This window comes from Paracoccus sp. SY, from assembly GCF_002901215.1.
In the GTDB taxonomy this organism is placed as follows: domain Bacteria; phylum Pseudomonadota; class Alphaproteobacteria; order Rhodobacterales; family Rhodobacteraceae; genus Paracoccus; species Paracoccus acridae.
The window spans coordinates 1-56,128 of the sequence record NZ_NWMQ01000015.1; the positions used below are offsets into that span (position 1 = coordinate 1).

The window sequence follows — 56,128 nt, forward strand, 5'->3', positions numbered from 1 at the left end:
TGCCGCGCAGATCCACGCTCATCCGCGGCCGCGTCCCCGGCTGTTCCTTGGATCCTGCCGCCATGCCCCGGCCTCCTGACGTCCCGGCCCGGATTTGCCCGGAACGCCGTAGCCACGCAACCCCGGACCACCTATTGATAGCTGCGCACCAAGGCCCCCGCGATCATGGACCAGCCATCCACGGCCACGAAAAAGGCCAGCTTGAAAGGCAGAGACACCACGACCGGCGGCACCATCATCATGCCCATCGACATGAGCACGGCCGACACCACCAGATCGATGATCAGAAAGGGCAGCGCGATCAGGAAGCCGATCTCGAAGGCGCGCTGGATTTCCGACAGCATGAAGGACGGGATCAGCACCGACAGCTGCGTGCTGCGGTCGCCGCTGCCGGGCGCGATCTCGGCCAAGCCGGCCAAAGTGTCGGGATCGGTGCGCGCGGCCATGAAGTCCTGGAAGGGCAGGATCCCGCGCCGGATCGCCTCGCCCAGGGTGATCGAGCCGTCCTGCAAGGGTGCGCCCGCGACCGCCCAGGCCTCGCGCAGGACCGGGTCCATGATGAACCAGGTCAGAAACATCGCCAGGCTGACGATCAGCATGTTGGGCGGCGAGGATTGCAGGCCGATCGACTGGCGCAGGATCGACAGCACGGTGACGATGAAGGGAAAGCAGGTCACCATGATGGCGATGGCCGGCGCCAGCGACAGCGCCGTCAGCGCCCCTACCAGCAGCACGGCGTTCTGGCCCAGGCCCTGTCCCACCTGCTGGGCGATCTGTCCGAACCCGTCCTGCGCCAGGGCGGCGGCGGGCAGCATTGCCACCAGTGCCGCCAAGGCGGTGCTGCGGATCATGCGGCGCCGGGCGCGGGCAGGATGCGCACGCAAAGCCGGTCCTCGGCGGTGGCGTCGGCGGTCAGTTCGCCCCGTGCGATGACCTTGTCGCCCACGCAGATCTCGACCCCTTCGTCGATGGATTGATCCAACAGCAGGATGTCGTCGGCCCGCAGCGACGAAAGCTGCGCGACGGTCTGGCGGGTGCGGCCCAGCCGGACCGTCACCTCGACCTGGATGGCGTCGGTGTCGATCAGATGATTCAATGCGTCCATGATGTCTCGTCCCCGTTGATTTCGGCAACCAGCCTGCGGATGTCCTGTGTCACGCCTGCGGGATCCAGTTCGATCCGACCCCCCTGCAGCGACAGCGAAATCCGCTCCGCCTCGCCAGCCGTGACCTCGATGCCCTCAAGCCCGCATTCGGCAAGGCAGCGGTCCACCATCGCGCGCAGCGACGGCCCGCATGTGATGGAAGCACGCAGCGGCGGGGCGGACCGGGACAGGCGCAGCAACTCCTCGGTCAGGGCGGCTTCCAGGCGGCGCGATTCGCCCGCAGGGGCAAGGCAGTCGAGGATCTGCGCCAGGATCGGCGCCAGCGCCTCGACCGCCTCGCGGCGCAGTTCGGTCCGGCGCGCCTCGTCATCGGCCAGGGCGCGGGCCAGCCGGTCCAGCCCGGCATTCAGGGTGCGGACCTGTTCGTCCTGCTGGCGGGCCATGCCTTCGGCCAGCCCGTCGGCAAAGGCCTGGTCCACGGCGTCGCGGCCGAAGGTCAAGGCCCCCTGGGCCGGCGCACCGAAGGATTCGAGTTTGAAGACGGCGAGGCTCAAAGGGCATTCTCCTTGTTGTCGATCCAGCCGGTCAGGATCTTGACGCTTTCGTCATGGCGTTCCTTCATCATGTTGCGCAGCCGGGCCACGGGGTCGCCGGGGGGCAGCGCAAGCTGTTCAGGCGCGCGCGGGGGCACGATCGGGGCGACGGGTTCCGCGATGACCTCCGCGGCAGGCAGGACCGTTCCCGTCAGGGCGGGGGCCTCGGCGAGCGGGCGGCTGTCATCCAGCGCGGGTCGGGGCGCGCGTCCCTTCAGGATCGGGCGCAGCACCAGGAACACCAGGGCCAGCGCAAAGAGACCGATCAACGCGATCCGTGCGAGGCCGTTCAGTTCCAGCCGGTCCATCCAGCCCGGCGCGGCCGCCGTTCCGCCTTCGCCCAGGCCGGTGAAGGGCAGCGACTTGACGGTGATCTGGTCGCCCCGCGTCTCGTCATAGCCCACGGCCGAGGCGACAAGTTCGCGCAGCACGTCCAGTTCCGCCTGCGGCCGTGGCACCATCTGGGTTTCGCCCCGGGCGTTTTCGGCGGCCACGCCGTTGACCAGCACCGCCACGGTCAGCCGCCGCGTCGATCCGGGCTGGCGGGACACTTCGCGGGTGACGCGGGTCACTTCGTAATTCGCCTGCTGGCGGGTTTCCTGGCGATTGGCCTCGGACCGGTCGCCCCCCCCTCCATCGCCGTCGGGCAGGTTCGAGGCCGCAGTCACCGCGCCCGTGCCGGTCGAGTTGCTTTGGTCGGTGGTTTCCTCGGTCACCTGGGAAATCAGCGCGCGGCTGTCGGGGTCGAAACGCTGCTCGGTCAGCAACTCGGTTTCGGTGACGACGTCCAGGTTCAGTTCCACGATGGCATTGCCGATGCCGACATGCGGTTCGAGGATGCGTTCGACATTGCGCTTCATCTCGGCCGCGCGGTCTGCGCCCGCCTCGTCCTCGCCGGCGGCGACGATGCCGTTGCGGGTGTCGATAACCGTCACCGCTTCCGGCGCCATCCCCGGCACACCCGAGGAAATGAGGTATTTCAGCGCCGCCGCCTGCTCTCGGCTGATGGCCTGGCCGTTCGTGGCGATGGTCACGGACGCGCTGCCCTGCCCGTCGCGGCGATAACCCCGCCCGGTTTCGATCGCCAGGTGGACACGCGCGGTCTTGACGTTGGGAAGCGCCAGGATCGTCCGGGCCAGTTCGCCCTCCTTCGCGCGCCAATAGGCGGCGTCGAACATCTGCGAGGTGGTGCCAAAGCCCGACATGCCGTCCAGCAGTTCGTAACCCGCGCCGCCGGCGGCGGGCAGGCCCTGCGCCGCCAGATCCATCCGCAGCTTGTCGCGGCTGGCGGCATCGACCCAGATCGAATCGCCGCGCACCTCGTAGGCCACGCCGGCCCGTTCGATCCCCGCCACCACCTCGCCCGCCTGGGCCGAATCGAGGCCCCCGTAAAGCAGGCTCATCGAGGGGCGGTTGGCCATCCAGGCAAAGCCCGCGATGGCCATGAATGTCGCCAGAAACGCCGCCACCAGGACGGCTTTCTGTTGAGAGCTTCGCTCTGTCCAATAGTCCTGCAATTTTTGCAAAACCGGCCCTTTCGAATCAGCGTCAGGTTCCCTTGTCCCGATGGTGATCGCATGGGCGTCGTTAAGATTTGGTTAGTCGCGGGGTGCTAATTCCGTCTTGTCACGACGGAGAATCACCATGACCGATGCGACCATCGACCCCGCCGCCAAGCCGTCCGGCAAGAAGAAGCTGATCCCGATCCTGGCGGCCGCGGTTCTGGCGGGCGGCGGCTTCGCCTCGACCTATCTGGGGCTGTGGTCGCCCGCAGCGATCCTTGCCCCGAAAGAGGAAGCGCCCGCCCTTCCCGCTGTGGTCTTCGTGCCCGTTCCCGCCATCGACCTGAAGATCCCCGGCGGATCGGGCCAGAGCCTGGTCCTTTCGGCCAGCATCGAGACCGACAGCGCCCATCAGGCCCAGGTGGCGCATCTGATGCCGCGCGTGTCGGACGCCTTCACGAGCTTTCTCTCCGGGATCGACCCCGCCGCCTATGACAAGCGCGGCGTGCTGGAGATCATCCGCGCCGAACTGCTGACCCGATCCCGCTATGTCCTCGGAACCGAGGCGATCAAGGACCTGCTGATTACGGAGTTTCGCTTCAAATGATACTGGAACATGCCTTTCAAGCCGCGCTTCTGGCGGCATCGCTGGGGCTTGGCGCCTTCTGCATGATCCTGTCGCGCAGGCTGCGGCGGCTCAACGACCTGGAAACCGGCCTGGGCGGCGCGATCGCGGTCATGGCGGCCGAGGTCGACCGGCTGGACAGCGCCGTCCGCGACGCCAAGACCGAGGCCGCCGCCGCCGCCGAGGCCCTGTCGCGAGAGATCGTTTCGGCCCGCAAGGAACGTGCCCTGTGGGATCTGCGCCAGAAGATCACCCAGGCCCAGGCGCAGTCGCCCGTGTCGGCGCCGGCCCCGGTCATCCCGATGCGCCGGCTGCGCAAGCGCGTGGTGGCCGCCGATGCGTAGATCCGCGCTGATGATGCTGACGCTGGCCTTTGCGGTGCCTGCGGGCGCGGCCATCTGGCAGGCGGGGGATCTGTCGCGGTTCTTCGCGGCCTCGGCCAGTTCGGGGGACCTGCTGCAAGGCTGCACCGATGTCCCGGAAGCCGTGGCCCTGGCCACCGAACTGCGCGATCGCGCCCTGCGGATCGAGCGCTACATGGAGGCGCTGGACACCCGCAAGGCCGAGATCGCCACCGCGGAAGCCGCCCTGAAGGCCCGCGCCACCGAGCTTCGCCAGCAGAAATCCGGCATCCAGTCGCGCCGCGACACCGCGTCCGAGGCCGTGCGCCAGGACATCGACCGCCTTGTCGCCGTCTATGACCAGATGAAGCCCGCCGAGGCCGCCGCGGTCCTGACCAACCTGCCCCCCGATTTCGCAGCCGAGATCCTGATGCGCGTCCAGCCCGAAACGGGCGCCCGCATCATCGCCTCGGTCGAGCCGCGCCAGGCCGCGCTGCTGACCGCCCAGATGGGCGCGCGCAGCGTCCAGAACGACTAGGAGAGAAAGCCCATGTTCGGCATCGTCGGCATCGTCGTCACCTTCGCCATGGTCTTTGGCGGCTATATCCTGGCCGGGGGCAAGATGGGCGTGATCACCCATTCCCTGCCCTTCGAGATGATGATGATCGGGGGGGCGGCCATCGGATCCTATCTGCTGACCAATGACAGCCACACGCTGAAACATACCCCGAAAGGGATCATCCAGGCCTTCAAGGGGCCGAAATGGACCGAATCCGACCATCAGGACGTGCTGTGCCTGATGTTCCAGCTTCTGAAGATCGCGCGCGAAAACCCAGTGGCCCTGGAACAGCACATCGAGAATCCGACGGAATCGTCCATCTTCACCGCCTATCCCCGGCTTCTGGCCGATCACGAGGTCGTCTCGCTGATCGCGGACACGCTGCGGTCGGCCAGCCTGAACTATGACGATCCCTACCAGGTCGAGGACATGCTGTCGCGCCGTCTGGCCGGCCTGCGCGAGGACGCGATGCATGTCCCCCACGCGCTGCAAAGCATGGCCGACGCCCTGCCCGCTCTTGGCATCGTGGCGGCGGTCCTGGGCGTGATCAAGACCATGAGCGCCATCGACCAGCCCCCCGCCGTGCTGGGGGGCATGATCGGCGGCGCCCTGGTCGGCACCTTCCTGGGGGTGTTCCTGGCCTATGGCTTCGTGGCCCCCCTGGCGGGGCGACTGGGCGGCGTCCTCAAGCAGGATCTGGCCTTCTTCGACGTGATCAAGTCGGTGCTGATCGCAGGCCTGCACCAGCACGCCACCAACCTGTGCGTCGAGGTCGGCCGCCAAACCGTGCCCGATCACGTCCGGCCCAGCTTCAACACGCTGGAGGCCGCGCTGCGCGATCTCAAGAAGGCGGCGTGATGATCGGGGCGATGGTGATGGTGATCGCGCTGTCAGGCAGCGCCCCGGCTGAACCGGCCCTGCTGCCCGATGCCGCGGCCCTGGCCGATGACGCGACGGACTGGCTTCTGGAGGGCGAGGCCCTGCCCCCCGATTATCGCGCGCGGCTGATGCGGATGCCGCCCGAGGCACGGCTGCAGGCGCTGGTCTTCCTGCGCCGGTCAGGCCTGCTGACCAGCGACGCCTGGGCGCTGCCTGATATCCTGGATCCCGCGCCTGTCCAGGAAGCCGCGCCATGAGCAGCGCCAGCAGCCGCCTGAAATCCATCGACACCTCGGTCCTGGTCACGGGCGGTCTGGTGGTGATCGTCCTGTCGATGGTCATTCCGCTGCCGTCCTCGGTCCTGGACTTCGGCATCGCGCTGTCCATCGCGGCGGCGACGCTGATCCTTGTCATGGCCTCGCTGGTGGACCGGCCGACCGACTTCCAGGCCTTCCCGATGCTGCTGCTGGTGACACTGGTGATCCGGCTGTCGCTGAACGTGTCCTCCACCCGACTGATTCTGACCGAGGGCCATACCGGCACGGATGCGGCGGGCCATATCATCAACGGCTTTGCCAGCTTCGTCGCAGGCGGCTCGCTGATGGTCGGGCTGACGGTCTTTGCCGTCATCTCGATCGTGAACTTCATCGTGATCACCAAGGGTTCTGGCCGCATGGCCGAGGTCGCGGCGCGCTTTGCGCTGGATTCGCTGCCGGGCAAGCAGCTGGCCATCGACGCGGATCTCAACGCCGGCGCCATCGACCACCAGGAGGCCAAGGCCCGCCGGGCGCGCGACCAGCAGGAGATCAACTTCTTCGGCTCGCTGGACGGCGCGTCCAAATTCGTCAAGGGCGACGCGGTCGCGGGCATCGTCATCACTCTGGTCAACCTGCTGGTGGGCCTGGGGATCGGCATCGTGGCGCATGGAATGCCCGTGGGCGAGGCGATGGCGACCTATTCCCACCTGACCATCGGCGACGGGCTGGTCAGCCAGATCCCCGCCGTCATCACCTCGATGGCGGCGGCCCTGCTGTTGTCGCGGGGCGGGGCCACCGACACGACCGCGCGGATGCTGTCGCATCAGCTGATCCGCGGCTGGCAGCCCGCCGCCGTGGTCGCCGCCGCGATGCTGCTGATGTCCTTCGTTCCGGGAATGCCGCGCCTGCTGTTCCTGGCCATCGCGGGCGCCTTGGCTTTCGGCGGCTGGCGGCTTTACCGAAAGGGCACGATCCCTCCGGCCCTGCCGGAACCCCAAGCGGATACCACGGCCCCCCGCCACGCCGCCCGGATCGGCGACGTTCTGGACACAGACGAGATCAGCGTCGAGATCGGCAGCGAGCTGGTGCTGATCTCGCTCGATCAGGCGCGCGGCCTTGGCAGCCGGATCACCAACCTGCGGATCCATATCGTCCGCGCCTATGGGCTGATCCTTCCCGATGTGCGCATCACCGACACCGACGACCTTCATCCGGGCGATTATCAGATCCGCATCCACGGCGTCGTGCGCGGGCGCGGCAGCCTGCGTCCGGGCGCGATCCTTGCGCTTGGACCCGATCATGTGCTGCAGGGCCTGCAAGGGGACCCGGTGCGCGAGCCGGTCTATCTCAGCCCCGCGCGCTGGATCGACCGCGACAGTCAGGACGAGGCGGCGACCCAGGGGGCAACCGTCGTCACCCCCATGGAGGTTCTGTCCACGCATCTGATGGAGGTCGTGAAGGCCAACCTTTCGGCGCTGCTGACCCTTGGCGCCATGCAGCGCCAGATCGAGGAATTGAAGTCCCTGTCCGATCCCGCGCGGGCCGAACGCAACCGGCGCTATTTCGACGGCATGATCCCCGACAAGGTCTCGCCCGAGACGCTTCTGGCGGTGTTGCGCGCGCTTCTGGACGAAAAGGTCTCGATCCGGAACCTGCCGCTGATCGTGGATGCCATGGCCGAATTCCGGGCCATCGATTCGATCGAGACGGTCTATGAACTGGTCCGCAAGCGGCTGCGCGGCCAGATTACCCAGCAATACAGCGACCCGGCGGGCGCCGTCTCGGCCCTGCAACTGCATCCGGCATGGGAGGCCGAGTTCGTCCGCGCCGATGCCGAGACCGGCCGCGCGGGTGGCGGGGCGATCACGCCCGCCTTGTCGCGCAAGCTGCTGGAAGCCGCGCGCCGTGCCATGGCGGCGGTCGAGCCGGCCTTGCAGACGGTGCTGGTGGCCCCCGATCATCGCCGCCGGATGCTGCGGGCGGTTCTGGGATCGAACGGCATCGCCATGCCGGTCCTGGGGCTGGAGGAAATCGACCCCGGCGCCGAACTGCGCCTTGTCGGCACCATCGAGGTCGGCTGATGTGGGACCAACTGTCCCAGTTGCTGCCGGGCCTCAGCTGGACCTGGGTGCTGGTCTATCTGCGCGTGCAGGCCCTTGTCCTGGTCCTGCCGGGCCTGGGGGAACGGGTGATCCCGGTCCGCGTCCGCGCCGCGGCCGCCATGGCCGTGACACCGATGCTGGCGGGGCTGATACCGCCGGTTCCCGCCCCGGGCGACACCCTGGCGACGCTGGGGCAGGCGGCGGGCGAAACGCTGATCGGGCTGGCCGCCGGCATGGGCCTGCGGCTGCTGGCGCTGTCGCTGGACATCGCGACATCGGCCATCGCGGCCACGGCATCGCTTTCGCAACTGGTCGGCGGCCAGAACGAGGCCGCGCCCCATCCGATCGGCAACCTGGTCCATCTGGCCGGGCTTGCGGTGCTGATGGTGCTGGGCCTTCCGGTGATGCTGGTGCAGCTGATGGCCGACAGCCTGGCGATCTGGCCCCCCGGCGGCTGGCCCGACGCGGACGGCCTTGCCGCCGAGGCGATCCGCCTGGTGGCCCGCAGCTTCTGGATCGCCATGCTTTTGGCCGCGCCCTTCACGCTGGGCGGCTTCATGTTCCAGGCGCTGTCCGGCGTCATCAACCGCGTCATGCCCTCCCTGCCGGTGATCTTCATCGGCTCGCCCGCCGCGATCATGCTGGCCCTGGCGGCCCTAGCGTTGCTGGCGCCCGTTCTGATCGGGCTGTGGGCCGATGCCGTCCTGGGTTACATGCTGCCGGGTGCGCCATGAGCGAGGAGAGCGACGACAAGCCCTTCGAGGCCTCCGAACAGAAGCTTCGCCGTGCCCGCGTAAAGGGCGACATCCCCCGTTCGGCCGAGTTGAACGTGGCGGCGATGTATCTTGGGGCCTGGATTGCCTTCGCGGTGGGTGCGGGCTTTGCCGTCAAGGCCTGGATGACGATGGCGACGCGTGCCCTGGGGTCCGAAGGCTGGACGCCCGGCACGACGGGGGCAGTGGCCGTGGCCCTGGGCCAATATGCCGGCTGGGCGGTGCTGGGGCTGGCCGCCGTGCCGTCGCTGGTGATCGTGGTGGCGCTGATCGGCGGGCGGGGGCTGGTCTTTGCGCCAACGAAGCTGGCTTTCGATCTGAACCGCATCAACCCGATGAAGACGGCGGCGCAGAAATTCGGCAAGTCGGGACTGGTGAACTTCGGCATCTCGCTGGGCAAGGTGACGCTTGTGGGCGTGGGCGGCTGGTTCCTGTTCCGGAACCTTATGGGCCACCTTGCGGCAAGCCCGCTGGCAGGGGACCGCTGGATCGCCGATCTGGGCGTGCTGCTGGGGCGGGTGCTGGCCCTGGCGCTGGCGATCTCGGTCCTGTTCGCGGGCCTGGACATGGGCTGGCAATGGTTCGACCACCGCCGCAAGAACCGCATGAGCCGCAAGGAAATGGAAGACGAATACAAGGATTCGGAAGGCGATCCGCATTTCAAGGCCGCCCGCCGCCAGCGCGCGGTGGATATCGCCACCAACCAGATGCTGGCCGATGTCGCCAAAGCCGACGTGGTGATCGTGAACCCGACCCATTACGCCGTGGCCCTGGAATGGAAACGTGGCAGCGGGCGGGCGCCGGTGTGCCTGGCCAAGGGCACGGACGAGGTCGCGGCCCGGATCCGCGAACGCGCGCGCGAGGGCAAGGTGCCGATCTTTTCGGACCCGCCCTGCGCGCGGGCGATCCACGCCACCGTCGAGATCGGCCAGGAAATCCGCCGCGAACAGTTCGCCGCCGTCGCCGCCGCGATCCGCTTCGCCGAAAAGATGCGCGAAAAGGCAAGGGCGGGGTGGTGAGGGCCGGATGACACGGGAAAGCGACAAGCTGGCGCAACTGGAACGGATCGCCCGCATCAAGGCGGAACGCGAGTTGAAGCGGTTCGCGGCCTTCAGCCTGCACATGAAGCAGACGCAAAGCCACGCCGAGGCGATGCGCACCGCCCTTGACCAAAGCTATCGCAGCGGCGCCCCCCTGTCCGTGGCCGAGGCTCGCATCGCCAACGCCCAGGCGGGTCGCAGCGCGCGCGAACTGCGCCAGGCCGAGGCCGAGGTTGCCCGGATGCAGCCCCGGTTCGAGGCCGCCCGCCGCGACGCCGCCCGCGAATTCGGCCGGGCCGAGGTGCTGCTGAACCTGTCGGAACAGCGACGCGCGGATGAAAAGGCACCGAAGTATTGATCGCCTGATGTCGCGGGGCGGCTCTTGCACCCAGGATGGCGGGGGAAACTTACCCAGCGGACCAGGGAGGTGCGGCCTGAAGACTGCGCAACGGCAAGATCCCTATGGCAGAAGGATCCTGAGGTTCGACCCGCACAAACCGGACCTTCGTGACGATCGCCGGCGTTCCATGCAATACCTGAAGCGGGCGGTATTGCCGCGGCCGGGATTTGCATCTCTCGCCCATTCCTGACGGAATGCTGCCGACCCGATCCCGAGCCGCTTTGGCGGGTCCATATTCCCGCCGCAGGTCACCGACGGGCTTGGGCCGCCATCGAATCCAGGTCGATGTCCACCCAGACCAGCCGGTGATTGGACGCGACCTCGACCGCCGCTGCCAGGGCTTCGCCGGGCGCAGGCCAGACCACGCCGCTGTCGATGATCCGCAGCCCCCTGGCAGGCCAGGCATAATCGACCCGCAGGTTGCCCGGTCCGGCGGGATCATAGACCGCCGTGTCCAGGGCGGGATCGCCGCCCTGCCCCGCATTGGCCCCCGTCTGTTCCGGCTGGAACGTCCCCCTGGGTTGCGGATCCTGGGCGTGGTCCAGCAGCGCGGTCATGGCCTGCGCCCGCCCTTCGCCATCGACGATGTCCAGGTTCGGATTACCCAGCAGCACAAAGGGCGCGCGTGGCAGATGGTGCAGCCAGAAGGCCGCCTCGTCATGGTTGCGGCGGCCGTTCAGATCCTCGGGCCCGTCGAAGACCGGCGGGGTCGCCGACCAGGCCAGCAGGTGCAGCGGACCCGCGTCGGTCAGAACCGGGACGTCCCAATGCGCCGTGGACGACAGGCGCTGATCATCGGGCGCCGCGGGGGGCATCAGGTTGCCCGGCAGGTCGCGCCACAGGGCCGCGGTATGATCCGTCACCTGGCCCAGCGGCAGGCGCGACAGGACGGCCATGGCATTTTGCCCCGTGAACTGGCCGAAACCCTGCGCATCGCCCGCCCCCCGGTCCGGCCATCGCCGTCCAGGTCAAGGCCGGTCGGCATTCCGCTGTTCGGACGGGCGGCGAAGTTGTGGGGCATCGGGTGGCCGGCCTGCCCGAGGACCTGGGCAAAGGCCGCAAGGGCCAGGCCGTCGTGATCCCAGTGGATGCCGGTCAGCAGGATCACGTCGGGCGCCGCCGCCGCGATCACCTCGGCCGCCGCCAGCACCTGCGGATCCTCGCGCCGGATGTCGCGCAACAGCAGGCCCGGTCCCTTGCGCGTCAGGGCGGGATCATAGGTCGCCACGCGCAGCCCCTCGGCAGCCGCGGGCGCGGCCAGAAGAAGGCAAATCATCCAGACAAAACGTCCCATGCGGCAGATGTCGCATGGGTCATGCAGGCTGCCAAGCCCTTTGGCAGGGGATCAGCCCGGCGCAGAAGATCGCGCGCCGGGTCGCGCAGCCTGTCGCCCAACTAAGCCGGCGACGGCGGCAGCGACCGAATCACCGATCTCGAACATGGCAACGACAAGATCGACCCGTCGGCCTTTGCCCCGTTCAGCAGCTTTGGGCATCAACCGGCGGGTGGTCGAAGACAGGCGCCTGAACCAATCGAATGGCGCTGACTTCATTCGGTAACGCAAAAGGCCGCCGGCGATACGTGTCCCCCGATGGCACGGGTCGGGCAATTCGGCGGCAAGGGATCGCCGACCATTCGGCCTGCACTTGCATTTGCGCCGGAAGCAAACATGTGATGCCGCGCAACGATTTCTCATCCGGGTTTCCATGCCGACCGACCACCTGAGCCGCCGCCATATCCTGCAAGCCGCCCTGGGCAGCGGGGCCTTCTTCCTGCTTCCGCATCTGGCGCTGGCACAGGGCGCGGCGGGCGACAGCCAGCCCTTTTCCCTTGACTGGCTGCGGGACATGGCCCGCGACATGGCCCAAAGACTCCATGCCCCCGAGGAGATCGCCGATCCCGAGATCCTGGACCAGGTGGATTACGACCGCCATAACCAGGTCCGTTTCCGTCCCGAGCGCAGCCTGTGGCGGAGCCAGGGGAATACCTCGCCCGTGCAGGCGTTCTTTCCCGGCATGTATTTCCGCAACCCCGTGCGGATCTTCACGGTCGAGGACGGCATGGCGACCGAGGTTCCCTTCTCGCTGGACCTGTTCGACATTCCCGAAGGCAACCCGGCCCGCCAGTTGACGCGCACCAAGGGATTCGCGGGGTTTCGGGTGCAGGACGCCCGGACGGAAATCGACTGGATGGCCTTCCTGGGGGCATCCTACTGGCGCACCTCGGGATACAGCGGGCAGTTCGGGTTGTCGGCGCGGGGCCTGGCCATCGACACGGCGATCCCCGATGGACCCGAGGAATTTCCCCTGTTCACCCGCTTCTGGCTGGAACCTGCGGAAAACGGCGACCTGACCACCTATGCGCTGCTGGACAGCCCGCGCGCGACCGGCGCCTATCGCATCGAATCGCGCCGCGGCGACGGCGTGGTCCAGGACATCACCGCGACGGTCTTCCTGCGCGATGCGGTGGACCGCCTGGGCATCGCGCCGCTGACCTCGATGTTCTGGTTCGGCAAGAACACGCCCCATGTCTCGCCCGACTGGCGGCCCGAGGTGCATGATTCCGACGGGCTGGAGATCCTGGCAGGCAATGGCGAACGCATCTGGCGGCCCCTGAACAACCCGCCCGGAACGATGGTGAACAGCTTTGCCGCGCCCGGGGTCCGGGGCTTCGGCCTGATGCAGCGGGAACGCGATTTCGCGCAATACCAGGACGACGGCGTCTTCTACGACCGCCGCGCAAGCGCCTGGATCACGCCCAGGGGCGATTGGGGCGACGGATCCGTCGTGCTGACCGAACTGCGCACCGATGACGAGATCCATGACAACATCGTGGCCTTCTGGCAGCCCGCCGCGCCGACGGCCAGGGGCCAGCGACACGATTTCGCCTATCGCCTGGACTGGGTCCGCGACAACCCGGCCACCAGCGCCATCGCTCATTTCACCGCCACCCGCCTCGGCGCGGGCGGGGTGCCGGGCCAGCCCCGGCCCAAGGGCGTGGTCAAGGTCGTCTGCGACTTCGCGGGGCAAAACCTTGCGGGCCTGTCCCGCGATGACGGGCTGTCCATCGCCGTCTCGACGGCACAGGCGCAGGTGTCGAATACCGCCGTCTATCCGGTGGTGGGCACCGATCACTGGCGCGCCCTATTCGACCTGTCCTTCGCTGACACGAGTGATGCCCCCATCGACCTGCGCGCCTATGTGGATCACAAGGGCACGGCCATGACGGAAACGCTGATCCTGCAACTGTTCCCGTCGCAACTTCGCGACCTGCTTGCCCGCGCGCCCTAGGGTGCGTGATGTCACGCACCCTACGCCATCAATGCGCCAGCATTTCCGCCACGATGCCTTGGCCGTCCAAGGCGGCAGGATAGAAGGTAGGCCAGTTCGTCACCTCGGCTAGCAGGGCGGCGCGGTCGTCGCCCCAATACAGGTGGAAATGATCGGACGCCTCGGGCGCGATACGGTGATCGCTGAACTGGATGAACTGCGGCGCGGCCTCGTCGCCCTGAACCTTTTCAAAGATGAAGCGGACGCCGCGATTGCCCTTGGCATAGGTCAGGATCTCGTGCCCGTCGGCCTGATAGCGGCCTTGGACGGAATTGCCGCCCCGATGGAAGGTGACGATGTTCCCGTCGATGTCGATACGGTCCACATCCGTCCGGTAGCCCACTTCGTAATAAGTGCGATATTCGGCAGCGGTCTTGTCGCCGTGTTCGGCCTTGTGCGCCATCACCGGATCCAGCGTGCCGTCCGCCAGATAGGGATGGACCGACTGCCAGTTCCCTTCCCAGTCGGATAGGGGACGATCCCGCACCTGCGCGTCGTCGAAATAGCCGTCTTGGACCGCTTTGTCCGCATGGGAGTGATCGTGGGCATGGGCATGGCCGTCCTTGTGATCATGCGCCGCTGCCGGGGTACCCAAGGCAAGCGCAGCCACCAAGGCCGCCGCCGCCATTTGCCAGGATTGATCCATCATTCTCGCTCCACAAAATGATATGTTATTACGTGTCATTAGACGCAGATGGACCAGCTGACAAGAAAAAGAAAGCACTGAATGGAAAACGGGGCGAGCCGCGCCCGCCCCGTGCCATGATGCCGGAGTCCGTTCAGCGATACAGGTCGGCGAACTGATCGCGCAGCAGGTTCTTCTGCACCTTGCCCATGGTGTTGCGCGGCAGTTCGTCCACGAACAGCACCCGCTTGGGCTGCTTGAACTTGGCCAGCCGCCCGTCAAGCGCTGCCAGGATCTTGCCTTCGTCGGTGGCGTCCCGGGCGCTGGGGACGATCACTGCCGTCACCCCTTCGCCGAAATCGCGGTGCGGCAGGCCGATCACCGCGGATTCGACAACGCCGGGAAGGGCGTCGATCTCGGACTCGATCTCCTTTGGATAGACGTTGTAGCCGCCGGTGATGATCAGGTCCTTGCCGCGCCCGACGATGTGCAGATAGCCACGCTCGTCGAATTTCCCCAGGTCGCCGGTGATGAAGAAGCCGTTGCCGCGCAGTTCGGCCGCGGTCTTTTCGGGCATCTGCCAATAGCCCTTGAAGACGTTGGGGCCGCGCACCTCGATCATGCCGATCTGGCCCCCGGGCAGTTCGGCGCCGGTTTCGGGATCGGTCACAATGATCTCGACCCCCGGCAGGGGCATCCCCACGGTCCCGGCAATCCGGTCGCCGTCATAGGGGTTGGACGTGTTCATGTTGGTTTCCGTCATCCCGTAGCGTTCCAGGATCGCGTGGCCGGTGCGGGCCTGCCATTCGCGATGCGTTTCCGCCAGAAGCGGCGCGCTGCCGGAAATGAACAGGCGCATGGGGGCGGTGGTGTCGCGGTTCAGCCGGTCGTCCCCCAGCAGGCGGACATAGAAGGTCGGCACGCCCATCAGCACCGTCGCCCGGTCCATCAGCGCGATGATCCGGTCGGGGTCGAACTTCGGCAGGAAGATCATGCTGGCGCCGGAAAACAGCGTCACGTTGGTGGCGACGAACAGGCCATGCGTGTGAAAGATCGGCAGCGCGTGGATCAGCACGTCCTGCGCGGTGTAACGCCAGGCATTCCGCAGGGCCATGCTGTTGGACACCAGATTGCCATGCGTCAGCATCGCCCCCTTGCTGCGCCCCGTCGTCCCCGACGTGTAGAGCAGCGCGGCAAGGTCGTCCGAACCGCGCGCGACGGTGGCGAAATCGGCCGGCTGGTCTGCCGCGGCATCCGTCAGGCTGCCCTGCCCATTCGCGTCCAGAGTCATGAGTCGCGCGCCCGCCCGCGCCGCCGCATCCGACAGGGCGTCGGCCCTGGCCGGGTCGCTGACAAGGATCGCGGGCGTGGCGTCGCCGATGAAATAGTCGATTTCGGACGGCGTATAACCCGTGTTCAGCGGCAGGAAGACCGCACCGGCACGCACCGTCGCCAGATAAAGGATGATCGCCTGGACCGACTTTTCGACCTGCGCCGCCACGCGGTCGCCGGGCTTCACCCCCAGGCCCGCAAGCGCATTGGCCATCCGGCCGGTGCGCGCGACCAGATCGCCATAGCTGATGCGCTCGCCCCCGGCCGTCTCGATGGCGGTGGCATCGGGATCGGTGATGCCGGTTTCCAGAATGTCGAACAGGTTGGCGTTCATGGCTTTTCCTTCCTGGTGGTGGCCTGCCCGGCGGGCAGGTGGCGGCGGACCGCGTCGGATGCGGCGATTTCGGTGCGTTCGGCAAAGGCTTCGTGGTTGGACTCGATCCGGTCGGGATCGTACAGGTAATTGACCATCAATCCATGCGATTGCCGAAGGCCGTTGGCCGAGACGTCGCCCCCGAAGTTCAGCCGTTCCAGGCAGGCGCCGTTGCCCAGGTGGAACCGCGCGACGGGATCGACCGCCCGGCCCTTGGCATCGCGGGCCTGCAGGAAATAGACGGCGGCCGCAGCCAGCAGCGGCTCGCGCAGGGCCTCTGCCGTGTCCCGGTCCACATGCCAGCCCGGCTGGTCCAGGGGCTTCAGGGCCGCGCGCAGATCGTCGTCCAGCATCTTTCCGTCCTCGCGCTCTCGGGCCAGCCAGGCGGCGAAGCCCGGCACCGGCGACAGGGTGACGAAGGTCTGGATGTCGGGCAGTTCGGCCTTCAGCTCCTCGACCACCTGCTTGATCAGGAAGTTGCCGAAGGACACCCCCGCCAGTCCCTTCTGCGTGTTCGAGATGGAATAGAACACCGCCGTGGTGGCACCGTCCGCGTCGATGGGCGTACGGTCCAGATCCAGCAGCGGCGCCACGGTGTCGGGGATCGCGCGGGTCAGCGCCACCTCGACGAAGATCAGCGGTTCATCGACCAGCTGCGGGTGGAAGAAGCCATAGCAGCGCCGGTCGGTCGGTTGCAGGCGGTTGCGCAGGTCGTCCCAGTTCTGGATCGCATGGACGGCTTCATAGCGGATGATCTTTTCCAGGATCGCGGCAGGCGTGTTCCAGTCGATATGGCGCAGCACCAGGAAACCCCGGTTGAACCAGGACGCGAACAGATGCGAAAAATCGCTGTCCACGCGGCGCAGGGCGGGGTTGTCCTTCAGGTGGCGCAGCAGTTCCTCTCGCATCCGCACCAGGGCCGCGGTGCCGCCGGGCGCCAGGTTCAGGCGGCGCAGCAGTTCCTGCCGGCGGGGCTCCGAGGCGATGTGCAGCGCCTCGATCGCCTCGGCCGATCCGGGATCGCGCTGCATGTCCTCCAGCGCCTTGCCGATGGCCTTGGGATCGGGACCGAAGCGGTCGGCCAGGGTCGCCAGGAACTCCAGGCGCCGGGCCTCGTCCGCGTCCTCGAAGGCGGTGACCAGGGCGCGGGCCAGGGCCACGCCCGACGCCTCGCCCCGGCGCGACAGCAGCAACTCGCCCATCTCGGGCAGGCCGGGGGGCGCGGTCACCCGCCCCGCCGGGTCGCGCCAGCGCAACAGGGCGCGGCCGCGGTCGGTCAGCATGTCGAACAGGTCGCCGAAGCGGGTCGTCCGGGGGGTCTGCACGGTCCTGGTCACGCGTTCTCTCCTTTCAAGGGTGCCGGGGGATCAGCCCGGCAGCACGACGAAGATCAGCCACAGCACCACGGGCGCCACCACGGTGACGATGGCGCCATAGTTCAGCAGCTTGCGGAAGAAGGCCTGCTTGTCCACGCCATGCGCATTCGCCAGCACCAGGGCGCCATTGGTGGAAAACGGGCTGACATCGACGATGGTGGACGCAACCGCCATCCCGGCGATGAAGCCGACGGCGCCCACGCCGCTTTCCCCTTGCAGGAACGGCACCGCCAGCGGGATCAGCGACCCCAGGACTGCGGTCGAGGATGCGAAGGCCGACACCACCGCGCCGATGAAGAACAGCATCAGCGCCGCCAGCAGGGGCGAGGCCATGCCGGCCACGCTGTCGCCCACGAAGTCGATGGTGCCCATCTCCTGCAGCACCGCGACATAGGTGGAGACGCCGGTGATCAGCATGATTTCCGGCCAGGCGACCTGCGCCATGGCACGCTTCTGCATGGTCGGGTTCCACAGCGCCAACGCCAGCCCGATGCTCAGCGCGACAAAGCCGATGTCCAGGTTGAAGGCCAGCACCAGGATCGCCAGCAGGACAAGGCCCAGAAGCGTGAAGATCTGATAGGGCGTGCCGTCGGGCTGGTTGCCTTCCTCGACCTCGGCCACCAGGCGGTTGGAATCGCCGCCCGCCTCCTGGCTCACGCGCTTGGTCAGGGCCTGCGCTTCGCTGTCGCCGAAGATCTGCGGGCCGGTGGCGGCGCGGGCGATTTCCACATGCGGGACAGGCATGGCCTCGATGGTGTCGCGGGCGGTCATCAGCGCCCGCCCGCCCAGGACCATGAACAGGATCGCCGCCACCGCCGCGTTGACGAAGAAGCTTGCCGCAAAGGTCGTCAGCGGCGACAAGGGCAAGCCTGCCTCCTGAACCACGCCGTTGGTGATGCCGCCATAGATGCTGATGGGCGAAAAGCCCCCGGCCTGCGCGCCATGGACGACCATCAGGCCCATCAGCAGCGGGTTGATATGGTAACGGAAGGCAAAGCCCAGCGCGATGGGCGCCACGATCGCCACCGCGCCGGGGCTGACCGCGCCCACGGCGGTCAGCAGCGCGGAAATGCCGAACATGATCCAGGGAATCGCCCCGATGCGGCCCTTGACCGCGCGCACCGCCATGCGCACCAGCCAGTCGATCGTGCCGTTGTTCTGCGCCAGGGCGAACAGCCAGGTGATGCCCACAAGGGTCAGGAACAGCCCGCTGGGAAAGCCCGCAAGGATGTCCTTGGTCGTTTGCGCGGCCAGCAGCGTGCCGACCAGAAAGGCCCCGACAAAGGCCAGAACGCCCATGTTGATCGGCCAGATGGTCGCCACGACGAACATCAGGACCAAGGCATAGATGGAAATCAGATGTGGTGTCATGCGGTTCTCCCCTTCCTGCATGAACTTGGGGATCCGCCTCCACACGAATCCTCGGATTAACGACGTTATACGCCCACGCAGGTGTGATGTATATAACAGAATGGATGATGAATGTTTCGTGCTTGTTTGCTAGGCTGAGCCGGCAAGGAGGCAAGTCTTGACCAGCGTTCCCAACACCCTGCGCATCAGGCGCGCCCTGGAAGACGCCATCGTGGCAGGCCGATACCTGCCCGGCACCCGCCTGGACCCCGAGGCGCTGGAGCAGGAATTCGACTGTTCCCGCACCCCCATCCGCGAGGCGTTCCAGCAGCTTGAAGCATCGGGGCTGGTGCGCGTCATGCCTAAGCGTGGCACCTTCGTCAGCCAGTGGTCGCCCGAGGAACTCGCCGAACGCTTCGAGGTCATGGCCGAGATCGAGGCAAGCTGCGGCCGCCTGGCCGCCCGCCGCATCACCCAGGCGGAACTGGACGCCTTCCAGGGGGTCCACGACGATTGCCGCCGCCTGGCCGAGGCGGGCGAGGTCGAGGCCTATTACGCGCGCAATTCGGAATTCCACCACTGCATCTATCGCGCCACGCACAACGCCTTCCTGGTGCAAGAAGCCGCGCGGCTGCATGCCATGCTGCAACCCTATCGGCGGATGCAGTTGCAGGTCCGAAACCGCATGGGGCGGTCGTTTGCGGAACACGACGCCATTGTCATGGCGATCCGGGACGGCGACGGTGACGGCGCGGCGCGGGCCTTGCACGATCACGTCATCGTGCAGGGGGATCGGTTCCATGACCTGATCGCCGCCATGCGCCGGACCCTGGCCTGAGGTCACCTAGGGGCGGCGGCGCCGGACCAGCGCAAACAGGATCGGCGCGCCCGTCAGGACCAGGATCACCCGCGTGATGTGGTGGACCACCACAAAGCTGAGATCGGCCCCCGCGATCAGCGCCAGCATCGACATCTCCGCCTGACCGCCCGGCATGAAGGCCAGGAACCCCTCGACCGGCGGGGCAAGGCCGGTCAGGGTCACGAATTCCGTCACCGCGCCCGCGATCACCGCCAGGATCAGGACGAAGACCGCGCCACCCGCCACCGTTTCCCGCAATTCGCGCAGCGTGACGCCGACATAGCTGGTGCCGATGCCGATGCCGATCAGGAACTGCGCGGCCAGCAGCGCCTCGCGCGGGGGGCGCATGTGCAGGATGCCCGCCAGCGACAGCGCCATGGCCAGGATCAGCGGGCCAAGGATCGCCGCGCCGAACAGGCCAAGGCGTTCCGCGACCTTCCAGCCGATCAGGGCGGCAGCCGCCATGACCGCCAGTTCGGACGGGGGGATGTCGGCCGCGGGCCGTCCCACCGGGTGCGTCAGTTCAACACCATAGACCGATACCAGCACCAGCGGCCCGACAACCATGATGACCAGCAGCCGCGTGACATGGACCAGCGAGACCTGGCGGATATTGGCGCCCGCCTCGGCCCCGAAGATGGTCATGTCGGCCGCGCCGCCCGGCATCGCGGCATAAAAGGCCGTCACCAGGTCGAAGCCGCAGAAGCGGCGAAAGAACGGCACGCCCACCAGGCCTATCGCCGCGACATAGAAGGGGATGATCGCGACCGAGGCCAGCATCGACGGCAGTTGCGCCACAAGCGCGGGCGTCACCGAGGCGCCGATGGCCACGCCCAGCACGGACCGTGCCGCGACCGACACCTGCCCCAGCCCCGCCAGCCGCGCGCCCAGCAGGGCGGCGGCAAGCGACGCGATCATCGGTCCGAACAGGAAGGGCAGCGGCAGGTGCAGCAGCCAGAACAGCGCCACGCCCGCGGCGCCGATCAGCACGGTGGCCGCCTGCCGCCCGCGCAACCCTTCGGCCATTCAGACCTCGTCCCGGCCCGATGCCAGGATGCAGATCAGCGTGATCACAGATGCCGCCAGCATGTAATAGCCGACATGGGCCAGGCCATAGGTCTGCTGCAGCCAGGTCGCGGCATAGGGTGCCAGCGAGGCCCCGAAGATCCCCGCGAAGTTGAAGGTGATCGAGGCCCCCGTGTAGCGCACCCGCGTCGGGAAGGGCGCGGCCAGGGCGGCGCCGATGACGCCATAGGTCAGGCCCATCAGGAACATGCCCAGGGTCACGAACAGGTAAAGCCCGCCCTGCCCCCCGCCCATCAGCGGCGCCAGGAAGAACGAGAAGATGCCGATCAGCACCGTGACGACGACCAGGAACGGACGGCGTCCGATCGCATCCGCGACCTTGCCCGCCAGCGGGATCGCAAGCCCGAAGATCACCGAGCCATAGATCTGCATCAGCAGCGCGTCCATGAAGGTGACCTGGCGCACCTTGACGTTATAGGACAAAAGCCAGGCCGAGCAGATGTAGAACAGCACGAATGTCACAAGCGCGACAAAGGTGCCCAGGACCAGGCTGCGCTTGTGGTTGCGGAACAGTTCCACGACCGGGACGGACACCCGCTGGTCGCGCTTGACGGCCTCGGCGAATTCCGGGGTCTCGGTGATGGACAGGCGAACCCACAGGCCCAGCACGATCAGGATGATCGAGGCCAGGAAGGGCAGCCGCCAGCCCCAGGCCAGCAGGTCTTCCTGCGACATGAAGTGAAGCAGCACCCAGAAGAAGCCCGACGACAGGAACAGCCCGACCGGGGCGCCAAGCTGGGGGAACATGCCATACCAGCTTCGCTTGCCCTCGGGGGCGTTCTCGGTGGCCAGCAGGACCGCCCCGCCCCATTCGCCGCCCAGGCCGAAGCCCTGCCCGAACCGGCACAGCGCCAGAAGCGCGGGCGCCGCGACGCCGATCTGGGCATAGGTCGGCAGAAGGCCGATGATAACGGTGGACACCCCCATGGTCAGCAGCGCCGCGACCAGCGTGGCCTTGCGGCCGATGCGGTCGCCGAAATGGCCGAAGACGATGGCGCCGAAGGGACGCGCGAAGAAGGCGATGGAAAACGTGGCGAAGGATGCCAGCAACGCGGTGGTCGCGTCCTCGGCCGGGAAGAACAGGGTCGGGAAGACCAGCACGGCAGCCGTCGCATAGACGTAGAAATCGAAGAATTCGATCGTCGTGCCGATCAGGCTGGCCAGCAGCACCCGTGCAGGAGAGTTGACGGGCGTGCCGCGCGCCGTGGCGGGCGCAGTGATGGTCTGATCAGTCATGGTTCATCGTCCGCTTGTCAGGGAAAGGCCAGCATCGCGGAAGATGCCGGACGGGCTGCGCTAACCCAAATGCTGCGGAAAGAGAATGCCGAACGTCCCGAAAGTTGCGCAAACATGGCAGGGTTGCGGCCAGGGATTACCTGTCCGCCCTGTCACCTGCCCTGCCGTTCGGCCTCGGCCAGCTTTTGCAGGATGTCGCCCACCTGATAGGGCTTGCCGACGATGGGGATGGCCCCGAAGCCCTGGGGCAGGCCGATCCCCCCGCCATAGCCGGTGGCAAAGACGAAGGGGATGGCGCGGTCGCGCAGGACTTCGGCCACGGGCAGCGAATCCTCGTCCGCCAGGTTCACGTCCAGAACGGCCAGATCAGGCGCGTCGCTGTCGATCATCGCCAAGGCGGCCTGGACCGTGGCGGCACGTCCCGTGACCTGCAGGCCGTGGTCCTGCAATTCGCTTTCCAGGGCCATGGCGATCAGGGTCTGATCCTCGACCAGCAGGACGCGCCGCCCGGTCAGGGCCGAGGCGGTGGCGGCCTGGACGGCAGGGGCAGCCTGGACGGCGGGGCGCAAGGATGGTGCAGGACCGGGATCGGCAGGGTGCAGGAAATCCGCGGGCAGCATGAAGGCGGCGGCGATCCCTTGCGGGCGATAGGCGATCCGCGCCTCGCCCCCCAGATCGAAGGGCAGCGATTGCTCGATCAGCGCGGAACCGAAGCCTGTCCGTTCCGGGGGCGTCACCCCGTGCAGCCCGTCCTCGGTCCAGCGGATGCGGCAATGGCCGTCCGCGTCGATGCGCCAGTCCACCGACAGATGGCCACCAGGCTGCGACAGGGCGCCGTACTTGGCGGCATTGGTCGCCATCTCGTGGAAGATCAGCGCCATGACGGAAAAGGCCCGCCCGTCCAGGACCACGGCCGGCCCGTCCATCCGGATCGGCTTGCCGTCGTCCGCATAGGGGCCAAGTTCCGCCCCCAGCAGGTCGTGCAGCATCCCGCCCTGGTCGTCGCGGATCACCTGGTCATGGGCAAAGGCAAGGGCTTGGATGCGCCCGCGCAGGGCATTGGCGTAATCCGCCAGGGCTTCGCCGTCCTTGGGCTTGCGGCTGACAAGCGACTGGATCACCGCCAGGATGTTCTTGACCCGGTGGTTCAGTTCCTGGTTCAGCACCCGCTGGCGGACGGCGGCACGGGTACGCTCGTCTGCCAGAAGCTCGTTGTTGAACAGCAGCACCTCGACCACGGCGATGCGCAGCGCCTCGGCAAAGCGGCGGTCGCTTTCGGACCAGGGGTGGCTTCGGTCGCGAACGGTTTCCTTCCAGATGGCAAAGCTTTTACGCGGCGTCAGCCGGTCGCCGAACTTGCCGGTGACATAGGTCTTGTTCGGATCGCCCGCCCAGTCCAGCGTCTGGACGGCCTCCTTGCGGAAATAGAACAGGAAATCGCGCGGGCGCCGCGACAGCGGCACGACCATCAGCCCCGCGATCCCTGCCGCCGACGCATCCACCGGCACCAGCCCGGCCAGGTTGTCGGTCGAGAAGACCTGGCCTTCGGGCAGGCTTTCGGCCAGGGCCAGGATCGGGGCGATGTGGCGTTCGGCGGGCGCATGGCCAAGCGCCGTCCAGCAGCCGTCCAGCCACATCCCGATGCCGTCCGCAGGGATCAGCTTTGCCAGTTCCGGCAGGCGGGCATGCAGGGCGGCGGTCGCATCCTCGTTCTTGCGGGCATCGACCAACAGGTCGTCAAGCGCGCTGCGGGCGGCCAGTTCGGCTTCTCGGGTCTGGCGGCGGGTCAGGGCGTCCAGATGCATCGAGAAGAACTCGCCCACCATTTCGGCGGCGGCACGGTCGGCCATGGTCAGGATCTTGGGCGAATAATGGTGGCAAGCGATCAGCCCCCACAAGGCGCCGTCGATGATGATCGAGACCGACATGGATGCGGATACACCCATGTTGCGCAGGTATTCGCAATGGATCGGAGACACGCTGCGCAGATGGGCATAGGACAGGTCCAGCGGCTCGTCCTGGGAATCGCCGGCCCAGATCGGCACCGGCACGAAGGACGCGTCGCCGATCACCCGGATGGGGTTGCGCAGATACAGGGCCCGTGCCTGCTGGGGGATGTCGCCGGCGGGAAAATACTGGCCGCGGAAGCTTTCATGCTCGTCCAGCTTGGCCTCGGCCACCACCTTGCCTGCGCCGTCCTCGCCCAGTTGATAGACCATCACCCGGTCGTATCCCAACTGTGCCTGCATCAGCATTGCCGCCTGCTGGATCAGCCGTTCGGCGTCGCTCATGACGCGCAGCCGTTCGATGACGGTCCGCGACAGGCTGATGATCGTGCCCAACCGCTCGGACGCCGGTTCGAATTCGATGATCGTGCGGCCCTTGAAGCGGTGGATGGTGGCATCCAGCGTCCGCCCGTTCACGGTCATCCCGAAGATCAGCGACGGACGGGGGCTTCGTCCCGACACGGCAAGGGCGTTCAGCAGCCGATGCACGTTTTCCGACCCCAGCACCTCGGTCAGCGGCTGGTCCAGCGGTGCCTGGGCCAGGTTCAGAAGGGCGGCGGCATTGTCCGAATGATACAGGACGACCCGGCCCGCATTGTCGCAGCCCAGCAGGCAGCCATGGGGCTGGATGCTGCCGGGGATATGGATCGGCTCTCGATCGCAATTCGTCAGGTCGATGGGCTTGCCGACCAGGGACGCGTCGGATGCGGCGTTTTCGTTCATGTCGCAGACTTGACGCCATAGGCGCAGAGCGCAACCCCAAATACGGCCCGCGCTGCCGCAAGGGCAGGCCCTGCGGGAAGGTCGGCGCGCTCCATCCAGTCCAGGAACTGCCGCCAGCGATGCGGCGATTCGGTCTGCGCCGCCAGGTGGCGCGCGCCATGGACCGAGGTGAAGCCAAGATCCGCCGCGCGCCGTGCCAGCAGCCGCGCACCCAGGGCGGAACCCTCCAGCACATAGCGGGCGGCGGCCTGCGCGGCGGGGCCTGCCAGCACCGGCGCATGGGGAAGCGCGGGGCGGGGCTGGTCCAGATCCGCCAGATCCTGCGCGATCACCGGGGCCAGCGGTTGCAACGGCCAGTCGTCGCCGGTCAGCGCGGGTTCGACGGCCGCGCGAAAGGCATAGCTGCCGGACAGGAATGCGCGATAGGCGCCGTCGTCGGCAAATGTGCCGACCGCCTGATCCAGACGATCATGCAGGTCGCGCGTCCCGGTCATCAGAACGCGGCGCAGGGAATCGTCCTTGGTCATGAAGCACCGGCTTTCCAGTTGTCCCCCTGACATACCTGCCCTTGCCGGAATGTCGCAATAGCTGACCTTACCGGCGCGTTAACAAATGACAACGGGTTTCGGTTCAATAGCCCTTGTCACGATCCACCAGATACAGCACCGGCTGCCCCGACATCGCGCGGCGCAGGTTTTCCACGGCAACGGGGGCGGCGGTTTCCACCCGCGTCTCGGCGGCGATATGGGGGGTGACGGTGACGCGGGGATGGGACCAGAAGGGATGGTCGCGGGGCAGCGGCTCGGCGCGGAACACGTCCAGCACGGCGTGACCCAGATGGCCGCTGTCCAGCGCGGCCAGGACCGCCTCGTCATCCAGGACCGTGCCGCGCCCCGGATTGATCAGCCATGCCCCTTGCGGCAGCCGCGCCAGCCGATCGGCATCCAGAAGCCCGCGCGTCTGCGGCGTATCGGGCAACAGGGCGATCAGGATCTCGGCCGCAGCCAAGGCCCGGTCCAGGTCGTCGGGACCAAAGACCCGCACCCCCGGCACCGGCCGGCCCGACGCGCTGAAACCCGACACCGGAAAGCCGATGCCGCCCAGCATGGCGGCCACGCTGCGGCCCAGTTCGCCCATGCCCAGGATCGTCACCTGCCGGTCGCAGGCCAGGGGCGGGGTCAGGCCGTTTCGCCATTCGCCGTCCTGCGCATAGCGGTCCATCCCCAGATGCGCCCGCAAGGCCCAGCCGGTGCAATATTCCGCCATGCCGCGCGCCAGCCCCGGATCGACCATCCGCGCCAGGGGCTGGGTCAGCGTCGGATTGGTCACGATGCGTTCGACCCCGGCCCACAGGCTTTGCATCAGCCGCGCGTTGACGAAGGGCGACAGGTCGTCCAGGGTACCGCCCGGCGCAAAGATGATGGCGTCGATGCGGGCCGGATCGACGGCGTCGTCGGCGCGGACCAGCTGCATCTCGGGGGCAAGGCGCATCAGGGCGGGCGCCCAGGCGGGCCACAGCGCATCGGGGGCGGCGAACAGGACGCGCATCGTCATCGCGGCCTGTGGACATGGGCGGCCTGCACCAGCCCGAAGCCCAGCATCAGGATCATCAGCGACGTCCCGCCATAGCTGACCAGCGGCAGGGGCGACCCCTTGGCGGGCAGCAGCCCCATCACCGTGGCCATGTTGATCGAGAAATACAGAAAGAACGTCCCGCTGATGCCCACCGTGATCAGCGCGGCGAAGCGGTCGCGGTTCGTCAGCGCCGAATACAGGCAAAAGCCGATGATCAGCGTGTACAGCGCCAGAAGCGACATGGCGCCGACAAAGCCGAATTCCTCGGCCAGGACGGTGAAGATGAAGTCGGTGTGCTTTTCGGGCAGGAAGTTCAGCCGCGACTGCGTGCCCTGCATGAAGCCCCGCCCCGACCAGCCGCCCGATCCCAGGGCGATCTGGCTCTGGATGATGTTGTAGCCCGCGCCCAGGGGATCGGCGGTCGGGTCCAGGAAGGTGTCGATGCGGCGGAACTGGTAATCCTTCAGAAGCTGCCAGTCCGTGCCCCGGCTTTCCAGCACCGCCACGACCAGCCCCACGGCGGCCGCGATCACCACGCCGAAATACCACAAGGACACGCCCGCCGCGAACATTACGATGCCGCCCCCCGCCACCAGCATGATCGATGTGCCAAGGTCCGGCTGGATCAGCACCAGACCCGTGGGCGCCAGGATCAGCACCACCGGGATCAGCACCCATAAGGGCCGCGACACCCGCCGCGCGGGCAGCCAGTCGTAATAGGCCGCCAGCAGCAGCACGAGCGCGATCTTCATCAGCTCGGACGGTTGCAGGCGGATCGGGCCGATGTCGATCCAGCGCTGCGCGCCCATGCCGATGGTGCCCACCAGCTCCACCGCGATCAGCAGCAGGAAGCAGCAGACATAGGCGGGGACCGAGATGCCGCGCCAGAACCACATCGGCACGAAGGCCAGCGCGATCATGATGACCATGCCGGCGGCAAAACGGTACATCTGCGGCTCGGCCCAGGTGTCCACGCGGCCCCCCGCGACGGACACCAGCATCAGAAAGCCGATGCTGGCCACGGCGGCGATCAGGAAGACCAGCGGCCAGTTCAGATGCAGGATCTTGCGGATGCCGGTGGGCGTCTGGGCGACCTTGTAGTCGAGATAGGACATGGCGTCAGGCCCGCGTCAGCCGGGGCGCCTCGGGCGCGAACAGGTGCATGGCGTCGTGACGTTCCTTCATCGCGGCGCGTTGATCGTCGGGCACGGCGTCCAGCGGCGGCAACCCGCCGTTCAGCGCGAACAGCAGGATGTCGCGGGCAACGGGCGCCGCCACCGCCGATCCGCCGCCGCCATGTTCGACGACCACCGAAACGGCATAGCGCGGCGCCTCATACGGCGCATAGCAGACGAACAGCGCATGGTCGCGGCGGTTCCAGGGCAACTGGTCGTTCGACACCACGCCCCGCGCGCGTTCGGCGGCGGTGATGTTGCGGACCTGGCTGGTGCCGGTCTTGCCCGCCATGCGCCAGCCTTCGCGGATGATGCGCGACCGCCGGGCGGTGCCGCTGGCGGAATTCATCACCTCGTCCATGCCCAGGCGGGCCACGCGCAGGAAGGCCGGGTTCAGCCCCATGTCCGGGAACTCGGGAACCGGCTGGGCCACCCCGTCGATGGCGCGGACCAGCCGCGGCCTGATCTCCAACCCGGTGGCGATGCGCGCGGTCATCACCGCCAGCTGCAGGGGCGAGGCCAGCACATAGCCCTGCCCGATGGATGCATTCAGGCTGTCGCCCACCTGCCAGGACTGGCCGTGGCGGGCCTGCTTCCAGGCGCGGTCGGGGGCGATGCCCTCGGCCACGGCGGACATGGGCAGGTCGTGTCGCTGGCCCAGGCCCAGCCTGCGGGCCATGGCGGCGATGCGGTCGATGCCCACCTTCTGGGCCAGTTCATAATAATAGACGTCGCAGCTGTGCGACAGGCTGGTGACGGCGTCCACGCTGCCATGCCCGCCCCGCCGCCAGCAATGGAACCGCCGTCCGCCGACCTCGGTATGGCCGGGGCAATAAAAGCGCGTCCCGGCATTGATGACCCCGGCCTCCAGCCCGGCCATCAGGGTGACCATCTTGAAGGTCGATCCCGGGGGATAGACCCCCTGCACCGTCTTGTCGGCAAGCGGGCGGTGGTCATGGTTCATCAGCGCCTTGTAGTCCGAAGACGAGATCCCGCGCACGAACTTGTTCGGATCGAAGGACGGGGACGAACAGATCGTCACGATATCCCCCGTCTGGCAATCCATCACCACGGCGGCGGCGCTTTCGGTGCCCATGCGCTGGGCTGCATAGTTCTGCAACTGCGCGTCGATGGTCATCTGCACGGTCGCGCCCTGATCGCCTTCCTGGCGGGACAGTTGGCGCATCTCGCGGCCGGCGCTGTTCACCTCGACCCGGCGCTGACCGGCCTTGCCGCGCAGGACGTCCTCCATCCGCGCCTCGAAGCCGACCTTGCCCAACTGGAATTCGGGCAGCATCAGGACGGGATCGGGATCCTCGATCTTGGACAGGTCGTAATCGCTGACGGGACCGACATAGCCCAGCACATGCGCCAGATCGCCCGCACGGGGATAGACGCGCGACAGCCCGGATTCCGGCGTGACCCCGGCCAGCGACGGCGCGTTGACGGCGATGGAACTGAATTGTTCCCAGGTCAGCCGGTCGGCCAGGACGATGGGCGTGACGGCGCTGCGCTTGGCGAATTCATCCAGAAGCTCGGCCATGCGGGCCTCGCTGATGGGGATCAGGCGGGCCAGCCTTCGCAGCACGGGTTCGACATCGCCGCCCGCCTCCTCTCGCGTCAGCGTCACGCGATAATTCTGTTCGTTGCCGGCGATCACGATGCCGTTGCGGTCGTGGATCAGGCCGCGCGCGGGCACCAGCAGGCGGATCTTGATGGAATTGCCGTCGGCCAGCATTCGGTATTGCTCGGCCTGCTCGACCTGCATCGACCGCAGCTTCAGCGCCAGGGTGGTGACCACGCCCAACTGGATTCCCGCCAGCATCAGGCCCCGCCGCGTGATGCTGCGGCCATCCGTGTCGCCGGGGCGGGGGGGTTTGGTCATCGCGCGGCCCTCATCTGCTCGACCTCAATATCGGTGATGCGGCGCAGGCCCAGCAGCGCGCGCGCGCCCAGCACCACCAGGGGATAGGCCGCGATGGTGGCGATGTAGTGCAGGATCACCAGACCCAAGGCCGGAACCGGCATCATGAACAGCACCTGCACGATACGATAGCCCAGCATCATGGCGCCGATCAGCACCGCGATGCGCAGCCATTCAACCATGAATGGCGCATCCCGCCAACGGGCCTCACGCAAGCGTGCGGCCTCGGTCCCCATCAGGACGATGGCGGGCCACAGTCCCAGAGGATTGAGCAGGATGATGTCCTGAACGACGAAGGCCAGCACGATCGCCAGGGCCGTCAGCTGGTCGGGGCGGCGCAGCACCCAGGCCAGCACCAGGCAAAGACCCAGGTCCGGGCCGGGCAGGCGCGCGGCCCCGGCCGACAGCGGCAGCAGACGCAGGAACAGAAGCACCGCCATCGCTGCGCAGAACAGCACCGTGCCGATCAGCACCTGCCGGTTCATCAATCCGTTCCGGCGGCAAGGGGGTCGGACATGGCCGCGGCCTCGACCGGGGATGCGGGGATCTGCGGGCCGATGAAGCCCTGGTCGCCCGGCGTGATGACCGCGCCCGAATCCACCACCGTTTCCGCCGGGTGGGACCGCAGCACGCGCAGGAATTCCAGCCGCCCGTAATCGGCGGCCATGCGCAGCCGCATCCGCCCGTCGCTGCCCTGGACGACCTGCCCGGCCAGAAGCCCCGGCGGAAAGACCCCGCCATCGCCCGAGGTGACGACACGGTCGCCCGGCCGCACATTGTCGGGCATCTCGATGAAGTCCAGAAACGGCAGCGGCGTGTTGTCGCCCGTCAGCAGCGCCCGTTCGCCGGAGGGCTGGATGGTGACGGGAATGCGAGAAGACGGGTCGGTCAGCAGCACCACCCGGCTGGTCCGCTTGCCCACCCCGGAAATGCGCCCCACAAGACCCAGCCCGTCCATCGTGGCCCAGCCCTCGACGATGCCGTCGTCGGCACCGACGTTCAGCAGCACCGACTGGCGAAAGGCGGACCCGCTGTCCACCATGACCCTGCCCGTGACGCTGGTTAGGGCGGGGTCGATGCGGACGTTGTTCAGCGCCATCAGCTTGGAATTTTCCTGTTCCAGCTGGACGGCGGCTTCCTTCCAGGCCTGCATCTTCTGCAATTCGCGACGCAGTTCCTGGTTCTGTTCATAGATCCGGGCATAGGACTGGAACCCGCCGATCATCTGGCTGACCTGGGTGACGGGCGCCATGGCCCAGTCGAACGAGGGGATCACGCGGTCGATGATGGCGACACGCATCCGTTCGGCGCGGGGGCTGTCGATGCGCCAGAACAGGAACACCGCGATCAGCACAAGCGCCAGCAGCGCGATCAGGACGCGCCGGACGGGGGTGGTGAAATCTGGACGCTTGCGTGCCATTCAGGCAGCCCCCGACAGGTCGGCCCCTCAGCTGTCGTAGTCGATGACGTGGCGCAGCTGCTTTTCGTATTCCAGCGCCTTGCCGGTGCCCAGGGCGACGCAGTTCATCGGCTGGTCGGCCAGCGTGATCGACAGGCCCGTCTGCTCGCGCAGCGCCAGATCCAGGTCGCCCAGCATCGCCCCGCCGCCGGTCAGGATCACGCCCCGGTCCACGATATCGGCGGCCAGATCCGGGGGCGTGGCTTCCAGCGCGACCATCACGGCCTCGCAGATGGCCTGCATGGGTTCGGCCAGGGCCTCGGCCACCATGGCCTGGCTGATCTCGATTTCCTTGGGGATGCCGTTCAGCAGGTCGCGGCCGCGCACCATGATCGTGGCGCCGCGCCCGTCGTCGGGCATCCGGGCGGTGCCGATGCTGGTCTTGACGCGCTCGGCTGTGGATTCGCCGATCAGCATGTTCTGGTTGCGGCGCAGGTAATTGATGATCGCCTCGTCCATGCGGTCGCCGCCGATGCGGACGGACCGGGCATAAACCACGTCGCCCAGCGACAGGACCGCGACCTCGGTCGTGCCGCCGCCGATGTCCACGACCATGCTGCCGGTGGGCTCGGTGATGGGCATCCCCGCGCCGATGGCCGCCGCGATCGGTTCGGCGATCAGCCCGGCCCTGCGGGCGCCCGCCGACAGGACCGACTGGCGGATCGCGCGCTTTTCAACCGGGGTCGCGCCATGGGGCACGCAGACGATGACCTTGGGCTTGGAAAAGCCGCTGCGCTTGAACACCTTCTTGATGAAGTGCTTGATCATCTGCTCGGCGCTGTCGAAATCGGCGATGACGCCTTCGCGCATCGGCCGGATCGCCTCGATGGAACCGGGGGTGCGGCCCAGCATCAGTTTCGCGTCCTCGCCCACGGCCAGGACCTGCCGCTTGCCGTCCTTGACGTGATAGGCCACGACCGAGGGCTCGTTCAGGATGATGCCCTTGCCCTTGACATAGATCAGCGTGTTCGCCGTCCCGAGGTCGATTGCGATGTCGGTCGAAAACAAACCGCCGAATGCCATGCCCGTATCCTTTCGCGCCGGTTTCACCGGCTGTCCCCATTCTTGCCCGTCGCCAAGCGCCATCGCCGCGCGGATTCGCCTGCACGGCGGTGCCCCCATATAGAAGCCCGGGGCGCGGCGGGAAAGCCCCGTTCCCGTGATGCGCGATTGCCTGCAGGCAGCATCGAAGAAGACGGGCGCATGAAAAAGGCGCCACGCTGGTCGCGGGCGCCTTTCGACGGGTCGGGGACGGGTGGGATCAGCGCTTCTTGCGACGGCGCAGGACCGCCAGGGCCGCAAGGCCCCCCGGCAGCAGCGCCGCACCGGCGGGCAGCGGAACCGGCGCGGGCTGAGGTTCGGGCAGGCTCAAGGCATTGCCCGGAACCGAGATGTTGTAGTTCAGGCTGCCATGCGTCCCGTAAAGCGACAGGTACAGCACGCCGCCGAAATCGTCGCCGAGATTCAGCGAATAGGTGAAGTCCTTCGTGCGGTTCCAGTGCTGGATGTTCACCGATTCGAACTGGGTTCCTTCCCATGCGCTGTATTGGGGCGCCGAGGTCTTGTAATAAAGGCTGCCCCCGGCCGAGAAGGACCAGTCCGTATCCCCGATCGGCTTCATGGGCGAGAAGCTGAGCGTAACGGTCTGCGCACCCTTCTTCAACGAGGTGAAGGACAGCATGTCATAGTCGTTCTGACCGTTCCAGCTGCCCGAGATCGTGTCGATCCCCGCTGCCACCACCGTCGGATTCTTCCAGTCACCCGAAAATGCATCCGCACCGGTGCCTTCGTGCAGCGTGGCGGCCCCAGCGGCACCAGCCATTGTCACGGCCAAAGCCGCAGCGAGACGAAAAACCCGCATCACAAACCTCGTGAACATGCGCCAAACAGACGCAAACTATTGAAAAAGGGCGGAACTATACTTGCGCTGCCGAACCCGTCCGCATTGCCGCGACCGTCGATCCGGGTGATGCCGATGTCGCACCGATTGACGTGTCCGTCAACGAGGCAGAACACGCATTGCGGGTGTCTTTTCGGGCAGGTTGCCGCAATCGGACCCGGCACCTGATCGGAATGAAGGGCGGAGGCCACTCCTCCGCCCGTCCGGCCTAGTGCGAATACATGCTGATTTCCTTGCCGTCCCTGCCCGCCCGCGTGCGGCGCACGATCAGGTGGTTCAGGGCGCCGACATAGGCCTTCACGGATGCCAGGATCGTGTCGGTATCGGCGGCCTGGCCGTTCACGATGCGGCCCTCCTCCTCCATCCGCACGGACACGGTGGCCTGGGCGTCGGTGCCTTCGGTCACGGCATGGACCTGATACAGCTTCAGCGTGGCGTTATGCGGGAAGATCTGCTTGACCGCGTTGAAGCAGGCATCGACCGGGCCGTCGCCGGTGGCGTGGACGGTCTTTTCCTGTCCGTCCACGATCATCGTCAGGTCGGCCGACTGCCCGTCGCTGCCGCAGACGACGCGCAGGTGCTTGACCTGCAGGTGGTCGTCGCCGGTATTGGCCGTGGCGTCCTGGACCAAGGCCACGATATCCTCGTCATAGACCTCTTTCTTGCGGTCGGCGAGCGCCTTGAACCGCACGAAGATGTCCTTCAACTGGTTGTCGCCCACGTCGTATCCCAGGTCGGACAGCTTGGCGCGCAGCGCGGCGCGGCCGGAATGCTTGCCCATGGCGATGTTGGTTTCATTGAGCCCGATATCGGCGGGGCGCATGATCTCGAAGGTCTCGACGTTCTTCAGCACGCCGTCCTGGTGGATGCCGGACTCGTGCAGGAAGGCGTTCTTGCCGACGATGGCCTTGTTGAACTGCACCGGAAAGCCCGAAACCTGCGCCACCCGGCGCGAGATGCCCATGATCTTCGTGGTGTCGATGCCGGTGGTGAAGGGCATGATGTCATGGCGCACCTTCAAGGCCATCACGACCTCTTCCAGCGCGGTGTTGCCCGCGCGTTCGCCAAGGCCGTTGATGGTGCATTCGATCTGGCGGGCGCCCGCCTCGACCGCAGCCAGGGCATTGGCGGTCGCCATGCCCAGGTCGTTGTGGCAATGGGTGGCGAAGACCACCGTGTCGGCGCCCGGCACGCGTTCCAGCAACATGCGGATCAGCGCGGCCGATTCGCGCGGCGCGGTATAGCCCACCGTATCGGGGATGTTGATGGTGGTCGCGCCCGCCTTGATGGCGATCTCGACCACGCGGCACAGATAGTCGTGTTCGGTGCGGGTCGCGTCCATGGGCGACCATTGCACGTCGTCGCACAGGTTGCGGGCATGGGTCACGGTCTGCTCGATCCGTTCCGCCATCTGGTCCATGTCCAGGTTCGGGATGGCCCGGTGCAGGGGCGAGGTGCCGATGAAGGTGTGGATGCGCGGACGACGGGCGTGGCGCACGGCCTCCCAGCAGCGGTCGATGTCGGGCAGCTGCGCGCGGGCCAGGCCGCAGATCACGCTGTTTCTGGACTGCTTCGCGATCTCGCTGACGGCGGCGAAATCGCCTTCCGAGGCGATGGGAAAGCCCGCCTCGATGATGTCCACGCCCATCTCGTCCAGCATGGAGGCGATTTCCAGCTTTTCCTCGTGGGACATGGTGGCGCCGGGCGACTGTTCGCCGTCGCGGAGCGTGGTGTCGAAGATGACGACGCGGTTCTTGTCGGTCATGGGATGTGCTTTCTTACGGAGGTTCTGTCGCTGGGTTTGCCCGGGCACGTCCTGGCTGAGCGGCGGCCCGGAGACCCGCTCAGCGCAGCGTAAGAAGCAGCAGACCGCGGAGGTTCACGGCCAGACGCGCGCCATGGGGCGCGGTCGGGGCAACGGGAATGTCCAGCATCCGGGTCATGGCCGGGACTATGCCGCCGGAAACCCCCGATGAAAAGAGGGAATTGCGGAAATGGCGGCGGCTTTGCCCTTCCTGCCGCCCTGCAGGGTGCAGGCGGCGGGGGGAAATTCCCCGTCGCGCCTTGGCCCTGCCGCCTGGTCACAGGAACCGGCGCAGCCGGAAGGCCAGCGGAAAGGCGATGCGGGTGGCCACCTGGGTCAGCACGAAGGCGATCGGCCAGGCCATGGCGAATTGCCCGGGCCAGGCGTAAAGCCATTCCCGCGTCAATCCTAGGCCAACCGCCGACATGACGCCGGACATCGAAAAGGCCATCAGGCAGGTGATGATGATTTGGGCGATGATAAGGGTCTTCTTGTCCATGTTCGTCCGGATGCGATGCGGCACTGCTTGAACGGACAAAAGGCCCCGGACATGACAGCACCATGGTTGCGATGGTGCCGTGGGTTCGTGGCGGGCACGACTTGATCCTGCCAAGGCAGTGACCGGAATAACTGAACCGGTCTCGAATCTTTTCGACAAGGGGGGATTAGGATGCGGTGCCCCCCAGGTCAAGGCAGGTTCAGGCTGCCCCCCTGGCAGGCGTCAGTTCGTCCACCGCACCTTCGTCAGGTCATTGGCCTGGGTGGGCGCGTTTTCCCACAAGCCCTGGATCCGGGCGTCCGCCACGCCGGTCTTGGCAAGCTGGAACAGGAAGGCGTTGACGTGATCGTTCGCGATCATCTCCTGCGCCTGCCGGTACAGGTCGCCGCGCTGCTGCGGCGTCACCGCCGCCTGCAACCGGTCCATCAGCGCGACGAATTCGGGCCGGGCATAGCCGAAGTAATAATCCGGCCGGGCATAGATATCGATGTCCAGGGGCTCGGTATGGCTGATGATGGTCAGGTCGAAATCGCCGCCCTTGAAGACGGCTTCCAGCCATTGCGCCCATTCCATGTTGGCGATCTGGGTCTGGATGCCCACGGCGGCCAGTTGCGCCTGCACGATCTCTCCGCCGCGCCGGGCATAGGGCGTGGGCGGCAGGGCCAGGCGCAGGGTGACGGGGCCGGTACCCGCCTCGGCCAGCAGGGCCTTGGCCTTTTCGGGATCATGGGCGGACAGGCCGGTCAGATCGACGTAATCGGGATGGTGGGGCGCGAAATGGCTGCCGATGGGGGTGCCGTATCCGAACATCGCGCCGTCGATGATGTCCTGGCGGTTGATCGCGTGCGCGATGGCCTGGCGGACCCGGATGTCGTCCAGGGGCGCGCGGGCGTTGTTCATCGCCAGGATCGTCTCGCCCTCGGTCGTGCCGACGATGACCTTGAAGCGGGGATCGGCCTGCAACTGGGGCAGCGTCTCGGGCGCGGGGAAGTTCGGGAAGGCGTTCACGTCGCCCGCCATCATCGCCGCGAAGGCCGCGGAAGGATCGGGGATGAAGCGGAAGGTCGCGGTTTGCAGCGCGGGCCTGGCGCCCCAATATCCGTCAAAGGCAGACAGCACGATCCGGTCGCCCTGCACCCACTGGTCCAGCCGGAAGGGACCCGTGCCGACCGGGTTCGTGGCAAGGCCGTCAGCGCTTGCCGGATCCAGCATCACCGCGTCGCCCCAGGCCATCTTGAAGGGAAAGTTCCCGTCCGGCGCCGTCAGGGTGATGCGGACGGTCAGGGGATCGACGGCCTCGACGGCCTCGATCCCCTGGAACAGGGCCTTCTGGGCATTGGTCGAATCCGGCGCCCGCGCGCGGTCCAGGGTGAAGACCACGTCGCTGGCATCAAAGGCGGCGCCGTCGTGGAAGGTCACGCCGTCGCGCAGATGGAAGACATAGACGCGGCCGTCCTGATCCACGTCCCAGCCTTCGGCCAGGCCGGGTTCGATGGCGCCGTTCGGGCCGAAGCGGGTCAGCCCCTCGAAGACATTGGCATAGACCACCTCGTCGGTCGCAGCCGCCGCCCCGCCGGTGGGATCCAGATTGGGGGGTTCCAGCACCATGCCCAGGGTGATGGCGTCCTGGGCGCTTGCCGGCAGGGCCAGAAGCACCAGGGCGGCCAGCGGTTTCAGGGCATGGATCATGGGCGTCCCCCTTGGGCGCGTTCGGGCATCAACTGCTGCGCGGCCCCTGCCAGCATCAGCCAAAGCGAGGTGATCACCAGCCCCCAGTTGGCCCAGCTGTCGGGGTGGAAATCGACCCAGGCGGCGCGGGCGGCAAAGACGCACCACAGGATCGCGATGGGCAGCGATATGGCCCGCCAGCGTTCGGTGCGCACCGGGTGGATGAACTTGATCGGCAGGAACATACCCACCGTCAGGGCGGCAACGATCAGCAGGATCACCGTCCAGTGCGGATCGGTCGCGAACAGCACCAGCACCACCATGTTCCAGCAGCCGGGAAAGCCGGAAAAGGAATTGTCCCGGGTCTTCATGCGGGTGTCGGACCAATAGATCACGCTGCCATAGACGATGGCGATGATCGCCAGCCAGCCGGTCCAGCCCGACAGCAGCCCCGACTTGAACAGCGCATAGGCCGGGATGAAGGCATAGGTCAGATAATCGATGATCAGATCCATCAGCACGCCGTCATAGTTCGGCGAATGGATCTTGACGTCGTATTTCCGCGCCAGGGGACCGTCGATGCCGTCAACCACAAGGGCCACGACCAGCCACAGGAACATCAGCGCCCATTTCTCCTCGACCGCGGCCAGCATGGCCAGCATCGAAAGCACGGCGCCGGTGGCGGTCAGCAGGTGGACGGACAGGGCTTTGTGTTGCGTCTTCATGGTCCGGTTCTGGCAGCTTGGCGGCGATCACGCAACCGTGCTTGGCCGATCAGCGCAGGATCGGCGGACCTTTCGGACGCGGCGGTGCGGCAGGCGCTTCGGGCTGGGAAAGGTCGAAGCGCAGGACCTGCGGGGGCAGCGCCGCATCGGTGAAGCTGACATCCACGCCGCCAGGCTGTTCCGGCAGAAAGGCCAGCGCCTCGGCCAGGGCCTTGGCGATGGCGGGCTGATGGGCCGGATCGGCGCCTGCGACCAGGACGACATGGCCGTCACCCGTGCCCGCGAGCGCCGCACCCGCGATCAGCCCGCGCATGTCGCCCAAGCGTTCGGCCAGGGGCTGCGCCAGGGCCTCGATCACGGCGGGCGCGGGGGCGGTCAGGCGCAACCGGGCATCGGTGGCTTGGGGCGCGGCCGACAGCGCGCCGGTCAGCCAGTCCAGCATCGCCGCGTCCAGCAGCATCTCCGACGGCAGGCCCGGATTGACCAGCAGGCCCGCGTTTTCGGATTTCAGAAGGCCCGCCAGCACCCGCCCCGGCATCGCCGCATAGGCCACGGGGCCGCCGAAAAAGCCCGCCAGCCGATCCTCGGTATCGCAGGCAAGCGCGACGGGGCCGGTTTCGAGCGGGAAGATGCGCAGTTCGACCTGATCGCCCTGGGGTTCCGCCACCAGGGCCACGGCCAGTTCCGTATCCGCCAGCCGCGACAGCATCCGCGCCCGCTGCGGGGCGTCGGCGTCGTGGAAGGGAACCGGGGCAAGATCGTCAAGCGCGGTCATGGCGGGGCCTTTCGCAGCGGCAAGGGGAACGCCCCTGCCCTAATCGCGCCGCGCCCCCCGGACAAGCCCAAGCTGACGCAACCGTGATTCCGCCGCAACCGCAGGGCGCCGCATATAGGGCAGATGAACCGACGCACCCTTCTGCTGACCGCCAGCCTGTCGCCGCTGCTTGCCGCGCCTGCCCTGGCGCAATCCCGCCTGACGCCGATCCTTGACGACGCCGGACGGCTGGAAAACCTGCGCGCCGTCGCCGTCTGGTCGGGCGGGACCGAGGTCGCGGCCCGCGGCTATGGCCGATTCACCCCGGACAGCCCGACGAACATCAAGTCGGCCTCGAAGTCGATCATCTCGGCCCTGGCCGGGATCGCGATCGAACGCGGCCTGCTGGAAGGCCCCGGCCAGCCCATCGCGCCGATCCTGCGCGACCAATTGCCCGCCGATCCCGATCCGCGGCTGGCAACCGTGACGCTGGACCACCTTCTGTCCATGCAGGCGGGGCTGGAGCGCCAGTCGGGCGCGAATTACGGGGCCTGGGTCAGCAGCCGCAACTGGGTGCGTGCCGCCCTGGCCGCGCCCTTCACGCAGGATCCGGGCGGGCGGATGCAATATTCCACGGCATCCACGCATCTGGTGTCCGCCATCCTGACGCGGGTGACGGGGCGGTCCACGCTGGATCTGGCGCGGGACTGGCTGGACCCGGTGCCGGGCTTCCGCATCACCGACTGGGAACGCGACCCGCAGGGCATCTATCTGGGCGGCAACCAGATGGCGATGAGCACGCGGTCCCTGCTGGCCTTCGGCGCGATGTATGCCAGCGGCGGCCAGGCGGGCGGTCGGCAGGTCGTGCCCGCCGGGTGGGTCGAGGAAAGCTGGCGGACGCGCACCGCGTCGATCTTCAGCGGGCAGGGATACGGCTATGGCTGGTTCATCGGCCAGGCCAGCGGCCGCCCCGTGCGTTACGGCTGGGGCTATGGCGGGCAGATGATCTATGTCTTTCCCGCGACGGGGCGCCAGCCTGCGGCTGCCATCGCCATGACCTCGGATCCCGACCAGCCGTCCGCGCGGACGGGATACCGCAACGACCTGCACATGCTGGCCGACCGGATCGTCCAGACGCTCTAGGGTGCGTGCTGGCACGCACCGCACCCGCAGCCGTCAGTCGATGAAATCGCCCGCCTGGAAATTGCCCAGGTTGCCCAGAAGCTGCCCGATCAGAGAGATTTCGGTCACGCTGCCCTCGGTCACGCGGCGCGACAGGGTGACGACCCGACCCCGTTCCAGCCCGAAGCGTTCGACATTGGTGACGACGCCGCTGGGCGCGAAGGACACGGCCACGACCTCTCGGCTGATCTCGCGCGGTTCCAGCGCGCCGAAATGACGCCAGCGGGAGCCGACGTAATACCAGCCCGAGCCCGTCAGCAGGCCCTGGGCGGACGGGCGGCCGATCAGGCCCTGCAATTCGTCCACGGTGGTCTGGCCCACGACGACCTGGGACAGATCCTCGGGCGCGGGGATGAAGCCGTGGTTGCGATAGACCGGCGCGCAGGCCGCAAGGCCAAGAAGGGCCACGAAAGCCAGAACCATTAGATGCCGGATGGCTGTCATTCCGTCTTTCCCTTGCAAGGCGCTGTTGACGCGGCCCGCCCGGCTTAGCAAACTCGGGCACCGCGCTCAAGAATGACAATCCCGTCGGGGATTTGGCGCCGCCTGCCGGTGCGGAACCCCGACCGACAGCAGACAAAGGCCCGCCATGACCGCCCCCGCCAACCAGCCCGCCCAACAGCCGGAACGCCTGCGCGTGGCGCATCTGAACCCGCGCGCGCCGACGCCCTTTTCGCTGGTGCCCGATGCGGAACGCTGTGCCGCCATCGCCACCGAACTGGGCATCCCTGCCCTGTCGCGCCTGTCCTTCGCCGGGGAAATCCGCGCCGAGGCGGGCGAGGCCTGGGTGCTGACCGGCCGGCTGCGCGCCCGTGTCACGCAGCCCTGCGTCGTCACGCTGAAGCCCGTCAAGACCGCCCTGGACGAAGAGGTCGAGCGTCATTATTCCCCCCATATCTCCACCCCCGAAGGGGACGAGGTGGAGATGCCCGACGACACGCTGGAACCCTTGGGCCAGTTCATCGACCTGGGCGCCGTGATGATCGAGGAACTGGCCCTGGCCCTGCCCGAATATCCGCGCGCCGAGGGTGTCGCGTTCGAAGCGGCGCCGGACGAGGACGCCCCCGACACGCGCCGTCCCTTTGCCGATCTGGACAAGCTGCTGCGCAGCCGCGACACGGACTAGGCGATTCGATCCCGGACCGTTGCGCAAGGGTCACATCAAGCGGGTGTTGTCGCCGGACGGCACGCCCGAGACTGGCGCAAACCGGGTCATCCGGTGCAATTAGCCCTGCCTGCCCCGCCGCAAGGGGTTGCGGGCGGGGCCGTCATGGCGTATCTGCGCGGTTCATTTTCGAATTCAAATCCCTGGGATGCGCCAGACGCCCGCGCGTTGCATCCCGTCTAGCCCGAGGTTGTGACATGGCTGTCCCTCAGAATCGCGTTACCCGGTCCCGCCGGAACATGCGCCGCTCCCACGATGCCCTGGTTGCCGGCAATCCCAACGAATGCTCGAACTGCGGCGAACTGAAGCGCCCGCATCACGTCTGCCCGTCCTGCGGCCACTATGCCGACCGCGAAGTCGTGGCGCAGGCGAACACGATCGACCTGGACGACGACGCGGCCTGACCGGGCTTGGCATTCGCGCCAGATGACCGACCGTGACGTGACCCTCTCCTCGGCGCCGACCCCTGACCGGGGGGACGTCGTGGTGATATCGGTCGATGCCATGGGCGGCGATCGCGGTCCTGCGGCGGTTGTCGCGGGCATGGCCGAAAGCGCCGCAGTGAACCCCGACATACGCTTCATCGTGCATGGCGACGAGGCCGAGCTTCGCCGTCTTGTCGGCCGCCGCAAGGTGCTTGCCGGCCGCTGCGACATCCGCCACGCCGGTGGCGTTGTCACCATGGAAGACAAGCCCAGCCAGATCGTCCGCAAGGGCGACGGCACCTCGATGTGGTCGGCCATCGAATCGGTCAAGACCGGCGAGGCGGGGGCCGCGGTCAGCTGCGGCAATACCGGGGCGCTGATGGCCTTGTCGATGCTGCGCCTGCGCAAGCTGCCGGGCGTGAACCGTCCCGCCATCGCCTGCCTCTGGCCCTCGACCAACCCGCAGGGCTTCAACATCATGCTGGACGTGGGCGCCGATATCCGCGCCGACGCGCCCGATCTGCTGCAATACGCGCTGATGGGGGCGTCCTATGCCCGCAACGGCCTGGGCCTCGACCGTCCGCGGGTCGGGCTGCTGAATGTCGGGACCGAGGAACACAAGGGCCGCGCCGAACTGAAGCAGGCCCAGGATCTGATCCTGGCCGCGGCCGAGGCAGGCCGGTTCGACTATGTCGGCTTTGTCGAAGGGGGCGACCTGCCCTCTTCGCGCGCGGATGTGATCGTCACCGACGGCTTTACCGGCAACATCGCCTTGAAGACCGGCGAGGGCACGGCCAAGCTGGTCGGCACGCTTCTCAAGGACGCCTTCGCGAATTCCATCATGTCCAAGTTTGCCGCCGTTCTGGCGATGACCTCTCTCAAGCGCCTGCAAAAGCGGATCGACCCCCGCCGCGTCAATGGCGGGATTTTCCTGGGCCTGAACGGCACCGTCATCAAATCGCACGGATCGGCCGATGCGACGGGCGTGTCGGCGGCGATCAAGCTGGCCTTCACGCTGGCAAGGTCCGGCTTCCAGGACCGCCTGGCCGCGCGCGTGGCGCAAGCCGCAGCAAGCGCTCCCGGCGCCGAGGCCGCATCGTGACCATTCGTTCCGTGGTGCGCGGCACCGGCCATTATCTTCCCGAACGCGTGGTCCCGAACAGCTGGTTCGAGGAACGCCTGGACACCAGCGACGAATGGATCCGCACCCGCACCGGGATCGAACGGCGCCATTTCGCCGCCGAAGGCCAGGCCACCAGCGACATGGGCCTGCGCGCGGCCCGGGCCGCCCTGGACAAGGCCGGGCTGCGGCCCGACGACATCGACGGGATCGTGCTGGCGACCTCGACCCCCGATTACACCTTCCCTGCCTCGGCCACGATGATCCAGCACGGGCTGGGCATGACGCATGGCTTTGCCTATGACGTCCAGGCGGTCTGCGCGGGCTTCGTCTTTGCGCTGGCCAATGCCGACGCGATGATTCGCGGCGGGCTGGCAAAGCGCGTCCTTGTCATCGGGGCCGAGACGTTTTCCCGCATCATGGACTGGACCGACCGCGGCACCTGCGTCCTGTTCGGCGACGGCGCCGGCGCCCTTGTCCTCGAGGGGCAGGAAAGCGCCGGGACCAACGACGACCGGGGCATCCTGGCCAGCGACCTCAACAGCGACGGGCAGTATCGCGACCTGCTGTATGTGGATGGCGGCGTGTCCACCACCGGCACGGCGGGACAGTTGCGGATGCAGGGCAACCTGGTCTTCCGCCATGCCGTCGAAAAGCTGGCCAAGACCGCGCATATCGCGCTGGACAAGGCCGGGCTGACCCCTGCCCAGGTGGACTGGCTCGTGCCCCACCAGGCCAATGCGCGCATCATCACGGCGACCGCGCAGAAGATGGGCCTGCCGATGGACAAGGTGGTGCTGACGGTCGCCGACCACGGCAACACCTCGGCCGCCTCGATCCCGCTGGCGCTGTCGGTGGCCGACGGCCAGGGCCGCTTCAGCCCCGGTGACGTGATCGTGACCGAGGCGATCGGCGGCGGCCTCAGCTGGGGATCGGTCGTCCTTCGCTGGTAGGGGCTTACTTCAGCTGCGAATCCTTGCTGCCGCGCCGTTGATGCCGCCCGCGGGGCGCCATGCCCTGTCCCGGTCGCGCTGGCAATCCAGGCACAGTTGCACCCCCGGCAGCGCCTGACGCCGCGCCTGCGGGATGGGCTCGTCGCAGTCGATGCAGGTCATGGCGCTGTCCCGAACAGCCTTGCCCTGTCCGGCGCGCAGCCGGGCGCGGGCCACGGCCTCGGCCGTGCTGATCTCGATCTGGTCGTTCACCGCATCGTCGCGCGCCCATCCACCGGCCATGACCGCCTCCTTGTCTCAGGGCAGAAAGATAGGATCGGCGGGTTTTGTTGCAATGCCGGACGCCCCATCTTCACGTGACGCGGGGGAACGAAAAAGCCCCCTTCTCGTTGACAGCGGGAAGAATTCCAACCATCCTAGTGAAATCAAAGGGGAAAAGTCATGAGTGACAAGACGCTGACTCGGATGGATCTCGCAGAGGCCGTTTTTCGGGACGTGGGCCTGTCCCGGCACGAGTCCGCCCAACTGGTCGAATCGGTTCTTGAACATATCTCCAACGCCCTGGTTCGGGGCGAGCAGGTGAAGATTTCGTCCTTCGGCACCTTCAGCCTGCGCGACAAGAACGAACGCATCGGCCGCAACCCCAAGACCGGTGAGGAAGTGCCGATCACCCCGCGCCGCGTGCTGTCCTTCCGCCCTTCGCATCTGATGAAGGATCGCGTCGCTGCCGGAAACAAGGGTTAAGGACGTTCTGACTGAATGACGAAAGGCGCAGACGCATTCCGGTCTATTGGCGAGGTCGCAAGGCTTCTGGGCGTGGCACCGCATGTCCTGCGCTACTGGGAAACCCAGTTTCCCTTGCTGAAGCCGATGAAGCGCCCGGACGGGCGGCGTTACTATCGCCCCGATGACGTGCGTCTGGCGGCGGGTCTCTGCACCGTGCTGCGGGACGAGGGGTTGACGATCCGGGGCGCCAAGAAGCTTTTGGCCCGCGACCGCGGCGCATCGGTCCGCGAACGCGGCATGGCGCGCCTGAACGATGCCATCGAAACTCTGGCCGAAAGCGACATTCCCGAACCCGACGGCGTCGAGGACGATTTCGACAGCCTTCCCCGGCACGAACCGCGATCCAGGATGCGCAGGCGGCCCATGGCCGTCCCGCACGCCGCATCGGACCGCCACCACGGTCATTTCCATGACGGCCCGCCCGCCGGGTGGCTTGGCGACATGGTGGCGCTGAACGCCCGGCTGCGCGATTTGCACCCCAGCGATGCGACCGCGCCCCATCATCGCGCGTCCTTGTCGCGGCTGCGCGATGCCCTGGCACGGTTTTGCTGACCGGCTGGGCCTTTATGGCGCAGATTTCCGCATTGCAGCCCTTGTGCAGCGCCGCAGGATCGCTCTATACGGTGCGCGTCGGGCCGTGGCGCAGTCTGGTTAGCGCGTCCGTCTGGGGGGCGGAAGGCCGCGAGTTCGAATCTCGCCGGCCCGACCATTTCGAAAACGCCCATCCCCTGCCGGGGGTGGGCGTTTTCGCATGAAAGGACCAGCATGAACGGCGTTCTTCCCGACAGCGGCATCCGCGACCTGATCCGGTCGGGCGCGATCTCGGCGGATCCCGCGATCATCCCCGAACAGATCCAGCCCGCCAGCCTTGATCTGCGGCTGGGATCGGTCGCCTATCGGCTGCGCGCCAGCTTTCTGGCGGGGCGCGGGAACAGGGTCATGGACCGCCTGGCCGACGTTCAGATGCACCAGATGGACCTGAGTGGCGGTGCGGTCCTGGAACGTGGCTGCGTTTATCTGGTGCCGCTGATGGAACGGGTGGCGCTGCCTGCCGGATTGACGGCGGTGGCCAATGCCAAATCCTCGACCGGCAGGCTTGACCTGCTGACCCGGCTGGTCGCCGATGACGGCACCGAATTCGACCGCCTGCCCGAAGGCTATGAAGGGCCCCTTTTCGCCGAGATCTGCCCGCGCAGCTTTTCGGTCCTGGTCCGTCCCGGCATGAGGCTGAACCAGTTGCGGCTGCGGCGGGGTCAGGCCGTTCTGTCGGACGCCCAGTTGCGCGAGCTGAACGCCCGCGAGCCCTTGGTGGGTGGCCCGGCCCTGATCGACAACGGCCTGGGATTTTCGGTCGATCTGAAGCCCGCCAGCGGCGATCTGGTGGGATACCGCGCCCGGCCCCACAGCGGGGTGATCGACCTTGACCGGATCGGCGCCTATGACGCCCGCGATTTCTGGGACGAACTGCATACGACCGATGGCCGCCTGATTCTGGATCCCGGCGCCTTCTATATCCTCGTCAGCCGCGAATCGGTGGCGATACCGGCCGACTACGCCGCCGAGATGGCGCCCTATCTGGCGATGGTCGGCGAATTCCGCGTCCATTACGCGGGCTTCTTCGATCCCGGCTTCGGCATCGGCGAAACCGGCACCGGCGCGCGCGGCGTGCTGGAGGTCCGCTGCCACGAGGCGCCCTTCGTGCTGGAACATGGTCAGGTCGTCGGCCGGCTCGTCTATGAACGCATGGCGGCCCGCCCGGACTGTCTCTATGGCGCGGGCATCAAGTCCAACTATCAGGGCCAAGGGCTGAAGCTGGCCAAGCAGTTCCGCTAGGCCCCTTCACTTTGGCGCAAATATCCCGGGGGTCCGGGGGCTGGCCCCCGGCTTACAGCGCCCCCGTCTGCCACAGCCGCACCTTCAACCCGCCATGCGCGACCACCGGCCCCGATTCCAGCGGCAGGCCGGTCGCCTTGGCCAAGGCGCCTTCGCTGGTGACGATCCCCACACGCCAGCCTCCCAAACGTTCCCGGAACACCTGCCCCATCGCGGCGTGCAATCCGAACAGCGGCCCCTTGTTGCCGATCCGCGCGCCGTAAGGCGGGTTCACCATGACGATGCCGGGGGGGCCGTCGGGGCGTTGCAGGTCGCCGATGGCGCGGCAGTCGAACCGGGTGAATGCGCCGACCCCTGCCCGTTCGGCATTGGCCTGGCTCATGCGGATGGCGCCTGCGTCGCGGTCGCTGCCGAAGAACTGCGCGGGCGCGGGTCGGGGCGCAACGGCACCCCGCATGGCGTCCCAGGCGGCAGGATCGAAGCTGGCAAGCTGCTGGAAGCCGAAGCTGCGGCTGCGGCCGGGGGCAAGGCCTGCCGCGATCTCGGCGGCCTCGATCACGAAAGTGCCCGACCCGCACATCGGATCCAGCACCGGCTGGCTGCCGTCAAAGCCCATTCCGCGCAGGAACATGGCGGCCATCGTCTCGCGCATGGGGGCCTTGGCGACGGCTTCCTTGTGGCCGCGCTTGTGCAGCGATTCGCCCGTCGTATCCAGGCTGAGGGTGACCAGGTCATCCTCGATCCGCGCCTTGACGACCAGACCGGCGTCCGGGGCGATCGGCGCGCCCAGTTCCTCGGCGATGGCGCGTTCGATCCGCTGCGTGGCCGCGCCCGCGTGATAGATGCGGCTGGCCTTGCAGGTGGTTTCCACGCGGACCGGCACATCGGGCCGCAGCACGGTGGCCCAGGGGAATTTCCGCGCCCGCTTGTCCAGTTGCGCCAGATGCAGGGCGCGAAAGCTGCCCAGGCGGGCCAGAACGCGCGTGGCGCCGCGCAGCCAAAGGTTCGCGCGCCACACATCGGGCCAGCTGCCGGTGATCGTCACGCCGCCCGGCTGCACCGACGGCTGCCAGCCCAAGCCGGCGGCTTCCGCGGCCAAGGGTGCTTCCAGCCCCGGCGTCGCCACCAGGAAAATCTCGAATCTGTCATCCATCGCGCAGCCCTATCGCGGCCGCGCGGCAAAGGCGAGTGTCAGCGCCCGATGCGGCGGGTCAGCCGGGCGGCCTGGCGGGCGCGCTTGACGGCCGTGCGCATGTCCTTGGCCTGCTTGGACGACACCTTGGCGGGCTTGCCGCCCGATTTCGCGATGCGGTCGATGCCCTTGTTGATGCCCCAGTTCAGGGCACGACGGGAAACCATGCGGGTCAGCGTATTGATGATGGACTGGAGGCTCATCGGGTCATTCGTCCTCGAACAGGTCGTCGGCGGGTGCCGTAGCTGACATATCGTCATCCCCGTCCAGCAAGGCAAGGGGCACATGCAGCCCCGGCGCAGGGGGGCGCGATTCCAGCAGCCCCGCCGCGCGCAGTTCCGCAAGCCCCGGCAGGTCGCGGGCGGATTCCAGGCCGAAATGGTCCAGGAAGGTTTCCGTGACCACGAAGGTCGCGGGTCGTCCCGGCGTCATCCGCCTGCGACCGATACGGACCCATTCCATCTCGATCAACTGGTCCAGCGTGCCGCGCGACACGGCCACGCCGCGGATTTCCTCGATCTCGGCGCGGGTGACCGGCTGGTGATAGGCGATGATCGCCAGCGTCTCGATCGCGGCGCGCGACAGGCGGCGCTGTTCGACGGTTTCCGTCCGCATCAGGAAGAACAGGTCCGGCGCGGTGCGAAGGGCGTAACCGTCGCCGATCCGTTCCAGCACCACGCCGCGATCCGCATAGGTCCGGCGCAACCCCGCCAATGCCTCGGCCGGATCGCAGCCCCTGGGCAGGCGCTGCGCGAGGTCGCGCACCGTGACGGGGGCCGAGGACGCGAACAGGATCGCCTCGACCATGCGTTCCTGCTGGTCCAGCGTCGGGGGCGGCAAATCGGTCACGGCTGGTCCCCGTCGGGCTTGCGGCGGAACTGGATCGGGGCAAAGGAAGCCGCCTGCCGTATCTCGATCCGGCCTTGGCGCGCAAGTTCCAGCGATGCCGCAAAGGTCGCGGCCGTCGCCGACCGCCGGCGTTCGCCCCCCGTGCCCCAGCCTTCGGGCAGGAAGTCGGCCAGTTCCGTCCAATCCCCCGCATAGCCGATCAGGCTGCGCAAGCGGTCCAGGGCCTGTTCCATCGTGAAGACATCCTGCCGGTCGAAGGCATAGGGGCGGAATTCGTCGCGGGTCTTCAGCCGCGCATAGGCGCGCATCAGGTCGATCAGCCCCGCCTGCCATTCGGTGCGCCGCCGTTTCGCCACGGTTTCCGGCGTCCCCCGCGCGAAGCGGCTGATGCCAAGGCGGTCACGCCCCATCAGTTGCGCCGCGACCTCGCGCATGGCCTGCAGACGCTCAAGCTGGAAGGCCAGGTGCGCGGCCATGTCCTCGGCGGACAGCCCCTCGGCCTCGGGGTCGGGGGGCAGAAGCAGGCGGGATTTCAGGAATGCCAGCCAGGCCGCCATGACCAGGTAATCGGCGGCCAGTTCGATCCGCAGGGCGCGGGCCTGGTCAACGAAGGCCAGGTATTGTTCCGCCAGATGCAGGACCGAAATCCGCATCAGATCCACCTTCTGCGTCCGCGCCAGCGTCAGCAGCAGATCCAGAGGGCCTTCGAAACCATCCACATCGACGATCAGCGATTCGTCCGCGCGGCGTTGCGCGACGCTGTCGCCGTCGGGAACGGGGCGCAGATAGGGGATGTCAGGTGCGGTCACGGTTTCGGCTGTCTTTCCGGGCGTGCCAGAATCCGCGCCTGCGGCTTCCCTGTCAAGCGACGGCTGCCGTCAGGTCGCGCCATTCCGCCATCAGGGCATCGGGATCGGCGTCCTGCGGTGCGCGACGCAGCGCCAGGGCGGCATCGGCGCGGCGCTGCGCATCCAGGCTCAGGGGGCCGGCGGCGGCGACCACCTGCTCCATGCTGGGGATCGTGCCATTGCAATGCAGCACCAGGTCGCAGCCTGCGGCGATGCTGGCGGTGGCGCGTTCGGCCTCGGTCCCGGACAGGGCGTTCATGGTGATGTCGTCGGTCATCAGAAGACCGTCGAAGCCGATGCGGTCGCGGATCAGGGCGATCATGCGCGGCGATGCGGTGGCGGGCGCATCGTCCAATGCGGTAAAGCGGATATGCGCGGTCATGCCCATGGGCAGGTCGCGCAAGGCGCGGAACGGGGCGAAGTCCATCGCGTCCAGGTCATCGGCGGGCGCGGTGACGGTCGGCAGGCCGTGATGGCTGTCGGCGACGGCACGGCCATGGCCCGGCATGTGCTTCATCACCGGCAAGACGCCGGCGGCCAGCATCCCGTCGGCAGCGGCGCGGCCCAGGGTGGCAACGGTCGCGGGATCGGTACCGAAACAGCGGTTGCGCAGGAAGGGATGCGTATCGTCCTGCGCCACGTCCAGCGTGGGGGCGCAGTTGCTGTCGATGCCGACCGCGCGCAGTTCCCGCCCGATCAGGTGATAGCGCAGCCACATGGCGCGCGGCCCGGCGGCGGCCTGATCCAGCGGCGCGGGCCAGTCGAACCAATGGGGACCGCGCAGGCGCTGCACCCGGCCGCCTTCCTGATCGACGGTGATGACGGCATCGCGGCCCACGGCCTCGCGCAGCGCATCCGTCAGGCGGCGCAGCTGGTCGGGGCTTTCGACATTGCGGCCGAACAGGATGAAGCCCCAGGGGTCGGCCGCGCGGAAGAAGTCCCGCTCGGCCCTGGTCAGTTCCGTCCCGGCGATGCCGCCCAGGATGGTGGCGTTGGCAGGCATCAGTTCAGGGCAAGGCAGTCCGTGCCCGCCGATTTCAGCGCGGCGCAGAACTGGCGTGCCTCGGACAGGGAATCGAAGCCCGCAACGCGCAGCCGCCAGAAGGTGCGGCCGTTCGACTGGTGCTGCTGGATCACCTGCTGCTTGCCGCCAAAGACGACATGCTTGTTCATCAGCCGGTTCCATTCGCTGGAGGCGATGGCGCTGCTGTCAAAGGCGCCAAGCTGCACCTGCGGACCGCTGGCCTGCGCCACGGCGGGCGCGGCTTCGGGTGCGGGTGCGGGCGCTTCGGCCGGACGATCCTGCGCCATGGGGCGCGCATCGGTCGCGGTGGTCCCGGCCGAGGCGACGCGGGTGCTGCGCGGACGCGGCGTGGGCCGGGTCGAGGCGGTCAGCACGCCCGGATTGGCCTCGGCCTGGGCCTGGACCAGGGCCTCGGCAATGGCGGCCGCCTGGGCGGGGGCGCCGTTTTCATCGGTCAGCGCCTCGTTGACCGGGCCTTCGCTGGCGGGGGCGTCGATGATGGTGGCTTCCTGGACGGCACTGTCGGCCATGGCCAGCCGCTGGGCCTCGGCCTCGGCCAGGGCGCGGGCCTCGCTGTCGGACAGCGGCACGATCGGGTCGCCCGCAAAGCTCAGCGGAACCTCCGAGGTGGTGACGGGCTCGCGGGCGGTGGCGCCCAACTGGCCCATGGCCACATCCTCATCCGACAGGCCCACGGGCGCAGGGGCGATGGCGACCTGCTGGGTCGGCTGATGGTCGGTCCCCTCGGCCACCGTATTGACGGCATAGCCGGTATAGTTGGTCAGTTCGCCCCCGGGATCGGCAGGGGTGGTGCGCGCGTCGCCGGAAATGGCGCGGATCACCGGGACGCCCGACACATCGCGCGACACCAGCTGCCAGCCCCAGACCATCAGCCCCACCATCAGCGCGACGGATGCGACCGCGCCCAGGTAATGCGTCAGCCGCGCGAAGCGGGTGGTCAGGCTGTCGTCGCCCTGGGGGTCGGCCGCCATTCGCGCGCCCTGCGGCCGGTCGTCCCAACCGCCCTGATCATACGAGAATTCGCGCTTCACCTTGTGACGCGAGAACACATAGCCGCCTTCGCGGAAATCCATCACTGCCATGCCTGCCTGCCTGCCGGTTGATCCGACCTGAACTTGACTGCCCGTTCCGACCGGTCGGGGCGCTTTGTGACTTCAGCGCATTTCCTTGACCGGCGTGACACCAAGGATAGCAAGACCACTTGAAATAACAACGCCAACTGCGCGAACCAGCGCAATTTTTGCCTGGGACGTGGCAGGATCGCCATCCTGCACGAAGCGCAACGACAGGTCGTCATTGCCGCGGTTCCATAGCGAATGCAGGTCAGAGGCGATTTCATACAGGAAAAACGCAACCCGGTGGGGTTCGTGGGCGCGGGCCGCATGTTCGACAAGCCGGGGCCATTCGGCAACTTTCCGCGCCAGATCCAGTTCCGCCGGATGCGACAGCCGGGTCAGATCCGCGGAAGCCAAGACCGAATCACTGACGTCGATGCCTGATTCGGTCGCCCGGCGCAGCACCGAATGAACCCGCGCGCTGGCATACTGGACATACCAGACGGGGTTGTCCTTGGACTGTTCCAGCACCTTGGCAAAGTCGAAGTCCAGGGCCGCGTCGTTCTTGCGCGTCAGCATGATGAAGCGGGTGACATCCGCGCCCGCTTCCTCGACCACGTCGCGCAGGGTGACGAATGTGCCCGCGCGCTTGGACATCTTGAACGGCTCGCCGTTCTTGAACAGCTTGACCAGCTGGATCAGCTTGATGTCCAGCGGCACGCGCCCGTTCGACAGCGCCTTGACCGCCGCGTTCATGCGCTTGACATAGCCGCCGTGATCGGCGCCGAAGACGTCGATCAACTGATCAAAGCCCCGGTGGATCTTGTCCCAGTGATAGGCGATGTCGGGCGCGAAATAGGTCCAGGCCCCGTCCGACTTCTGGATGGGCCGGTCCACGTCGTCGCCATGGGCGGTGGACCGGAACAAAAGCTGCTCGCGCTCCTCCCAATCCTCGGGCAGCTTGCCCTTGGGCGGTTCCAGCACGCCGCGATAGATCAGGTCCAGCGACCGCAGCCGCTCGATCGCGGCCTCGATCTTGCCGGTGCCGTACAGCGCCTTTTCGCTGGAATAAACATCCATGCGCACGCCAAGCGCCGCCAGATCCTCGCGGATCATCGCCATCATCGCCAGGGTCGCGAAATCGCGCACCTCGGCCAGCCAGTCGGCTTCGGGCCTGTCCAGCAGGCTGGCGCCGTATTTCTGCTTCAGCGCCTCGCCCACGGGGATCAGATAGTCGCCGGGATAAAGCCCTTCGCGGATTTCCGGCTCCAGCCCGTTGGCCTCGCGATAGCGTTCATAGGCGGAACGGGCCAGCACATCGACCTGCGCACCGCCGTCGTTGATATAGTATTCGCGCGTCACATCGTGGCCCGAAAAGGCCAGCAGGTTCGCAAGCGCGTCGCCGAAGACCGCGCCCCGGACATGGCCCACATGCATCGGGCCGGTGGGATTGGCGCTGACGAATTCCACGTTGACCTTTTGCCCCGCCCCGATGTCGGAACGCCCGAAATCAGCGCCTTCGCGGAGGGCGGTCGCCACCACCCCCTGCCAGACGGCGGGGGACAGGCGCAGGTTCAGGAAGCCCGGCCCCGCGACCTCGGCCGCCGCTATGCGCGGGTCGGTCAGGCGGGCCGCCAGCCTGTCGGCGATCTCTCGCGGCTTCATGCCGGCTGGCTTGGCCAGCACCATCGCGGCATTGGTGGCCATGTCGCCATGGGCGGGATCGCGCGGGGGTTCCACGGCCACATTGGCGAAATCCAGGCCCTGCGGCAGCTCGCCCGCCTGCGTCATCTGCTCCAGCGCGGCCAGAACGACGCCGCGCAGATCGGTGAATAGGTTCATCATCGCTTTCCTGACTGTCCCGCGCGGGTTACCGCCTGGGGCGGGTCCTGGTCAACACAAAGCCCGAAAACCTGCATTTTTCGCAACGTTTCCGGGCCGAAACATTGACGTTGCGGTCCACTTGGTCTAAGTCCCTGCATGGCTCCGCATCCGGCGGGCCGACTGAAGGGGCGTGCGAGTCTTGCGTCCCATTGCAGGCCGCACCAGCCATCCGGGCAACGCGGCAATGGAACGCATCGCGCCGGACATGTGGCGCACAAGTCTTGGAAAGCCCTGAATGACCAAATTCTCTGACCTGAAGCTTGACCCCAATGTGCTGAAAGCCATTGCAGAAGCCGGGTATGAAACGCCGACGCCGATCCAGGCCGGCGCCATTCCGCCCGCGCTGGAAGGCCGCGACGTGCTGGGCATCGCGCAGACCGGCACCGGCAAGACCGCAAGCTTCACCCTGCCCATGATCACGCTGCTGGGCCGTGGCCGCGCCCGCGCCCGGATGCCCCGGTCGCTGGTCCTGTGCCCCACGCGCGAACTGGCGGCCCAGGTTGCCGAAAACTTCGACACCTATGCGAAACACACCCGCCTGACCAAGGCGCTGCTGATCGGCGGCGTATCCTTCGGCGAACAGGACAAGCTGATCGACCGCGGCGTGGACGTGCTGATCGCCACCCCCGGCCGGCTTCTGGATCATTTCGAACGCGGCAAGCTTCTGCTGACCGGCGTGCAGATCATGGTCGTGGACGAGGCCGACCGGATGCTGGACATGGGCTTCATCCCGGATATCGAACGGATCTTCCAGCTGACCCCCTTCACCCGCCAGACGCTGTTCTTCAGCGCCACCATGGCGCCCGAGATCGAGCGGATCACCGACACCTTCCTGCACGCCCCCGAGCGGATCGAGGTCGCGCGCCAGGCCACCACCAGCGAGACGATCACCCAGAAGCTGGTGGAACTGGCGCCCTCGCGCCGGGATCTGGCCGCCAAGCAGAAGCGCGACCTGCTGCGGGCCCTGATCGACGGCGAAGGCGAAAAGCTGACGAACGCGATCATCTTCTGCAACCGCAAGACCGACGTGGACATCGTCGCCAAGTCGCTGGCCAAGCACGGCTATGACGCGGCGCCCATCCATGGCGACCTGGACCAAAGCCACCGCACCCGCACGCTGGACAATTTCCGCGACGGCAAGCTGCGCCTGCTGGTGGCATCCGACGTGGCCGCACGCGGCCTGGACATTCCGGCCGTCAGCCATGTCTTCAACTACGACCTGCCCTCCCATGCCGAGGATTACGTCCACCGCATCGGCCGCACCGGCCGCGCCGGACGTCTGGGCAGCGCCTTCAGCATTGCCACTCCGGCGGACGACAAATACCTGTCGGCCATCGAAAATCTTGTGAAACAGACCCTGCCCCGCGCGCCGCTGCCAGAAGGATTCACCTTGTCCGAGACCGATCGCAATGCAGGACGCGAGGATCGTCGCAATGGCCGCGACAAGAACCGCGGCCGCGACAAACACCGGAACCGCGACGAGGAACGCCGCGAACCGCGTGAGGAACGCGCCGAAGCCCTGCGCGAGGAACCGCGCCGGGAAGAGCGCGACCGCCGGGACGACAAGCGTGAAGACCGTCGCGACGACCGCCGCGATCCCTCGCGCGATCGCCGGGGCCGTCGCGAGGATCATCGCGGCCCTGCCGTGATGGGCATGGGCGATCACGTTCCCGAATTCATGCTGGTCGAACTGCGCCCCGCGCTCGCCTCGCTCGCTGCCGAGCCGGAGGACCGCGCCGAGAAGCCGGTCGAGACAGCCGAGGCTGCACCTGCCCAGGCCGACAAGCCGCGCCGCGGCCGCAACCGCCGCAAGAAGGCCGAAGCGCGGCCCGACGCCGCAGCCTCCGTCGAAGCGGCAGCAGCCGGCTTGCCCGAAACAGAAGCCGCACCTGTCGAGGCAGTATCGGTCGAAATGGCCTCGGTTGAGGAAGCCCCGTCGGACGCCGATCCGGTCCAGGCCGCGCCGGCCAAAGTCATCGCGCCCGAAGCCGGGGCCGAGACGCCTGTCCCGGAAGCTCCGGTCACCGAAGACCCTGCTGCCGAGCCGGTGGCCGCCGAGGAAACGCCCAAGCCCAAGCGCACCCGCCGCAAGAAGGCCGAAGCCGAAGCCGCGCCGGAAGCCTCCGAACCCGTGGCCGAGCCTGCCGAGAAGCCCAAGCGCACCCGCCGCAAGAAGGCCGAGGATCCCGTGGAACCCGTGGCCGAGGAGGCCCCGAAGCCCAAGCGCACCCGTCGCAAGAAATCCGACGAGGCGCCTGCCGCGGAACCCCAGGCCAACGTCGAAGCGGACGCCTGACCGCCACCGATGCGCGTCCCGGTGCCACAAGGGCGGCTTCGGCGGCTTTGGGTTGACCTGGCGCTTGGCCTGATCGCGGCGTTTGGCCTGCAACCCTTTGGCATCTGGATCGCAACCCCATTGGCCTTGGCGCTGCTGGTGCGCCGCGCCGCAGGCCCAGGCAACGCCTTCTGGCCCCTGCTGGCAGGCGGAGTCGGCTGGTTCGGCCTGTCAATGGCCTGGATCGTCGAGCCCTTTCTGGTCGAGGCCGCGATCTATGGCTGGATGGCCCCTTTCGCGCTTGTCCTGATGGCCTTGGGCGGTGCGCTGTTCTGGGCAGTCCCCGCCGCCTTGGCCGCGCGTCTTGCAACCGGTGTTCCCCGCCGGGCCCTGGCCATTGCTTCGGCCCTGGTCTTATCGGACTGGTTGCGCGGCTGGATCTTCACCGGCCTGCCCTGGTCTCTGACAGGACATGTCTGGATCGACACGCCTGTGGCCCAAACCGCCGCCTGGACGGGGGCCATCGGCCTCAGCCTGATCACGCTGGCCCTTGCCGTGCTTCCCTCGCTGCTGCGCCTGCTGCCGGCCACGGCCTTGGCGCTGGCGCTGACGGGCGGCTTGTGGGGGGCGGGACTGGCACGGCTGGCGCAGCCCCTGCCCTCTGACAGGCCAACCATCCTCCGCATCGTCCAGCCGAATGCGGAACAGCACCTGAAATGGGACCCGAAATGGGCGGCGGTGTTCTTCCAGCGCCTGCTGGATCTGTCGGCGGAACCTGGCGCGCGCGATCTGGTCATTTGGCCCGAAACCGCCGTGAACTTCCTGCTGGAGGATGCAGGCCCGGTTCTGCCCGCCATGGCCCAGGCGGCAGGCGCGCCGCTGGTGATGGGCATCCAGCGGCGTGACGGCAGCCGCTTCTACAACAGTCTGGTTACGCTGAACCCGGACGCGACGGTGGGCCAGGTCTATGACAAGTTCCACCTCGTTCCGTTCGGCGAATACATCCCCTGGGGCGACGCGCTGGCTCAAGTCGGCATCACCGCCTTTGCGACGCAGCAGGGCAACGGCTATTCCGCAGGCCAAGGCCCGGCGATCATGTCGGCACCCGGTGCCCCCGATTTCCAGCCGCTGATCTGCTATGAGGCGATCTTTCCGCAACATCTGCGGGGCCTTGGCCAACGCCCCGAATGGCTGTTGCAGGCCACGAACGACGCCTGGTTCGGCCAGTTCTCCGGCCCCTACCAGCATCTGGCCCAGGCCCGGTTGCGCGCAATCGAATCCGGCCTGCCGCTGATCCGTGCGGCCAATACCGGCATCAGCGCGGTCATCGACCCGCATGGCCGCATCCGGCAGTCGCTGGGTTTGGGCGTTCAGGGCAAGATCGACGCGCCCCTGCCCGCCGCCCTGCCCGAAACGCCCTGGATGAAATGGGGCAACTCCCCTGCCGTCCTGATCGCGCTTCTCGCGCTCGCAGCCGCGCTTGTCCGCCGCAAGCCGGCCTGATCGCTTCTCCGTTGCAAAATACCCGCGGGGGAGTCCGAAGGACGGGGGCGGCAGCCCCC

52 protein-coding genes, 1 tRNA gene and 3 pseudogenes are annotated in these 56,128 nt (G+C 67.4%); 22 read left to right on the forward strand and 34 right to left on the reverse strand.

All coding sequences use genetic code 11. From position 1 onward, the window contains the following. Positions 1-131: 131 nt before the first annotated feature. The 4 genes from fliP to fliF are packed head-to-tail and all read right to left on the reverse strand — an operon-like array spanning position 132 to position 3,224. The gene (gene fliP / locus CK944_RS12630; RefSeq protein ID WP_103173490.1) at positions 132-851 is read right to left on the reverse strand and encodes a flagellar type III secretion system pore protein FliP; all 720 of its coding nucleotides are present in this window, start codon (positions 849-851) and stop codon (positions 132-134) included. Beyond that, positions 848-1,105, reverse strand: coding sequence for a FliM/FliN family flagellar motor C-terminal domain-containing protein (locus tag CK944_RS12635; protein ID WP_103173426.1), 258 nt, complete (start codon positions 1,103-1,105; stop codon positions 848-850). Before CK944_RS12635 ends, fliP begins: the two co-directional genes overlap by 4 nt. Next, positions 1,093-1,659: a hypothetical protein gene (locus CK944_RS12640; protein ID WP_103173427.1), complete on the reverse strand. Its 567-nt coding sequence runs from the start codon at positions 1,657-1,659 to the stop codon at positions 1,093-1,095. Before CK944_RS12640 ends, CK944_RS12635 begins: the two co-directional genes overlap by 13 nt. Further along, positions 1,656-3,224, reverse strand: coding sequence for a flagellar basal-body MS-ring/collar protein FliF (gene fliF / locus CK944_RS12645; protein ID WP_103173428.1), 1,569 nt, complete (start codon positions 3,222-3,224; stop codon positions 1,656-1,658). The genes CK944_RS12640 and fliF overlap by 4 nt, the downstream gene beginning before the upstream one ends. Positions 3,225-3,342: 118 nt before the next feature. Between fliF and fliL the strand changes: the two genes are divergently transcribed. The 9 genes from fliL to CK944_RS12690 are packed head-to-tail and all read left to right on the forward strand — an operon-like array spanning position 3,343 to position 10,134. After that, the gene (gene fliL, locus CK944_RS12650) at positions 3,343-3,807 is read left to right on the forward strand and encodes a flagellar basal body-associated protein FliL (protein ID WP_103173429.1); all 465 of its coding nucleotides are present in this window, start codon (positions 3,343-3,345) and stop codon (positions 3,805-3,807) included. Beyond that, positions 3,804-4,169, forward strand: coding sequence for a hypothetical protein (locus CK944_RS12655; protein ID WP_103173430.1), 366 nt, complete (start codon positions 3,804-3,806; stop codon positions 4,167-4,169). Before fliL ends, CK944_RS12655 begins: the two co-directional genes overlap by 4 nt. Next, positions 4,162-4,704, forward strand: coding sequence for a MotE family protein (locus tag CK944_RS12660; RefSeq protein ID WP_103173431.1), 543 nt, complete (start codon positions 4,162-4,164; stop codon positions 4,702-4,704). Before CK944_RS12655 ends, CK944_RS12660 begins: the two co-directional genes overlap by 8 nt. Before the next feature lie 12 nt (positions 4,705-4,716). After that, on the forward strand, positions 4,717-5,583 hold the full coding sequence (gene motA, locus CK944_RS12665; RefSeq protein WP_103173432.1) for a flagellar motor stator protein MotA: 867 nt from the start codon (positions 4,717-4,719) through the stop codon (positions 5,581-5,583). Then, on the forward strand, positions 5,583-5,861 hold the full coding sequence (locus tag CK944_RS12670; RefSeq protein ID WP_103173433.1) for a hypothetical protein: 279 nt from the start codon (positions 5,583-5,585) through the stop codon (positions 5,859-5,861). Before motA ends, CK944_RS12670 begins: the two co-directional genes overlap by 1 nt. Continuing rightward, a complete protein-coding gene (locus CK944_RS12675; protein ID WP_103173434.1) occupies positions 5,858-7,942 on the forward strand; it encodes a flagellar biosynthesis protein FlhA in 2,085 nt (694 codons plus the stop codon). The genes CK944_RS12670 and CK944_RS12675 overlap by 4 nt, the downstream gene beginning before the upstream one ends. Continuing rightward, positions 7,942-8,697, forward strand: a complete 756-nt coding sequence (locus tag CK944_RS12680) for a flagellar biosynthetic protein FliR (RefSeq protein WP_103173435.1) — start codon at positions 7,942-7,944, stop codon at positions 8,695-8,697. Before CK944_RS12675 ends, CK944_RS12680 begins: the two co-directional genes overlap by 1 nt. Beyond that, complete coding sequence (gene flhB / locus CK944_RS12685) at positions 8,694-9,755, forward strand: flagellar type III secretion system protein FlhB (RefSeq protein ID WP_103173436.1); 1,062 nt, start codon at positions 8,694-8,696, stop codon at positions 9,753-9,755. Before CK944_RS12680 ends, flhB begins: the two co-directional genes overlap by 4 nt. A 7-nt stretch (positions 9,756-9,762) precedes the next feature. Continuing rightward, the gene (locus CK944_RS12690; RefSeq protein ID WP_103173437.1) at positions 9,763-10,134 is read left to right on the forward strand and encodes a hypothetical protein; all 372 of its coding nucleotides are present in this window, start codon (positions 9,763-9,765) and stop codon (positions 10,132-10,134) included. 290 nt (positions 10,135-10,424) lie between these two features. Here CK944_RS12690 and CK944_RS12695 read toward each other — a convergent pair. Further along, positions 10,425-11,452, reverse strand: a pseudogene (locus tag CK944_RS12695) (endonuclease/exonuclease/phosphatase family protein). Positions 11,453-11,882: 430 nt separating this feature from the next. On the opposite strand from CK944_RS12695, the gene CK944_RS12700 reads away from it, so the two are divergent. Then, entirely contained in the window at positions 11,883-13,466 is a 1,584-nt protein-coding gene (locus CK944_RS12700) for a glucan biosynthesis protein (protein WP_103173438.1), read from the forward strand. A 28-nt stretch (positions 13,467-13,494) separates the two neighbouring features. On the opposite strand, the gene CK944_RS12705 is transcribed toward CK944_RS12700, so the two are convergent. From CK944_RS12705 to CK944_RS12720, 4 genes are all read right to left on the reverse strand, one after another. Continuing rightward, entirely contained in the window at positions 13,495-14,151 is a 657-nt protein-coding gene (locus tag CK944_RS12705; RefSeq protein ID WP_103173491.1) for a metal-binding protein ZinT, read from the reverse strand. A gap of 133 nt (positions 14,152-14,284) precedes the next feature. Beyond that, a complete protein-coding gene (locus tag CK944_RS12710; RefSeq protein ID WP_103173439.1) occupies positions 14,285-15,796 on the reverse strand; it encodes a malonyl-CoA synthase in 1,512 nt (503 codons plus the stop codon). After that, entirely contained in the window at positions 15,793-17,172 is a 1,380-nt protein-coding gene (locus CK944_RS12715) for a malonyl-CoA decarboxylase (protein ID WP_103173440.1), read from the reverse strand. The genes CK944_RS12710 and CK944_RS12715 overlap by 4 nt, the downstream gene beginning before the upstream one ends. Before the next feature lie 30 nt (positions 17,173-17,202). Further along, a complete protein-coding gene (locus CK944_RS12720; RefSeq protein ID WP_103173492.1) occupies positions 17,203-18,582 on the reverse strand; it encodes an SLC13 family permease in 1,380 nt (459 codons plus the stop codon). Positions 18,583-18,739: 157 nt separating this feature from the next. On the opposite strand from CK944_RS12720, the gene CK944_RS12725 reads away from it, so the two are divergent. Next, the gene (locus CK944_RS12725; protein ID WP_103173441.1) at positions 18,740-19,399 is read left to right on the forward strand and encodes a GntR family transcriptional regulator; all 660 of its coding nucleotides are present in this window, start codon (positions 18,740-18,742) and stop codon (positions 19,397-19,399) included. Positions 19,400-19,405: 6 nt separating this feature from the next. Here the strand turns inward: CK944_RS12725 and CK944_RS12730 are convergent, their stop codons facing one another. The 16 genes from CK944_RS12730 to CK944_RS12805 all read right to left on the reverse strand — a co-directional run bounded on the left by CK944_RS12730 (position 19,406) and on the right by CK944_RS12805 (position 37,975). Continuing rightward, a complete protein-coding gene (locus tag CK944_RS12730) occupies positions 19,406-20,446 on the reverse strand; it encodes an AbrB family transcriptional regulator (protein ID WP_103173442.1) in 1,041 nt (346 codons plus the stop codon). Next, a complete protein-coding gene (locus CK944_RS12735) occupies positions 20,447-21,742 on the reverse strand; it encodes an MFS transporter (protein ID WP_103173443.1) in 1,296 nt (431 codons plus the stop codon). Between the two features lie 152 nt (positions 21,743-21,894). Beyond that, positions 21,895-24,471, reverse strand: a complete 2,577-nt coding sequence (locus tag CK944_RS12740; protein ID WP_205049031.1) for an HWE histidine kinase domain-containing protein — start codon at positions 24,469-24,471, stop codon at positions 21,895-21,897. After that, entirely contained in the window at positions 24,468-24,998 is a 531-nt protein-coding gene (locus CK944_RS23645; RefSeq protein WP_192877757.1) for a biliverdin-producing heme oxygenase, read from the reverse strand. Before CK944_RS23645 ends, CK944_RS12740 begins: the two co-directional genes overlap by 4 nt. A 103-nt stretch (positions 24,999-25,101) precedes the next feature. Continuing rightward, on the reverse strand, positions 25,102-26,025 hold the full coding sequence (locus CK944_RS12750) for a glyoxylate/hydroxypyruvate reductase A (RefSeq protein ID WP_192877758.1): 924 nt from the start codon (positions 26,023-26,025) through the stop codon (positions 25,102-25,104). Further along, positions 26,022-27,161, reverse strand: coding sequence for a rod shape-determining protein RodA (rodA, locus tag CK944_RS12755; RefSeq protein ID WP_103173445.1), 1,140 nt, complete (start codon positions 27,159-27,161; stop codon positions 26,022-26,024). Before rodA ends, CK944_RS12750 begins: the two co-directional genes overlap by 4 nt. 4 nt (positions 27,162-27,165) lie before the next feature. Next, entirely contained in the window at positions 27,166-29,106 is a 1,941-nt protein-coding gene (gene mrdA, locus CK944_RS12760; RefSeq protein ID WP_103173446.1) for a penicillin-binding protein 2, read from the reverse strand. After that, on the reverse strand, positions 29,103-29,630 hold the full coding sequence (locus CK944_RS12765) for a rod shape-determining protein MreD (protein WP_103173447.1): 528 nt from the start codon (positions 29,628-29,630) through the stop codon (positions 29,103-29,105). The genes mrdA and CK944_RS12765 overlap by 4 nt, the downstream gene beginning before the upstream one ends. After that, positions 29,630-30,565, reverse strand: a complete 936-nt coding sequence (mreC, locus tag CK944_RS12770) for a rod shape-determining protein MreC (protein WP_103173448.1) — start codon at positions 30,563-30,565, stop codon at positions 29,630-29,632. The genes CK944_RS12765 and mreC overlap by 1 nt, the downstream gene beginning before the upstream one ends. Positions 30,566-30,592: 27 nt before the next feature. Continuing rightward, positions 30,593-31,627 carry a rod shape-determining protein gene (locus tag CK944_RS12775; protein ID WP_103173449.1) on the reverse strand — a complete coding sequence of 345 codons (1,035 nt, stop codon included), beginning with the start codon at positions 31,625-31,627 and terminating at the stop codon, positions 30,593-30,595. Between the two features lie 238 nt (positions 31,628-31,865). Beyond that, positions 31,866-32,465 carry a VPLPA-CTERM sorting domain-containing protein gene (locus CK944_RS12780; RefSeq protein WP_158247996.1) on the reverse strand — a complete coding sequence of 200 codons (600 nt, stop codon included), beginning with the start codon at positions 32,463-32,465 and terminating at the stop codon, positions 31,866-31,868. A gap of 247 nt (positions 32,466-32,712) precedes the next feature. After that, entirely contained in the window at positions 32,713-34,269 is a 1,557-nt protein-coding gene (locus CK944_RS12785; RefSeq protein ID WP_103173451.1) for a 2-isopropylmalate synthase, read from the reverse strand. A 316-nt stretch (positions 34,270-34,585) separates the two neighbouring features. Beyond that, the gene (locus tag CK944_RS12790; protein ID WP_103173452.1) at positions 34,586-34,807 is read right to left on the reverse strand and encodes a DUF2798 domain-containing protein; all 222 of its coding nucleotides are present in this window, start codon (positions 34,805-34,807) and stop codon (positions 34,586-34,588) included. A 222-nt stretch (positions 34,808-35,029) separates the two neighbouring features. Then, a complete protein-coding gene (locus tag CK944_RS12795) occupies positions 35,030-36,496 on the reverse strand; it encodes an ABC transporter substrate-binding protein (RefSeq protein WP_103173453.1) in 1,467 nt (488 codons plus the stop codon). Then, positions 36,493-37,200 (reverse strand): phosphatidylcholine/phosphatidylserine synthase, encoded by a 708-nt coding sequence (locus CK944_RS12800; protein ID WP_103173454.1) that lies wholly within the window; start codon positions 37,198-37,200, stop codon positions 36,493-36,495. Before CK944_RS12800 ends, CK944_RS12795 begins: the two co-directional genes overlap by 4 nt. A 49-nt stretch (positions 37,201-37,249) precedes the next feature. After that, a complete protein-coding gene (locus tag CK944_RS12805) occupies positions 37,250-37,975 on the reverse strand; it encodes an SseB family protein (RefSeq protein ID WP_103173455.1) in 726 nt (241 codons plus the stop codon). Between the two features lie 123 nt (positions 37,976-38,098). Between CK944_RS12805 and CK944_RS12810 the strand changes: the two genes are divergently transcribed. Next, positions 38,099-39,097 carry a serine hydrolase gene (locus CK944_RS12810; RefSeq protein WP_103173456.1) on the forward strand — a complete coding sequence of 333 codons (999 nt, stop codon included), beginning with the start codon at positions 38,099-38,101 and terminating at the stop codon, positions 39,095-39,097. 33 nt (positions 39,098-39,130) lie between these two features. Here CK944_RS12810 and CK944_RS12815 read toward each other — a convergent pair whose 3' ends face one another. Next, the gene (locus CK944_RS12815) at positions 39,131-39,580 is read right to left on the reverse strand and encodes an outer membrane protein assembly factor BamE (RefSeq protein WP_103173457.1); all 450 of its coding nucleotides are present in this window, start codon (positions 39,578-39,580) and stop codon (positions 39,131-39,133) included. A 145-nt stretch (positions 39,581-39,725) separates the two neighbouring features. On the opposite strand from CK944_RS12815, the gene CK944_RS12820 reads away from it, so the two are divergent. The 4 genes from CK944_RS12820 (at position 39,726) to CK944_RS12835 (ending at position 42,799) form a co-directional block, all read left to right on the forward strand. Further along, the gene (locus CK944_RS12820) at positions 39,726-40,262 is read left to right on the forward strand and encodes a DUF177 domain-containing protein (RefSeq protein WP_103173458.1); all 537 of its coding nucleotides are present in this window, start codon (positions 39,726-39,728) and stop codon (positions 40,260-40,262) included. A 236-nt stretch (positions 40,263-40,498) separates the two neighbouring features. Beyond that, positions 40,499-40,705 carry a 50S ribosomal protein L32 gene (gene rpmF, locus CK944_RS12825; protein ID WP_103173459.1) on the forward strand — a complete coding sequence of 69 codons (207 nt, stop codon included), beginning with the start codon at positions 40,499-40,501 and terminating at the stop codon, positions 40,703-40,705. 22 nt (positions 40,706-40,727) lie between these two features. After that, positions 40,728-41,828 (forward strand): phosphate acyltransferase PlsX, encoded by a 1,101-nt coding sequence (plsX, locus tag CK944_RS12830; protein ID WP_103173460.1) that lies wholly within the window; start codon positions 40,728-40,730, stop codon positions 41,826-41,828. After that, positions 41,825-42,799 carry a beta-ketoacyl-ACP synthase III gene (locus tag CK944_RS12835; RefSeq protein ID WP_103173461.1) on the forward strand — a complete coding sequence of 325 codons (975 nt, stop codon included), beginning with the start codon at positions 41,825-41,827 and terminating at the stop codon, positions 42,797-42,799. The genes plsX and CK944_RS12835 overlap by 4 nt, the downstream gene beginning before the upstream one ends. A 4-nt stretch (positions 42,800-42,803) precedes the next feature. Here CK944_RS12835 and CK944_RS12840 read toward each other — a convergent pair. After that, positions 42,804-43,081 (reverse strand): annotated as a pseudogene (locus CK944_RS12840) (DksA/TraR family C4-type zinc finger protein). A 159-nt stretch (positions 43,082-43,240) separates the two neighbouring features. Between CK944_RS12840 and ihfA the strand changes: the two are divergent. The 4 genes from ihfA (at position 43,241) to CK944_RS12860 (ending at position 45,418) form a co-directional block, all read left to right on the forward strand. Beyond that, a complete protein-coding gene (gene ihfA / locus CK944_RS12845) occupies positions 43,241-43,543 on the forward strand; it encodes an integration host factor subunit alpha (RefSeq protein ID WP_103173462.1) in 303 nt (100 codons plus the stop codon). A 15-nt stretch (positions 43,544-43,558) separates the two neighbouring features. Then, positions 43,559-44,137, forward strand: a complete 579-nt coding sequence (locus tag CK944_RS12850) for a MerR family transcriptional regulator (protein WP_103173463.1) — start codon at positions 43,559-43,561, stop codon at positions 44,135-44,137. Positions 44,138-44,216: 79 nt separating this feature from the next. Further along, positions 44,217-44,294 (forward strand) — tRNA-Pro (locus CK944_RS12855). A 56-nt stretch (positions 44,295-44,350) separates the two neighbouring features. Next, entirely contained in the window at positions 44,351-45,418 is a 1,068-nt protein-coding gene (locus CK944_RS12860) for a 2'-deoxycytidine 5'-triphosphate deaminase (RefSeq protein WP_103173464.1), read from the forward strand. Between the two features lie 52 nt (positions 45,419-45,470). Here the strand turns inward: CK944_RS12860 and CK944_RS12865 are convergent, their stop codons facing one another. The 7 genes from CK944_RS12865 to argS all read right to left on the reverse strand — a co-directional run bounded on the left by CK944_RS12865 (position 45,471) and on the right by argS (position 52,249). Then, entirely contained in the window at positions 45,471-46,571 is a 1,101-nt protein-coding gene (locus CK944_RS12865; protein WP_103173465.1) for a class I SAM-dependent RNA methyltransferase, read from the reverse strand. Between the two features lie 38 nt (positions 46,572-46,609). After that, positions 46,610-46,813 carry a hypothetical protein gene (locus CK944_RS12870; protein WP_103173466.1) on the reverse strand — a complete coding sequence of 68 codons (204 nt, stop codon included), beginning with the start codon at positions 46,811-46,813 and terminating at the stop codon, positions 46,610-46,612. A gap of 4 nt (positions 46,814-46,817) precedes the next feature. Then, positions 46,818-47,417, reverse strand: a complete 600-nt coding sequence (gene scpB, locus CK944_RS12875; RefSeq protein WP_103173494.1) for an SMC-Scp complex subunit ScpB — start codon at positions 47,415-47,417, stop codon at positions 46,818-46,820. A gap of 38 nt (positions 47,418-47,455) precedes the next feature. Then, a complete protein-coding gene (locus CK944_RS12880; RefSeq protein WP_239986062.1) occupies positions 47,456-48,268 on the reverse strand; it encodes a ScpA family protein in 813 nt (270 codons plus the stop codon). Positions 48,269-48,320: 52 nt separating this feature from the next. Further along, positions 48,321-49,310: a beta-N-acetylhexosaminidase gene (nagZ, locus tag CK944_RS12885; protein ID WP_103173467.1), complete on the reverse strand. Its 990-nt coding sequence runs from the start codon at positions 49,308-49,310 to the stop codon at positions 48,321-48,323. Then, positions 49,310-50,434: an SPOR domain-containing protein gene (locus tag CK944_RS12890; RefSeq protein ID WP_103173468.1), complete on the reverse strand. Its 1,125-nt coding sequence runs from the start codon at positions 50,432-50,434 to the stop codon at positions 49,310-49,312. Before CK944_RS12890 ends, nagZ begins: the two co-directional genes overlap by 1 nt. 72 nt (positions 50,435-50,506) lie before the next feature. Continuing rightward, on the reverse strand, positions 50,507-52,249 hold the full coding sequence (gene argS / locus CK944_RS12895) for an arginine--tRNA ligase (protein WP_103173496.1): 1,743 nt from the start codon (positions 52,247-52,249) through the stop codon (positions 50,507-50,509). 277 nt (positions 52,250-52,526) lie between these two features. Between argS and CK944_RS12900 the strand changes: the two are divergent. Together CK944_RS12900 and lnt are read left to right on the forward strand one after the other, a co-directional pair. Then, positions 52,527-54,053, forward strand: a pseudogene (locus CK944_RS12900) (DEAD/DEAH box helicase); the annotation flags it as partial. 543 nt (positions 54,054-54,596) lie between these two features. Then, entirely contained in the window at positions 54,597-56,069 is a 1,473-nt protein-coding gene (gene lnt / locus CK944_RS12905) for an apolipoprotein N-acyltransferase (protein ID WP_103173470.1), read from the forward strand. Positions 56,070-56,128: the final 59 nt, after the last annotated feature.

Excerpts from the sequence above, each read along its gene's own strand:
- CK944_RS12785 (WP_103173451.1), bottom strand. The coding sequence starts at position 34,269 with ATGACCGACAAGAACCGCGTCGTCATCTTCGACACCACGCTCCGCGAC.
- CK944_RS12890 (WP_103173468.1), bottom strand. The coding sequence starts at position 50,434 with ATGGCAGTGATGGATTTCCGCGAAGGCGGCTATGTGTTCTCGCGTCAC.
- CK944_RS12705 (WP_103173491.1), bottom strand. The coding sequence starts at position 14,151 with ATGGATCAATCCTGGCAAATGGCGGCGGCGGCCTTGGTGGCTGCGCTT.
- CK944_RS12800 (WP_103173454.1), bottom strand. The coding sequence starts at position 37,200 with ATGAAGACGCAACACAAAGCCCTGTCCGTCCACCTGCTGACCGCCACC.
- scpB (WP_103173494.1), bottom strand. The coding sequence starts at position 47,417 with ATGGTCGAGGCGATCCTGTTCGCGTCCTCGGCCCCCGTCACGGTGCGC.
- CK944_RS12735 (WP_103173443.1), bottom strand. The coding sequence starts at position 21,742 with ATGACTGATCAGACCATCACTGCGCCCGCCACGGCGCGCGGCACGCCC.
- CK944_RS23645 (WP_192877757.1), bottom strand. The coding sequence starts at position 24,998 with ATGACCAAGGACGATTCCCTGCGCCGCGTTCTGATGACCGGGACGCGC.
- CK944_RS12720 (WP_103173492.1), bottom strand. The coding sequence starts at position 18,582 with ATGACACCACATCTGATTTCCATCTATGCCTTGGTCCTGATGTTCGTC.
- CK944_RS12740 (WP_205049031.1), bottom strand. The coding sequence starts at position 24,471 with ATGAACGAAAACGCCGCATCCGACGCGTCCCTGGTCGGCAAGCCCATC.
- CK944_RS12690 (WP_103173437.1), top strand. The coding sequence starts at position 9,763 with ATGACACGGGAAAGCGACAAGCTGGCGCAACTGGAACGGATCGCCCGC.
- CK944_RS12750 (WP_192877758.1), bottom strand. The coding sequence starts at position 26,025 with ATGACGATGCGCGTCCTGTTCGCCGCCCCCGATGCGCTGTGGCCCGCC.
- CK944_RS12815 (WP_103173457.1), bottom strand. The coding sequence starts at position 39,580 with ATGACAGCCATCCGGCATCTAATGGTTCTGGCTTTCGTGGCCCTTCTT.
- CK944_RS12675 (WP_103173434.1), top strand. The coding sequence starts at position 5,858 with ATGAGCAGCGCCAGCAGCCGCCTGAAATCCATCGACACCTCGGTCCTG.
- fliP (WP_103173490.1), bottom strand. The coding sequence starts at position 851 with ATGATCCGCAGCACCGCCTTGGCGGCACTGGTGGCAATGCTGCCCGCC.
- fliL (WP_103173429.1), top strand. The coding sequence starts at position 3,343 with ATGACCGATGCGACCATCGACCCCGCCGCCAAGCCGTCCGGCAAGAAG.
- CK944_RS12865 (WP_103173465.1), bottom strand. The coding sequence starts at position 46,571 with ATGGATGACAGATTCGAGATTTTCCTGGTGGCGACGCCGGGGCTGGAA.
- rpmF (WP_103173459.1), top strand. The coding sequence starts at position 40,499 with ATGGCTGTCCCTCAGAATCGCGTTACCCGGTCCCGCCGGAACATGCGC.
- CK944_RS12730 (WP_103173442.1), bottom strand. The coding sequence starts at position 20,446 with ATGGCCGAAGGGTTGCGCGGGCGGCAGGCGGCCACCGTGCTGATCGGC.
- CK944_RS12775 (WP_103173449.1), bottom strand. The coding sequence starts at position 31,627 with ATGGCATTCGGCGGTTTGTTTTCGACCGACATCGCAATCGACCTCGGG.
- mrdA (WP_103173446.1), bottom strand. The coding sequence starts at position 29,106 with ATGACCAAACCCCCCCGCCCCGGCGACACGGATGGCCGCAGCATCACG.
- lnt (WP_103173470.1), top strand. The coding sequence starts at position 54,597 with ATGCGCGTCCCGGTGCCACAAGGGCGGCTTCGGCGGCTTTGGGTTGAC.
- nagZ (WP_103173467.1), bottom strand. The coding sequence starts at position 49,310 with ATGCCTGCCAACGCCACCATCCTGGGCGGCATCGCCGGGACGGAACTG.
- CK944_RS12870 (WP_103173466.1), bottom strand. The coding sequence starts at position 46,813 with ATGAGCCTCCAGTCCATCATCAATACGCTGACCCGCATGGTTTCCCGT.
- mreC (WP_103173448.1), bottom strand. The coding sequence starts at position 30,565 with ATGGCACGCAAGCGTCCAGATTTCACCACCCCCGTCCGGCGCGTCCTG.
- CK944_RS12805 (WP_103173455.1), bottom strand. The coding sequence starts at position 37,975 with ATGACCGCGCTTGACGATCTTGCCCCGGTTCCCTTCCACGACGCCGAC.
- CK944_RS12790 (WP_103173452.1), bottom strand. The coding sequence starts at position 34,807 with ATGGACAAGAAGACCCTTATCATCGCCCAAATCATCATCACCTGCCTG.
- plsX (WP_103173460.1), top strand. The coding sequence starts at position 40,728 with ATGACCGACCGTGACGTGACCCTCTCCTCGGCGCCGACCCCTGACCGG.
- CK944_RS12635 (WP_103173426.1), bottom strand. The coding sequence starts at position 1,105 with ATGGACGCATTGAATCATCTGATCGACACCGACGCCATCCAGGTCGAG.
- flhB (WP_103173436.1), top strand. The coding sequence starts at position 8,694 with ATGAGCGAGGAGAGCGACGACAAGCCCTTCGAGGCCTCCGAACAGAAG.
- argS (WP_103173496.1), bottom strand. The coding sequence starts at position 52,249 with ATGAACCTATTCACCGATCTGCGCGGCGTCGTTCTGGCCGCGCTGGAG.
- CK944_RS12795 (WP_103173453.1), bottom strand. The coding sequence starts at position 36,496 with ATGATCCATGCCCTGAAACCGCTGGCCGCCCTGGTGCTTCTGGCCCTG.
- CK944_RS12660 (WP_103173431.1), top strand. The coding sequence starts at position 4,162 with ATGCGTAGATCCGCGCTGATGATGCTGACGCTGGCCTTTGCGGTGCCT.
- motA (WP_103173432.1), top strand. The coding sequence starts at position 4,717 with ATGTTCGGCATCGTCGGCATCGTCGTCACCTTCGCCATGGTCTTTGGC.
- CK944_RS12860 (WP_103173464.1), top strand. The coding sequence starts at position 44,351 with ATGAACGGCGTTCTTCCCGACAGCGGCATCCGCGACCTGATCCGGTCG.
- CK944_RS12680 (WP_103173435.1), top strand. The coding sequence starts at position 7,942 with ATGTGGGACCAACTGTCCCAGTTGCTGCCGGGCCTCAGCTGGACCTGG.
- CK944_RS12810 (WP_103173456.1), top strand. The coding sequence starts at position 38,099 with ATGAACCGACGCACCCTTCTGCTGACCGCCAGCCTGTCGCCGCTGCTT.
- CK944_RS12850 (WP_103173463.1), top strand. The coding sequence starts at position 43,559 with ATGACGAAAGGCGCAGACGCATTCCGGTCTATTGGCGAGGTCGCAAGG.
- CK944_RS12780 (WP_158247996.1), bottom strand. The coding sequence starts at position 32,465 with ATGCGGGTTTTTCGTCTCGCTGCGGCTTTGGCCGTGACAATGGCTGGT.
- CK944_RS12670 (WP_103173433.1), top strand. The coding sequence starts at position 5,583 with ATGATCGGGGCGATGGTGATGGTGATCGCGCTGTCAGGCAGCGCCCCG.
- CK944_RS12765 (WP_103173447.1), bottom strand. The coding sequence starts at position 29,630 with ATGAACCGGCAGGTGCTGATCGGCACGGTGCTGTTCTGCGCAGCGATG.
- CK944_RS12655 (WP_103173430.1), top strand. The coding sequence starts at position 3,804 with ATGATACTGGAACATGCCTTTCAAGCCGCGCTTCTGGCGGCATCGCTG.
- CK944_RS12710 (WP_103173439.1), bottom strand. The coding sequence starts at position 15,796 with ATGAACGCCAACCTGTTCGACATTCTGGAAACCGGCATCACCGATCCC.
- CK944_RS12820 (WP_103173458.1), top strand. The coding sequence starts at position 39,726 with ATGACCGCCCCCGCCAACCAGCCCGCCCAACAGCCGGAACGCCTGCGC.
- rodA (WP_103173445.1), bottom strand. The coding sequence starts at position 27,161 with ATGTCCTATCTCGACTACAAGGTCGCCCAGACGCCCACCGGCATCCGC.
- ihfA (WP_103173462.1), top strand. The coding sequence starts at position 43,241 with ATGAGTGACAAGACGCTGACTCGGATGGATCTCGCAGAGGCCGTTTTT.
- CK944_RS12700 (WP_103173438.1), top strand. The coding sequence starts at position 11,883 with ATGCCGACCGACCACCTGAGCCGCCGCCATATCCTGCAAGCCGCCCTG.